This window comes from Gordonia neofelifaecis NRRL B-59395, from assembly GCF_000192435.1.
GTDB lineage: Bacteria > Actinomycetota > Actinomycetes > Mycobacteriales > Mycobacteriaceae > Gordonia > Gordonia neofelifaecis.
Window position 1 is genome coordinate 1 of sequence record NZ_AEUD01000017.1, and the last position, 55,995, is coordinate 55,995.

54 protein-coding genes, 1 tRNA gene, 1 pseudogene and 1 riboswitch (1 of these 57 only partly in view) are annotated in these 55,995 nt (G+C 68.5%); of the genes and pseudogenes, 27 read left to right on the forward strand and 29 right to left on the reverse strand.

What is annotated here, in order from left to right; all coding sequences use genetic code 11:
* Positions 1-46: 46 nt before the first annotated feature.
* Positions 47-814 carry a deoxyribonuclease IV gene (locus tag SCNU_RS16560; protein WP_009680557.1) on the reverse strand — a complete coding sequence of 256 codons (768 nt, stop codon included), beginning with the start codon at positions 812-814 and terminating at the stop codon, positions 47-49.
* Between the two features lie 144 nt (positions 815-958).
* On the opposite strand from SCNU_RS16560, the gene SCNU_RS16565 reads away from it, so the two are divergent.
* Positions 959-2,119, forward strand: coding sequence for a phosphatase PAP2 family protein (locus SCNU_RS16565; protein WP_009680558.1), 1,161 nt, complete (start codon positions 959-961; stop codon positions 2,117-2,119).
* Here SCNU_RS16565 and SCNU_RS16570 read toward each other — a convergent pair.
* Both SCNU_RS16570 and SCNU_RS16575 read right to left on the reverse strand, forming a co-directional pair.
* A complete protein-coding gene (locus SCNU_RS16570; RefSeq protein WP_009680559.1) occupies positions 2,079-2,300 on the reverse strand; it encodes a hypothetical protein in 222 nt (73 codons plus the stop codon). The genes SCNU_RS16565 and SCNU_RS16570 overlap by 41 nt on opposite strands.
* A 68-nt stretch (positions 2,301-2,368) precedes the next feature.
* Positions 2,369-3,208, reverse strand: coding sequence for a thioesterase family protein (locus tag SCNU_RS16575; RefSeq protein ID WP_009680560.1), 840 nt, complete (start codon positions 3,206-3,208; stop codon positions 2,369-2,371).
* Positions 3,209-3,232: 24 nt separating this feature from the next.
* Here SCNU_RS16575 and SCNU_RS16580 point away from each other — a divergent pair, with 24 nt between their 5' ends.
* Positions 3,233-3,862 carry an HdeD family acid-resistance protein gene (locus tag SCNU_RS16580; RefSeq protein WP_009680561.1) on the forward strand — a complete coding sequence of 210 codons (630 nt, stop codon included), beginning with the start codon at positions 3,233-3,235 and terminating at the stop codon, positions 3,860-3,862.
* A gap of 3 nt (positions 3,863-3,865) precedes the next feature.
* Here the strand turns inward: SCNU_RS16580 and SCNU_RS16585 are convergent, their stop codons facing one another.
* Complete coding sequence (locus tag SCNU_RS16585) at positions 3,866-4,435, reverse strand: hypothetical protein (RefSeq protein ID WP_009680562.1); 570 nt, start codon at positions 4,433-4,435, stop codon at positions 3,866-3,868.
* Positions 4,436-4,532: 97 nt separating this feature from the next.
* Between SCNU_RS16585 and SCNU_RS16590 the strand changes: the two genes are divergently transcribed.
* From SCNU_RS16590 to SCNU_RS16610, 5 genes are all read left to right on the forward strand, one after another.
* A complete protein-coding gene (locus SCNU_RS16590) occupies positions 4,533-5,432 on the forward strand; it encodes a cation diffusion facilitator family transporter (protein WP_009680563.1) in 900 nt (299 codons plus the stop codon).
* 48 nt (positions 5,433-5,480) lie between these two features.
* Complete coding sequence (locus tag SCNU_RS16595) at positions 5,481-5,870, forward strand: DUF5709 domain-containing protein (RefSeq protein ID WP_009680564.1); 390 nt, start codon at positions 5,481-5,483, stop codon at positions 5,868-5,870.
* A gap of 67 nt (positions 5,871-5,937) precedes the next feature.
* A complete protein-coding gene (locus SCNU_RS16600; protein WP_009680565.1) occupies positions 5,938-6,486 on the forward strand; it encodes a TetR/AcrR family transcriptional regulator in 549 nt (182 codons plus the stop codon).
* A gap of 27 nt (positions 6,487-6,513) precedes the next feature.
* Positions 6,514-8,631 (forward strand): phosphate acetyltransferase, encoded by a 2,118-nt coding sequence (pta, locus tag SCNU_RS16605; RefSeq protein WP_009680566.1) that lies wholly within the window; start codon positions 6,514-6,516, stop codon positions 8,629-8,631.
* Positions 8,628-9,842 carry an acetate kinase gene (locus tag SCNU_RS16610; RefSeq protein WP_009680567.1) on the forward strand — a complete coding sequence of 405 codons (1,215 nt, stop codon included), beginning with the start codon at positions 8,628-8,630 and terminating at the stop codon, positions 9,840-9,842. The genes pta and SCNU_RS16610 overlap by 4 nt, the downstream gene beginning before the upstream one ends.
* Positions 9,843-10,109: 267 nt before the next feature.
* On the opposite strand, the gene SCNU_RS16615 is transcribed toward SCNU_RS16610, so the two are convergent.
* From SCNU_RS16615 to SCNU_RS16625, 3 genes are read right to left on the reverse strand one after another with little or no spacing between them, the layout of a single operon-like run.
* On the reverse strand, positions 10,110-12,536 hold the full coding sequence (locus SCNU_RS16615; RefSeq protein WP_009680568.1) for a serine/threonine-protein kinase: 2,427 nt from the start codon (positions 12,534-12,536) through the stop codon (positions 10,110-10,112).
* A gap of 4 nt (positions 12,537-12,540) precedes the next feature.
* Positions 12,541-13,527 (reverse strand): transporter substrate-binding domain-containing protein, encoded by a 987-nt coding sequence (locus SCNU_RS16620; protein WP_009680569.1) that lies wholly within the window; start codon positions 13,525-13,527, stop codon positions 12,541-12,543.
* Positions 13,524-14,972: a hypothetical protein gene (locus SCNU_RS16625; RefSeq protein WP_040518706.1), complete on the reverse strand. Its 1,449-nt coding sequence runs from the start codon at positions 14,970-14,972 to the stop codon at positions 13,524-13,526. Before SCNU_RS16625 ends, SCNU_RS16620 begins: the two co-directional genes overlap by 4 nt.
* Before the next feature lie 238 nt (positions 14,973-15,210).
* On the opposite strand from SCNU_RS16625, the gene SCNU_RS20245 reads away from it, so the two are divergent.
* Entirely contained in the window at positions 15,211-15,723 is a 513-nt protein-coding gene (locus SCNU_RS20245) for an NUDIX domain-containing protein (RefSeq protein ID WP_420795029.1), read from the forward strand.
* Here the strand turns inward: SCNU_RS20245 and SCNU_RS16630 are convergent.
* Complete coding sequence (locus SCNU_RS16630; protein WP_009680572.1) at positions 15,609-15,974, reverse strand: hypothetical protein; 366 nt, start codon at positions 15,972-15,974, stop codon at positions 15,609-15,611. The two genes, SCNU_RS20245 and SCNU_RS16630, sit on opposite strands and share 115 nt — an antisense overlap.
* 253 nt (positions 15,975-16,227) lie before the next feature.
* Positions 16,228-16,905: a thiamine phosphate synthase gene (gene thiE, locus SCNU_RS16635; protein ID WP_009680573.1), complete on the reverse strand. Its 678-nt coding sequence runs from the start codon at positions 16,903-16,905 to the stop codon at positions 16,228-16,230.
* 47 nt (positions 16,906-16,952) lie between these two features.
* Positions 16,953-17,066, forward strand: a riboswitch (TPP riboswitch).
* On the opposite strand from thiE, the gene SCNU_RS16640 reads away from it, so the two are divergent.
* The 3 genes from SCNU_RS16640 (at position 17,061) to thiG (ending at position 19,145) form a co-directional block, all read left to right on the forward strand.
* Positions 17,061-18,182, forward strand: a complete 1,122-nt coding sequence (locus SCNU_RS16640; protein WP_238526470.1) for an FAD-dependent oxidoreductase — start codon at positions 17,061-17,063, stop codon at positions 18,180-18,182. (Overlaps the previous riboswitch by 6 nt.)
* On the forward strand, positions 18,173-18,370 hold the full coding sequence (thiS, locus tag SCNU_RS16645; RefSeq protein ID WP_009680575.1) for a sulfur carrier protein ThiS: 198 nt from the start codon (positions 18,173-18,175) through the stop codon (positions 18,368-18,370). The genes SCNU_RS16640 and thiS overlap by 10 nt, the downstream gene beginning before the upstream one ends.
* Entirely contained in the window at positions 18,363-19,145 is a 783-nt protein-coding gene (thiG, locus tag SCNU_RS16650; RefSeq protein ID WP_009680576.1) for a thiazole synthase, read from the forward strand. Before thiS ends, thiG begins: the two co-directional genes overlap by 8 nt.
* Here thiG and SCNU_RS16655 read toward each other — a convergent pair whose 3' ends face one another.
* Positions 19,146-20,057 carry an EamA/RhaT family transporter gene (locus SCNU_RS16655; protein WP_238526471.1) on the reverse strand — a complete coding sequence of 304 codons (912 nt, stop codon included), beginning with the start codon at positions 20,055-20,057 and terminating at the stop codon, positions 19,146-19,148.
* Between the two features lie 112 nt (positions 20,058-20,169).
* On the opposite strand from SCNU_RS16655, the gene SCNU_RS16660 reads away from it, so the two are divergent.
* Positions 20,170-21,336: an ATP-grasp domain-containing protein gene (locus tag SCNU_RS16660; protein ID WP_009680578.1), complete on the forward strand. Its 1,167-nt coding sequence runs from the start codon at positions 20,170-20,172 to the stop codon at positions 21,334-21,336.
* A gap of 12 nt (positions 21,337-21,348) precedes the next feature.
* Here SCNU_RS16660 and SCNU_RS16665 read toward each other — a convergent pair whose 3' ends face one another.
* From SCNU_RS16665 to SCNU_RS16680, 4 genes are all read right to left on the reverse strand, one after another.
* Positions 21,349-22,206, reverse strand: coding sequence for an alpha/beta fold hydrolase (locus SCNU_RS16665; RefSeq protein ID WP_009680579.1), 858 nt, complete (start codon positions 22,204-22,206; stop codon positions 21,349-21,351).
* An 11-nt stretch (positions 22,207-22,217) separates the two neighbouring features.
* Positions 22,218-22,580 carry an arsenate reductase (glutaredoxin) gene (gene arsC / locus SCNU_RS16670; RefSeq protein WP_009680580.1) on the reverse strand — a complete coding sequence of 121 codons (363 nt, stop codon included), beginning with the start codon at positions 22,578-22,580 and terminating at the stop codon, positions 22,218-22,220.
* A gap of 41 nt (positions 22,581-22,621) precedes the next feature.
* The gene (locus SCNU_RS16675; RefSeq protein WP_009680581.1) at positions 22,622-23,866 is read right to left on the reverse strand and encodes an NAD(P)/FAD-dependent oxidoreductase; all 1,245 of its coding nucleotides are present in this window, start codon (positions 23,864-23,866) and stop codon (positions 22,622-22,624) included.
* 77 nt (positions 23,867-23,943) lie between these two features.
* Entirely contained in the window at positions 23,944-24,570 is a 627-nt protein-coding gene (locus SCNU_RS16680) for a LysE/ArgO family amino acid transporter (RefSeq protein ID WP_009680582.1), read from the reverse strand.
* Positions 24,571-24,637: 67 nt separating this feature from the next.
* On the opposite strand from SCNU_RS16680, the gene SCNU_RS16685 reads away from it, so the two are divergent.
* On the forward strand, positions 24,638-25,594 hold the full coding sequence (locus SCNU_RS16685) for a LysR family transcriptional regulator ArgP (protein ID WP_009680583.1): 957 nt from the start codon (positions 24,638-24,640) through the stop codon (positions 25,592-25,594).
* A gap of 76 nt (positions 25,595-25,670) precedes the next feature.
* Here SCNU_RS16685 and SCNU_RS16690 read toward each other — a convergent pair whose 3' ends face one another.
* Positions 25,671-26,960: an acetyl-CoA C-acetyltransferase gene (locus SCNU_RS16690; RefSeq protein ID WP_009680584.1), complete on the reverse strand. Its 1,290-nt coding sequence runs from the start codon at positions 26,958-26,960 to the stop codon at positions 25,671-25,673.
* A 133-nt stretch (positions 26,961-27,093) separates the two neighbouring features.
* Here SCNU_RS16690 and SCNU_RS16695 point away from each other — a divergent pair, with 133 nt between their 5' ends.
* On the forward strand, positions 27,094-27,735 hold the full coding sequence (locus SCNU_RS16695) for a DUF998 domain-containing protein (protein ID WP_009680585.1): 642 nt from the start codon (positions 27,094-27,096) through the stop codon (positions 27,733-27,735).
* A 19-nt stretch (positions 27,736-27,754) separates the two neighbouring features.
* Here the strand turns inward: SCNU_RS16695 and SCNU_RS16700 are convergent, their stop codons facing one another.
* Positions 27,755-28,825: a metallophosphoesterase gene (locus tag SCNU_RS16700; protein WP_009680586.1), complete on the reverse strand. Its 1,071-nt coding sequence runs from the start codon at positions 28,823-28,825 to the stop codon at positions 27,755-27,757.
* Between the two features lie 162 nt (positions 28,826-28,987).
* Here SCNU_RS16700 and SCNU_RS16705 point away from each other — a divergent pair, with 162 nt between their 5' ends.
* The 4 genes from SCNU_RS16705 (at position 28,988) to SCNU_RS16720 (ending at position 33,033) form a co-directional block, all read left to right on the forward strand.
* On the forward strand, positions 28,988-30,628 hold the full coding sequence (locus SCNU_RS16705) for an alkaline phosphatase D family protein (protein WP_009680587.1): 1,641 nt from the start codon (positions 28,988-28,990) through the stop codon (positions 30,626-30,628).
* A 75-nt stretch (positions 30,629-30,703) separates the two neighbouring features.
* Positions 30,704-31,588 carry an SPFH domain-containing protein gene (locus SCNU_RS16710; protein WP_040518731.1) on the forward strand — a complete coding sequence of 295 codons (885 nt, stop codon included), beginning with the start codon at positions 30,704-30,706 and terminating at the stop codon, positions 31,586-31,588.
* Positions 31,588-31,773, forward strand: coding sequence for a type II toxin-antitoxin system antitoxin (locus SCNU_RS16715; protein WP_009680589.1), 186 nt, complete (start codon positions 31,588-31,590; stop codon positions 31,771-31,773). Before SCNU_RS16710 ends, SCNU_RS16715 begins: the two co-directional genes overlap by 1 nt.
* A gap of 66 nt (positions 31,774-31,839) precedes the next feature.
* Positions 31,840-33,033, forward strand: a complete 1,194-nt coding sequence (locus SCNU_RS16720) for an ATP-grasp domain-containing protein (protein WP_040518710.1) — start codon at positions 31,840-31,842, stop codon at positions 33,031-33,033.
* A 31-nt stretch (positions 33,034-33,064) separates the two neighbouring features.
* Here the strand turns inward: SCNU_RS16720 and SCNU_RS16725 are convergent, their stop codons facing one another.
* Together SCNU_RS16725 and SCNU_RS16730 are read right to left on the reverse strand one after the other, a co-directional pair.
* Positions 33,065-34,393, reverse strand: coding sequence for a family 1 glycosylhydrolase (locus SCNU_RS16725; protein WP_420795028.1), 1,329 nt, complete (start codon positions 34,391-34,393; stop codon positions 33,065-33,067).
* Between the two features lie 215 nt (positions 34,394-34,608).
* A pseudogene (locus SCNU_RS16730) lies at positions 34,609-36,050 on the reverse strand (DUF222 domain-containing protein); the annotation flags it as partial.
* Positions 36,051-36,206: 156 nt separating this feature from the next.
* Between SCNU_RS16730 and SCNU_RS16735 the strand changes: the two are divergent.
* The 8 genes from SCNU_RS16735 (at position 36,207) to SCNU_RS16770 (ending at position 41,834) form a co-directional block, all read left to right on the forward strand.
* Complete coding sequence (locus SCNU_RS16735; protein ID WP_009680592.1) at positions 36,207-36,779, forward strand: TIGR03086 family metal-binding protein; 573 nt, start codon at positions 36,207-36,209, stop codon at positions 36,777-36,779.
* 110 nt (positions 36,780-36,889) lie between these two features.
* A tRNA-Gly gene (locus SCNU_RS16740) sits at positions 36,890-36,963 on the forward strand.
* A 157-nt stretch (positions 36,964-37,120) separates the two neighbouring features.
* Positions 37,121-37,324 (forward strand): cold-shock protein, encoded by a 204-nt coding sequence (locus SCNU_RS16745; RefSeq protein WP_009680593.1) that lies wholly within the window; start codon positions 37,121-37,123, stop codon positions 37,322-37,324.
* Between the two features lie 270 nt (positions 37,325-37,594).
* Positions 37,595-38,074 (forward strand): hypothetical protein, encoded by a 480-nt coding sequence (locus SCNU_RS16750; protein WP_009680594.1) that lies wholly within the window; start codon positions 37,595-37,597, stop codon positions 38,072-38,074.
* Positions 38,075-38,151: 77 nt separating this feature from the next.
* Complete coding sequence (locus SCNU_RS16755; RefSeq protein WP_009680595.1) at positions 38,152-38,721, forward strand: potassium channel family protein; 570 nt, start codon at positions 38,152-38,154, stop codon at positions 38,719-38,721.
* A gap of 159 nt (positions 38,722-38,880) precedes the next feature.
* Positions 38,881-40,011 carry a hypothetical protein gene (locus SCNU_RS16760; RefSeq protein WP_009680596.1) on the forward strand — a complete coding sequence of 377 codons (1,131 nt, stop codon included), beginning with the start codon at positions 38,881-38,883 and terminating at the stop codon, positions 40,009-40,011.
* Positions 40,012-40,139: 128 nt separating this feature from the next.
* A complete protein-coding gene (dcd, locus tag SCNU_RS16765) occupies positions 40,140-40,709 on the forward strand; it encodes a dCTP deaminase (protein WP_009680597.1) in 570 nt (189 codons plus the stop codon).
* Positions 40,710-40,718: 9 nt separating this feature from the next.
* Complete coding sequence (locus SCNU_RS16770) at positions 40,719-41,834, forward strand: hypothetical protein (RefSeq protein WP_009680598.1); 1,116 nt, start codon at positions 40,719-40,721, stop codon at positions 41,832-41,834.
* Between the two features lie 6 nt (positions 41,835-41,840).
* Here SCNU_RS16770 and SCNU_RS16775 read toward each other — a convergent pair whose 3' ends face one another.
* The 5 genes from SCNU_RS16775 to SCNU_RS16795 all read right to left on the reverse strand — a co-directional run bounded on the left by SCNU_RS16775 (position 41,841) and on the right by SCNU_RS16795 (position 47,885).
* Complete coding sequence (locus SCNU_RS16775) at positions 41,841-42,629, reverse strand: MerR family transcriptional regulator (RefSeq protein WP_009680599.1); 789 nt, start codon at positions 42,627-42,629, stop codon at positions 41,841-41,843.
* A gap of 45 nt (positions 42,630-42,674) precedes the next feature.
* Positions 42,675-43,802 (reverse strand): PDR/VanB family oxidoreductase, encoded by a 1,128-nt coding sequence (locus SCNU_RS16780; protein ID WP_040518734.1) that lies wholly within the window; start codon positions 43,800-43,802, stop codon positions 42,675-42,677.
* 5 nt (positions 43,803-43,807) lie between these two features.
* On the reverse strand, positions 43,808-44,716 hold the full coding sequence (locus tag SCNU_RS16785) for a metal-dependent hydrolase (RefSeq protein ID WP_040518735.1): 909 nt from the start codon (positions 44,714-44,716) through the stop codon (positions 43,808-43,810).
* Positions 44,717-44,759: 43 nt separating this feature from the next.
* A complete protein-coding gene (locus SCNU_RS16790) occupies positions 44,760-46,532 on the reverse strand; it encodes an SDR family oxidoreductase (RefSeq protein ID WP_009680602.1) in 1,773 nt (590 codons plus the stop codon).
* A 99-nt stretch (positions 46,533-46,631) separates the two neighbouring features.
* Positions 46,632-47,885, reverse strand: coding sequence for a pyridoxal phosphate-dependent aminotransferase (locus SCNU_RS16795; protein WP_040518711.1), 1,254 nt, complete (start codon positions 47,883-47,885; stop codon positions 46,632-46,634).
* A 90-nt stretch (positions 47,886-47,975) separates the two neighbouring features.
* Here SCNU_RS16795 and SCNU_RS16800 point away from each other — a divergent pair, with 90 nt between their 5' ends.
* Positions 47,976-48,851 (forward strand): exodeoxyribonuclease III, encoded by an 876-nt coding sequence (locus SCNU_RS16800; RefSeq protein ID WP_009680604.1) that lies wholly within the window; start codon positions 47,976-47,978, stop codon positions 48,849-48,851.
* Between the two features lie 6 nt (positions 48,852-48,857).
* Here SCNU_RS16800 and SCNU_RS16805 read toward each other — a convergent pair whose 3' ends face one another.
* The 6 genes from SCNU_RS16805 to SCNU_RS16830 all read right to left on the reverse strand — a co-directional run.
* The gene (locus SCNU_RS16805; RefSeq protein ID WP_009680605.1) at positions 48,858-50,456 is read right to left on the reverse strand and encodes an acyl-CoA synthetase; all 1,599 of its coding nucleotides are present in this window, start codon (positions 50,454-50,456) and stop codon (positions 48,858-48,860) included.
* 81 nt (positions 50,457-50,537) lie between these two features.
* Positions 50,538-52,733, reverse strand: a complete 2,196-nt coding sequence (locus SCNU_RS16810; protein WP_009680606.1) for an AAA family ATPase — start codon at positions 52,731-52,733, stop codon at positions 50,538-50,540.
* A gap of 2 nt (positions 52,734-52,735) precedes the next feature.
* Positions 52,736-53,734 (reverse strand): CDP-alcohol phosphatidyltransferase family protein, encoded by a 999-nt coding sequence (locus tag SCNU_RS16815; protein WP_009680607.1) that lies wholly within the window; start codon positions 53,732-53,734, stop codon positions 52,736-52,738.
* Positions 53,734-54,441: a phosphatidylserine decarboxylase gene (locus tag SCNU_RS16820; RefSeq protein ID WP_009680608.1), complete on the reverse strand. Its 708-nt coding sequence runs from the start codon at positions 54,439-54,441 to the stop codon at positions 53,734-53,736. The genes SCNU_RS16815 and SCNU_RS16820 overlap by 1 nt, the downstream gene beginning before the upstream one ends.
* A gap of 190 nt (positions 54,442-54,631) precedes the next feature.
* On the reverse strand, positions 54,632-55,093 hold the full coding sequence (locus SCNU_RS16825) for an SRPBCC family protein (protein ID WP_009680609.1): 462 nt from the start codon (positions 55,091-55,093) through the stop codon (positions 54,632-54,634).
* Positions 55,094-55,409: 316 nt separating this feature from the next.
* A protein-coding gene (locus tag SCNU_RS16830) for an acyl-CoA dehydrogenase family protein (RefSeq protein ID WP_009680610.1) crosses the window boundary here: on the reverse strand, positions 55,410-55,995 show its 3' portion. 530 nt of this gene lie beyond the right edge of the window; the window shows 586 of its 1,116 coding nt (coding positions 531-1,116); its start codon lies off the right edge, out of view — the gene reads right to left on this strand; it ends in the stop codon at positions 55,410-55,412.

Below are 55,995 nucleotides of genomic sequence, written 5' to 3' on the forward strand. Positions count from 1 at the left end.
GCTCTTCACGGCCATGTCGCCGAAACAACGTCCCTGGACATCACATCTAGACGGAGCGCAGGTACTCCAGGTCGGCGGAGATGCCGTCGGCGGGCGTCTCCAGCACACCCGGTGCGCCGGCGGTCTTCATCAGTTCAGCGAGCACCTCCGGGTCGATCTGGCCGGATTCGAGGTTGGCATGACGATCCCGGCCGGAGTCGAACTCGTCGCGCGAATTGTTGAGATGGATCAGATCGATGCGGCCGGTGATGCCCTTGATGCGTTCGACGAGTCCGACCAGGTCCTCGCCGCCGGCCCAGGCGTGACAGGTGTCGAGGCAGAACCCGGCCTCGGGGAAGTCGCCGACGGCGTCCCACAGGCGTTCGATGGACTCCAGCGTCCGTGCCATCGCATGGTCGCCGCCCGCGGTGTTCTCGACAAGGATCGGGACACCGAAGCCGCCCTTGTCCGCCTGCCGCTCGAAGAGCTTGCGCCAGTTCTCGAATCCCGCCGCGGCGTCCTCACCGTCCTTGAGGTGTCCGCCGTGCACGACGAGCCCGATCGCGCCGAGCTCGGCCGCGGCCGCCGCCTGTTGCTCGACGGCCTTGCGCGAGGGCATCCGCAGTCGGTTGTTCAGGCTCGCCACGTTGATCTGGTAGCTCGAGTGGACGACGACGTCGATCGCCGACTCCCGGATCTCGGCGGCGTGGGGATGCGGCTGCGGCTTCTTCCAGCCCTGCGGATCGGTCACGAACATCTGGAAGATGTCGATGCCGAGGTCCTCGGCGGTGGCGACGGGGTTCTCGTCCTGGCGAAGGTGGGCTCCGACTCGCATGGGCTCAGCCTATCGCCTGGGCGGCCGGCTTCGGGCTGGGCCGACGGGAGACAACCGGTGTACTGGCAGCGAACGCGCAGCGAACTTCTATAGAGTTCGGGGTGGACGGTCGACGCCCCGGCGACCGGGGGCAGGAGGCGCCACGTGAGTGTCGACACGGCGGCGCCCGGCGGGCCGAGTGATGCCGACGATGCCGCCGATCGGGAACCTCACGACGCAGTCCGCACCGCCGATCTCGAGCCGATTCCGGTCACCGAGGAGAAGATCCGCGACTATCGGCGGTTGCGCCGGATCCTGCTCACGGTCTGGGCCGTGGCCCTGGGCCTCTACTTCTGGCGATACGGCATCGCCGCCGACCGAACCAGCCTCATCTTCTTCCTGGCGTTCGGCATGGTCGCCGCGACGATCGGCAGGCGCCGCGCGAGCACGGTGCTGATCGACTGGCTGCCGTTCGTCCTGATCCTGATGCTCTACGACTGGACGCGGAACGTCGCGGTCTGGCTCGACATGCCGACGCACTGGGAGCTCGCGCCAGACGTCGACCACTGGCTGTTCGGGACCAACCCGACGGTGTGGCTGCAGTCGCATCTCAAAGAATCCTCGCCACCCTGGTGGGAGGTGGTCGTCAGCGCGGTCTACATGTCGTACTTCATCGTCCCGTACGCTACCGCCGCGGTGCTCTGGGTGCGCGACCGCGCCGTCTGGCGCCGGTTCGCGGCGTGTTTCATCGCGGTCAGTTTCCTCGGGTTGGTGGGCTACACCCTGGTTCCGGCCGCGCCGCCGTGGGCGGCGTCGCGCTGCACCGCCGTCGAGGTGGCCGACAGTCCGCACGACCCGCCGTGCATGTACACCACCGGCTCGCCGGTGCCCGACAATCTGCTCGGTCAGGTGACGCCCGAGCATCCGGATGCGAATCCGTACGTCGAGCGGATCTCCGACCGCGGCTGGAGCGTCATCGGGCTGGACATGGTGCTGCGTGCGGTGCGCCTGGGCCAGACGAAGTCGAATCTCGTCGCGGCGATACCGTCGCTGCACGCCGGGCTGACGATGCTGTTGGCGCTGTTCATGTGGCCGCGCACCCGATGGTTCGGCAAGACGATGTTCATGGGTTACGCGCTCGCGATGGCCTTCGCGCTCGTCTACAGCGGCGAGCACTACGTCTTCGACATCCTGTTGGGCTGGGGTCTGGCCGGATTCGTATTCGCGGCGTACCGGCTCATCGACGCGCGGTACATCCAGCCGCGCAACGCGATTCGCGCCGGGGTCAGACCGCGGCGTCGAAGTTCGGCTCCGTCTCAATCGTGATCGGCACGCCCGCCGCGATCAGCAGGCGGCACTGCGCCTCGCTGTCGGGGTAGAGGTTGAGCCACTCGTGGCCCGCACTGCCCGCCGCGTACACCTTGTTGAGCGCGCGGTCGAGACGCGCCTCGGTCTCGCGCGTGATGATGAAACGACGGTCGCCGTACCTGAGATACCTGTTCGTCACGACAGCCTCCGACTAGTAGCTCCTGTGACTCAGGACACTACCCGCCGCGTCGGCGGTGGGGAGGCGGCTCAGCTGAGCTCGGGCGCCCTCGACGTATAGGGCTGAACCTTCGAGAAATCGATCATCGCGCGGGTGTTGTCGACGGCGGTGACCAGACCGACGCCGAACTGCCCGTGCTCGTCGTACAGGTTCGCCGTGCCGACGGACAGGCCGGCGTTCTCGACATGCGAATCGGCTTCGACGCCGATCCGGACGCCCTCGGGCAGGCGGGCGACGGCCACCGTCAGATCGCAGTTGATGAAGCCGATGCCGCCGTCGCCGATGTTGGTCACCAGGCTGGTGGACTCCGCGGCGATCACCGCGCGCTGAAACGGGGTCAGGGCGGTGGCGGCGACGGCGTCGAACGGCCGCGTCCACATCCGGAGCCTGCCGGAGTTCTGGAAGTCGCCCATGTCGGAGGACCAGTCGCCGTCGTCGACCTGGAACCAGGGGCGGTAGTCGTCGTCCGCGGTGGGCGGTACGAAGGTCTGTTCCTCGGGCGGTCGCACCCAGCGCTCGCCCGGCGGGTTCGACCCCTGCTTGAGGAAGACGACGTTGCCCCGGGCGACCAGGATCTCCGTGTCGCCGTCGAACTGGACCACCGAGACCTCGACAACCCGAATGCGGTGGCCGTCGCGGATCACCGTGGTCGTGGGAAGGGTGGGCAGCCTGCGGGCGCTCTTGAACAGTTCGAGGGTGAATCGCGCGGGCGCGAAACCCTCGCTGCTGCCCGCGTTCTCCGCGGCGTAGGCGGCGATGGCGCAGACCGACGGTCCGTTGAGCGCATCGGGCCCCCACAGTCCCATCGCGTAGCCGGTCGGGTCGAACCGGCCGCCGTCGGCGGGGGTGAAGAAGGTCCTGTCGCTCATACGCCTGCACGCTACGCTGCCTCCATGACCACTCAAGCAACACCGTCCGTTCTGCCGAACGACGCGGTCGGCATCGTCCGGACGTTCGTCATCTTCACCTCGATCGTCGGCATCGCGCTGGGTGTCGCCGCTCTCGTCTGGCCGCACGCGACGCTCACCGTGATCGGTGTGCTGTTCGGCATCGCGCTCATCATCGCCGGGCTCTCCCGCCTGTTCGTCGCGTTCGCGGTGACCCGTGCACCGGCGTCCGCGCGCATCCTGCTCGGGGTGTTCGGCGCCGTGGTCCTCGCCGTCGGTGTGCTCGCCACGATCAACCCGTCGAAGTCGCTCGTCCTGCTCGGTATCTTCATCGGAATCGGCTGGATCATCGGCGGCGTGCACGACCTCTTCGGCTCCCGGATGACCGCGACCGTCGCGCCGCGCTGGCTGGTGATCGTGTCCGGCGTGATCTCGGTCCTCGCAGGCATCGCGATGATCGTGCTGCCCGCGGTCTGGACGCTCTCGACCATTCTCTGGATCCTCGCGATCCTGCTCATCGTGGTCAGCGTCGTCACGCTGTTCACCGTCCCGAACAAGATCAGTGCCCTGGCCGAGCGCGCAGCCGCCGGCGGCGCGGTCGTCGTCGAGGGTGCCGTGATCGAGACCGAGGACTGAGTCCTATCCGGTCAGTGCCAAGCCGTCGAGCGTGATCGCCGGCTTGGCGCTCTCTTCCTCGGCGAGCAGTTCGGCGCAGATTCCGAGGACGGTCAGCAATTCGTCGGTGTGCCGCAGCGCGACGCCGTCGACGGTTCCGCGCCACACCATGGCGGCCGGATGGGCGGCGGGCACCGTCGCTGCGGCGCCGATCAGCCTGCGGGCGCCCGCGGTGTCGGAGTCCCACATCGCGTCGGCGGTGGTCAGGTACAGGCCGATGGCCGGCCGCAGTTCCCGCAGGTGCATCATCGCCCAGGCCCAGTGCTTGGCGACGTCGACCGTGATCTCCTGACCGCGGCCGAGCGTCCGCACATACTTGCTGTGGAGCTCGCTGCAGAGCAGGTCGGAGTCATCCCACATCTCCAGCATCGACATGCATCGAACGCTGTTGTGCAGGGCCGCGAGGTACTTCACCGAATAGGGCCCCTCGCGGCGGGAGCGGATCTCGCGGAGGACCGAGAATCCGGCCAGCGCGCTGGTGAACTCGCCGGCGTCGTAATCGGCGTGGGCTTGGTCGTTCAACTCGTCCAGCATGTCCCAATGCTCCCCGCACCGGCGGAACTCCGCAGCGTAATGGCACTATTGAGCCTCTTCCAGTGCGGTGGCGAGATGGGTGCGGGATGATTCCGGGGTGGCCGAACAGACACGTGATCTGAGTAAGTGGGCTCTGCTGAGCATTGCGACCGCGATCGTGGTGATCGCGCTCAAGCTGCTGGCGTGGCAGCTGACCGGGTCGGTGGGACTGCTGTCGGACGCCGCGGAATCGGTCGTGAACCTCGTCGCGGCGGTGGTCGGTTTCTTCGCACTGCGGATCGCCGCCCGTCCCGCCGACGACGACCACAACTTCGGGCATGTCAAGAGCGAGTACTTCGCCGCGGTGATCGAAGGCGTGATGATCGTGGTCGCGGCGGTGATCATCATCGTGACCGCAGTGGATCGACTGATCCATCCCCGCGAACTGGAGTCGGTGGGCCTCGGTCTCGCCGTGTCGGTGATCGCCTCGGTGATCAACGCGGCCGTCGCCTGGCAACTGATCCGAGTGGGGCGACGCCATCGTTCGCTCACCCTGGAGGCCGACGGCAAGCACCTCATGACCGACGTCTGGACCACCGCGGGCGTCATCGTCGGCGTGGCGGTCGTCGCGATCACCGGCTGGGCCGTCCTCGACCCGATCATCGCGATAGCGGTCGCCGTCAACATCATCTTCGTCGGTTATCACCTGGTGCGACGGTCGACGCTCGGCCTGATGGACACTGCCGTTCCCGAGGCCGAGCGCGCCGAGATAGACGCGGTGCTCGACCGGTTCCGCGGTGACGGCATCGACTTCCACGACGTCCGCACACGCGAGGCGGGGCATCTGCGGTACGTGCAGTTGCACATGCTGGTGCCCGGCGACTGGTCGGTGCAGCGCGGGCACGACCTCCTCGAGGACGTCGAGGCGGCGCTGCACGCGGCCGTCGACGATCTGGTGCCCACCATCCATCTCGAACCGATCGAGGATCCGCGCAGCTACGAGCCCTGGCGACGGTAGTTCGCGAGGTCGCGGCGGAGCGGACGCCCGGAGGCTACCGTTGGGGACATGAGCGCTCGTGATTCGTATGACGGTGGCGAGTACGACCAGGACGACACCGATCAGCTGCAGCCGGGGGACACCCTCGACGACACCGAGCTGGCTGATGTCCTCGACCGCGGCTACTCGCCGCCCGACTATGCGCCGCCGACGCATGAGCACGACTGCCTCGACGAACGGCTCGCCGAAGAGGAACCCGACATCTCGTACGACGACGACGGCGATCCCGACTTCCCGGAGCGCGACGAGGTCGGCGCGCGGCGCGCGGGCCGGCTGATCGCACCCGACGAGGGCGTCGGGCCCGACGTCGACAACCAACTGCTCGCCACCGACGCGGGCGTGGACGGCGCGGGCGCCTCCGCGGAGGAGGCGGCCATGCACTACATCGAAGACGAGTGAGCCCCGGCGATCCGCTGGATGAGACTCCGCGCCCGCACGGGTACCCGGATTCGATACCGTTCTTCGCATGGATCGTGACCGGTTGGTGGAAGTCGGCGTCGCCCTGGTGTCGCGTTTCGGGGCCAAAGCCCTGAGCCTGACCTCGGTGGCCCGGCAGGCGGGCGTGGCCCGGGCGACGGCATACCGCATGTTCGGCGGTCGTGACGCTCTCGTCGCCGCGATCATGGCGCGCGAGCTGGAGCAGCTGCGCGTGCAGATGAAGGCATGGGGTGCCGAGCAGCCGGATGTGAGCGAGCGGATTCGCGACCGCGTGCGCGGCAGTCTCGCGTACATCCGGGAGCACGAAGCACTGCAGTACGTGCTGCGCAACGAACCCGAGGAGGTGGTGCGCGCGCTCATCACCACCAGCGACGCCGATCGGCCGTCGCTGATCGAGATGATCGTCGACGCGACGCTGCCCGACGTGGTCGAGGACGAGGCCGCCGCGCTGTACCCGAACGTGCGCGCGGGCAGCGAGTTCATGGTGCGGGTGGTCTACTCCTGCATGCTGGTTCCCGGCAGCTCGATGTCCGACGACGAGATCGCGGACATGGTGGTGCGCGCCGTCGTTCGCTGATCCGGCGAACCGACTACTGTCGGATCCATGACTGGCACGGGCGCCCGCAGCATCTACGTCGCGTCGGCGGAAGGCGACACCGGAAAGTCCACGATCGCCCTCGGGGTGCTCGCGGTGCTGACTGCAGCGGGTGGCCGCGTCGGCGTGTTCCGGCCGATCTCACGCGCCGCGGCCGGGGAGCACGACTACATCCTCGACCTGCTGCATCAGTTCGCGTCCGTCGACATTCCGTACGAGCAGTGCATCGGCGTGACCTACGACGAGGTGCACGCCGACCCCGACGCGGCGATCGCGGAGATCGTCGATCGCTACCACACCGTCGCCGAGCAGTGCGACAACGTGCTGGTGATCGGATCCGATTACACCGACGTCGCCTCGCCGTCGGAGCTGAGCTTCAACGCGCGGGTCGCCGCCAACCTGTCGGCGCCGATCATCTTGGTGGTCAAGGCTTTCGAGCGGCAGCCCGAGGAAGTGAAGGCCGTCGCAGAGCTGCTGATGGCCGACATCTCGGCCGCCCACGCGACCACGGTGGCGATCGTCGCGAACCGCTGCGACCCCGACCGCAGGCTGGAGGTGGCCGCGGCGATCTCGCGGATCGGCGTGCGGTCATGGGCGCTGCCCGACGAGCCGCTGCTGGTCGCTCCGACGATGTCCGAACTGTGCGAAGCGCTCGACGGGACCCTGTACTCCGGTGACGCCGACCTGATGGAGCGCGAGGCGCTCGACGTGATGGTCGGCGGCATGACCGTCGAGCACATTCTCGAGCGGCTCAGCGAGTCGATGGTGGTGATCGCTCCGGCCGACCGGTCCGACGTGCTGCTTTCGCTGGTGAACGCCAATGCCGCGGAAGGCTTTCCGCGATTGGCGGGGATCGTCATCAACGGCGGGCTGCGGCCGCACCCGATGATCGACGCGCTGGTGAAGGGGCTGCGTCCGACGTTGCCCATCGTCGCCTGCGACCACGGTACGTACGAGACCGCGAGGATCGCCGCCCACACGCGCGGCGCGATGGCCAGCGGTTCGGTGCGGAAGATCGACGCCGCGATGAGCCTGATGGAACAGTACGTCTCACCCAAAGAACTGCTCGGCGAGCTCGATCTGCACACCCCGGCGGTGATGACCCCGCAGATGTTCGAGTATCAGCTGCTCGCGCAGGCCAAGTCCGACAGGCAGCGGATCGTTCTCCCCGAGGGCGGGGACGACCGCATCCTCCGCGCGACCGACCGCCTGGTGCGGCGGGGCGTCGCCGACCTGACGCTGCTGGGGGACCCGGATGCGGTGCGGCGCAGGGCGAACGAGCTCGGCGTCGATCTCTCATCGGTGGACGTCATCGACCCGGCGACGTCGCCGCTGGGCGAGGAGTTCGCGCCGATCTACGCCGAACTGCGCAAGCATAAGGGCATGACGCTGGAACGGGCGTCGGAGGTGGTGCGCGACGAATCGTACTTCGGCACCATGCTGCTGCACACCGGACGCGTCGACGGCATGGTGTCCGGTGCCGTGCACACCACCGCCCAGACCATCCGGCCGGCGTTCGAGATCATCAAGACCGTGCCGGGCGTCTCGACGGTGTCGAGTGTGTTCTTCATGTGCCTGGCCGACAAGGTGCTGACGTACGGCGACTGCGCGGTCGTGCCCGATCCGACCGCCGAGGAGCTGGCCGACATCGCGATCTCGTCGGCGCAGACCGCGGCGGCGTTCGGCATCGAGCAGCGGGTCGCCATGCTGTCCTACTCCACGGGCGGATCGGGTTCCGGAAAGGACGTAGACAAGGTCCGGACGGCCACCGATCTGGTCCGGGAGCGTGCGCCGGAACTGTTGGTGGAGGGGCCGATCCAGTACGACGCGGCCATCGAACCGTCGGTGGCGGCGTCGAAGATGCCCGATTCGCCGGTGGCCGGGCGGGCGACGGTGCTGATCTTCCCCGACCTGAACACCGGTAACAACACCTACAAGGCCGTGCAGCGAAGCGCCGGCGCGATCGCCATCGGACCGGTGCTGCAGGGGCTCAACAAGCCGATGAACGATCTGTCGCGCGGCGCGCTGGTCTCGGACATCGTCAACACGGTCGCCATCACCGCGATTCAAGCGCAGAACATCAAGAAGGCCGCTGCGGCCACCGAGGATCAGGAGAGCCGGGCATGACCGAGACGCCGATCGACGGAACGGTCCTCGTGGTCAACGCGGGGTCGTCGTCGCTGAAGTATCAGGTGCTCGACCCGGTGACGGAGGAAGTGATCGCCGACGGCCTCGCCGAGCGGATCGGGGAGTCGTCGTCGCGGATCAAGCACTGGTACCGCGGGCACGAGGTGGTCGTCGACGGTGCGCTGGCCGATCACGACGCCGCGATCGCGAAGGTGCTGGAACTGTTCGCGGCCGACGGCGTCGACGTCGCCGACTCGGGTCTCGCGGCGGTCGGGCACCGGGTGGTCCACGGCGGGCGGTCGTTCTTCGAGCCGACGCTGATCGACGATGTGGTGCGGTCGGAGATCGAGCGGATCTGCCCGCTGGCGCCGCTGCACAATCCGGCCAATCTGGTCGGGATCAACGCGGTGTCCGCGCTGCTGCCGGAGGTGCCCGCGGTCGCGGTCTTCGACACCGCATTCTTCAACGGACTGCCGGACGCCGCGGCGACGTACGCACTCGACGCCGCCGTCGCGGAGGAGTTTGCGATCCGCCGGTACGGATTCCACGGAACGAGTCACGAGTTCGTGTCCCGATTGACCTCCGAGACGCTGGGTCGCGACTACGGCGACGTCAACCAGATCGTTCTGCACCTGGGGAACGGCGCGTCGATGTCGGCCGTGGCCGGTGGCAGGCCGATCGACACCACGATGGGGATGACGCCGCTCGAAGGGCTGGTGATGGGAACCCGGACCGGCGACATCGACGCGGGTATCGTGTTCCAGCTGTCCCGGGTGGCGGGGATGTCGATCGACGAGATCGACGTCCTGTTCAACAAGCGCTCGGGCCTCAAAGGGCTCTGCGGGGAGAACGACTTCCGTTCGGTACGCGAACGCGTCGAGGCCGGCGACGAGGCGGCCCGCCTCGCGTACGACGTCTACCTGCACCGGCTCCGGCGGTACATCGGCGCCTACATGATCGAGCTCGGCCGCGTCGACGCCATCGTCTTCACCGCGGGTGTGGGCGAGAACGCTGCCCCGGTGCGCGCGGATTCCCTTGCCGGACTGGAGAACTACGGCATCGAGATCGATCCCGAGCGGAATGCCGTGCGGAGCGGTGAGCCGCGGCTCATCTCCACCGACGCGTCCGCGGTCGCGGTGCTGGTGGTGCCGACCAACGAGGAGCTGGCCATCGCCCGGCAGAGCATGGCGGTCGTGCGCCGCTCCGCCTGAGCGCCAGGTGCCCAGCCCGCGTGGCCGTGGTTTCGACTCGCTCCGCTCGCTCAACCAGCGGGCGGGGCCACTCTCCCAACCGGCGGTAATCCGTTGGTTGACCGAGCGGTGTCACCCTCGCTGGTTGAGCGAGCGGAGCGAGTCGAAACCCGTGTCACGCAGGCTGGTCGACCGAGCGGAGTCACTCCCGCTAGTCGACCGAGCGGTGTCGCCCCCCGCTGGTTGAGCGAGCGGAGCGAGTCGAAACTCCGTGCGGGACAGCCGAACTCAGAACAGCGTCGCCGGGCGGATCAGGTTGGCCAGGTCGACGAGGAGGAAACGGTGCGCCCGGTTGTCGCGGGTGGCCTTCGCGAGTTCGCGGAGGGACCGCTCGGTTCCGGCGCGGAGGCCGTGCTCGTTGAACGGGAAGCCGAGGAAGTCGTCGGCGGCGTGGTCCTCGTGGAGGTGCGCGTCGATCCAGCCGAGCGCGGTGCCCAGGATGATGAGCTGCAGTCGGCCGCGGCGGGGGTCGTCCCAGCTGATCTCCTCGAACCGCTCCGCCGCTTCGAACAACTCCGATCTCGTCACCTCGCTCGGCTGGCGGCCGTGGACGAGGGTCACGATCGCCGAGATCTGCGCGGTGCCGTAGTGGCGGCTGGTGGTCGGCACCTCGTCGAGGGGCTCGATGGCGCCGTCGTACCGGTCCTCGGCGAGGATCATCCGTGCCAGCCCGAAGGCTGCGGAGACGATGCCGTGGTCGGTGAGCCACAGGTCGTGGTAGTTCTGCCTGGCGATCTCGTACCACCGCTCGACCTGCGCCATCTGATCGTTGGAGGTGTACTCCTCGGCGGAGAGCCAGTAGCCGATCAGCTCCGCGGTCCCGGCGACGGCCAGCTTGGGGGCCACCTCGCCGGGCATCGCCTCGAGGACCTCGTGGAACCGTTCGAAGGCGAGTTCGGGTTCGGCGTTCAGCAGCGAGCAGATGCCGAGGTACCACTGCAGTCGCCACGAGTCGCCGTGATGGACCGCGACCTCGCGCAGCAGTTGCAGTGCGGTGTCCAGGTTGCCGAGCTCGAGATGCGCACGGGCCTCGGCGAGGTCGAGCTCGAGCGAGGGATGCGACGGCGGTTCGCCGTCCGCGGTCGGTTCGGACGCGATCAGCGCCTTGTACCCGTCGGCCCGCGCCGCCCGGATGGTGTCGAGCGTCTGCCTCGGGTACGACAACGCCGCCGAGGTCAGCACGCTCGCCGCCGGATCGGCCGGGTCCACCAGCGGTACCGGCAGAGCGCGTGCGATGTCGGCCGGATCGTGGATCGCCGCGTCCTTCGGGTCGAAGAACCCGTCGACCGGAGCCAGCAGCAGGTCGGTGCCGAACGTCGACCGCTGCGGGGTGAACACCGTCGACATCGACGGGCGCGGGACACCGGTGTGGAGGGCCACCGTCTCGCGCAAGACGTTGAGGACCTGGGTGGTCATCTCCTCCGCCGAGGAGAAGCGCTCGGCCGGATCCGCGGAGGTCGCGCGGTGCAGTAGGAAGTAGAACGACGGGTTCTCGACGAACAACGGCGTGGTCTGCGGATCGGGCAGGCCGTCGAGGTAGCGACCCTCGGCCATCGGCATGTCGACGGTGAGGACTGCCAGGGTGCGGCCGATGCTGTAGATGTCGGTGACGATCTGCGGCCCGGTCTCAACGATCTCGGGCGCCTGGAATCCCGGCGTGCCGTAGAGATGCCCGGTGCCGTTGATGGCCGACACCGCGCCCAGGTCGATGAGCTTCACATCGTCACTGGTGATCATGATGTTGTCGGGTTTGACGTCGTTGTAGACCAGACCGACCGAGTGCAGGTAGCCGACCGCCGACAGCACTTCGAGGATGTAGGCCATGGCCTGCTCGATCGGGAGGTGCCTGGATCCGCCGTCGTCCTCGGTGGTCAGCTGCTTGAGCGTGTGACCGCCGACGTACTCCATCACGATGTAGCCGACCGAGCGGCCGTCTTCGGTGACACCGTCGACGAAGTTGAAGATCTTGACGATGCCGGGGTCGTTGACCGAGGCGAGGAACTGCCGTTCGGCGATCGCCACGGCCTGCGCCTGGGAGTCCGACGAGTTCAGCAGGCCCTTGAGCACGACGGGACGGTCGGACACGTTGTGGTCGACGGCCAGATAGATCCACCCCATACCGCCGTGGGCGATGGCGCCGGCGATCTCGTACTGATCGGCGACCATCGTCCCGCGCTTGAGTCCGGGGACGAAGGAGTAGCGGGCACCGCAGTTCCAGCACGTTCCGCTCAACGGTCCCTTGCCGCGCCCGGACTTCCGTCCGACGGGCTCACCGCACTGCCAGCACTTGCGCTTGCTCGGGGCGATCACCGGATCGGAGAGCACGGCGTCCGCCGGGTCGATGTCGGTGATCTCCGGCAGCTGAACCAGTTCGCTGCCCAGCCGGCGGTCGTGGATGTGCGCGCTCTTGCGGGTCTTGCGCCGAGCCGCGGCGATGTCGTCGAGGATCCGCCGCACCTGCGTCGACTGCGTCACGGAGGAGGTCGGAGCGGTGCCGGCCTGGGTTCCGACGGTCGTCATCGGCGACGGCATGGTGCCCGCCTGTGTCTGCACCGAGTCGACGCCCTGGGTGGCGACCGCCTCCTGGGTGGCGGCCTGCGTCGCCACCGGCTCCTCGGTGGCCTTCTTCTTGTTCTTCTTCTTGCTGTCGCTCATCGCGTCAATCCCGGTACGTGGTCGGTGGCGGGTAGCCGGGGCCGAGAATCGACAGCCACTCGTTGTACGACCGCTGCCAACTGCCGTCGGCCTCGCGGGCCGCGAGCACGCCGTTGACGAATCGGACGAGGTCGTCCTGCCCCTTCGGGATCCCGACCCCGTAGTACTCGGTGCCGAGACTGTCGCCGACCACCTGGACCCAAGGATCCTGCGCCGCGATACCGGCGAGGATCGGATCGTCCGAGGTGATGGCGTCCACCTGGCCCTGCTGCATCATCACCAGGCAGTCGGCCCAACTGGCGGTGGTGATGAACTTGGCGCTCGGCACCGCCTCCTGTACCCGCGCGATCGACGTCGACGAGCGGGTGGCGCACACGTTCTTGCCCGCGAGATCGGACGCCTGCGAGATCCCGGAGTTGCGATAGGCCAGGATCTGCTGGGACGCCGCGTAATACGGCACCGAGAACGAGACCGTCTTGAGTCGATCGCAGGTGATCGACATGGTCTTGACGACGATGTCGACCGTACCGTTCTCCAGCGCCTCCGAGCGGTTGTCGTTGGTGATCATCCGGTACTCGATCAGGTTCGGATCGCCGAAGATCGCGGCGGAGATCCAATGGGCGACGTCGATGTCGAAGCCCTTCACGTCGCCGCTGATCGGATCCCGGAAGCTCAGCGGATTGCTGCCGAGGTCGGTGCCGACGACGAGTCGGCCGCGTTTGGCGATCCGGTCCATCGTCGAGCCGGGAGGCATCTGGCGCGGCTCGGGCAACGGGTCGGGGCGCAGTCCGGCGGTCGCATTGCATTCTGCGGTCGACGTCGGCGCGTCGGGCTGCGCGCCGAATGTCACGTCGGGCGGCAGCGGCGCGTTCGCCGTGGTCGACGGGGGATCGGCGGGCGAGACCGTCTCGGTGGCGCAGCCGGCCACCACGACCGCGGCGGTGCAGATCGATCCGGCGAGAGCGAGCAGTCGGATGCGGCGATCGGTCATCGGTACTCCCGGATCCGAGGGAACAGGCCGACGGCGACGGCGACCGCGGCGACGCCGCACAGCACGCCGATCCCGGTCCCGGTGAAGCCGAGCAGACGCTGGGCGGTGCTGATGTTGCTGCGGAAGGTGTTGCGCGCTTCCGCGATGGCCTTGACCAGTGCGTCGTTGACCTCGTTGTATCCGGTCGCGGTGCTGATCTTGCCGTCGCCGATGGTCAGCGCGCGGGCCGCGGTGAAGTCGCCGCCCGCGAGCCTGCGTCCCACCTCCTCGTGGGCGCTGCGCCACCGCTCGAGCGCCGACTGCACGTCGGTGATCGGCTGCAGGAGGCCGTGATCGTCCGCGTGATCGGGGTCCTTCGCGAGTTGGTCGGCGTACGTGTTGATCTCCTCGAGATCCTTCACGAAGCCGACGTCGAGCTCACCCGGGTCCGACCGCCGGACCAGTGACAGGGTCTCGGCGGACCGTGCCTGCTGCGTCAGGATGCGCATGGTGGTCAGCGTGTGGAGCGGTTCGGCGCCCGCGGTCTTGGCGGTGTTTGCCGCCGCCACCGACAGCAGACCGGAGACCAGCAGCCAGACGGTGCCGAGGACCAGCGCGGTGAGTGCGCCGATCAGGCCGATGTTGAAGTGGCGACGTGTGCGTCTCGCCAGGTAGCGGCCGGTGATGACCAGCATTCCGATGATCATCAGCAGTGCGACGTACACGCCCCACGGTGGGACGGTGAGCGTCCGCTGGGGTTCGGAGATGGCCGACGAACGGTCCTCGTAGAGCCGTTGCGCGGCGGGCAGGATGGTGCCGAGCATCAGGGAGGACGCCTCGCTCAGGTACGCCGATCCCACGGGGTTGCCCAGCCGGTTGTCGGTGCGGGCGGTCTCGATCAGCCCGGTGTACACCGGAATGCTGGTCGCGATGGTGTCGAGGTCGGCGCGTGAGGATCTGTCGCGATCGGAGGACTCCGCGGCGGTCGACAGTCCGTCGGCCGCGGCGACCAGTGCGGTGGAGGCGGTGGCGATGGAGTCCATGTACTCGGTGCGCAGTTCGGGCGATTCCCGCCCGCCGGAGATGAACGCGGAGTTGGCGGCGGCGTCGGCCACGGACAGCGAACTGTAGAGGACCTCGGCGGCCTCGGCTTGCGGCTCCGCACGGTTCACCAGCGCTTCGAGCGTCTGACTTCGATTGGTCAGCGACACCGACGAATACCAGCCGGTGAGTCCGCAGGCGAGGACCATCGCGAGCAGGATGATGACGAGTTTGCCCGGTGTCGTCGTGGCGTAGAAGCGCAGCGTCACGAGGGGCGACGACACCCGTTCCCGGGTCATCGCGGCGATCTCCCGGCGGTCGGCGATCACCTGGCGAAGAGTCGGACTCGGGGCCCCGCGCTCGGGCAGCACACTGCGGCCCGCGTGCGTGAGTGCGGAGCGCACTCGGTATACCTGGCCGGCCACGAGTTGTCCCTTCGGAAGTGCTGGTCTCAACCCTAGTCGGCGCGGCTGCGCCTGGACGGCCAGCCCGGTACGGTGATTCGTCAGAGACGCCGACCGGACAGTCGGTGGTGGTGCGGGAGGTCGCAGAGTGCGCGGAGACGGTGACGGCTGGGTTTTCGGTGCGGACGGCTCGCGCTACTGGGGCCGGTTCGGTGCCGCGGGTCTGTTGCTGTGCGCGCCGGCCGACGGCGACGTGGTGGTGCTGCTTCAGCATCGAGCCATCTGGTCGCACCAGGGCGGAACGTGGGGACTCCCCGGAGGGGCGCGCGACTCGCACGAGAGCGCCGAGCAGGCCGCCGTGCGCGAGGCGCACGAGGAGGCGGGCATCATCGAGGCCGACGTCGCGGTGGTCGAATCGATCGTCACGCATCGGGCCCCGGAATGGAGCTACACGACGGTGCGGCTGACAGCTGGCGGCTGCCACGGGTCGGGAGCCCGTAGCCGCCGAGCACCTGGGTCCGGGCAACGGCGAATCCGCGGAACTCCGCTGGGTTTCGGCAGGCGCGGTCTCAGACCTTCCGCTGCACCCCGGCCTCGCGAAGTCGTGGCCGGAACTGCTGGCGCGGCTGCAGCCGGAGAGCTGATCGCACCGCCGTCTCAGCTCGCGAGCTGGTTGGCACCGGCGATGAGGGCGTTGATGGTCGCCTCGTCACCGGTCCGGCCGCGACCGTACGACCAGCACTGTCGCGTATCGCGCAGGCACAGCAGATAGGTGACGACCTCGCCGTCGTCCTGATGCTGGCAGAGTGCGGCGATCTCGACGCCGGCCCCGAGCGCGTACAGCATCTCGGTCATCGCGCCGATGCTGCCGACGGCGGTCGCGCTGACGTCGTGGGTGCGCTTGCCGAGGTTGATCCGGGCGCGGCAGGTGACGGTGTCGCCGCGGTCGGGTTCGATCGACATCGCCTCGAGCGCGATGACACCGGCGGGCGCATACGTCTCGTCGAAACGCTGAGTCGTCATACCTGCCGCCTCTCGTGGGAACCAGTGCGGCAGACCGGTCGCAGGCGTGCGATAGGGACGGTCGGCGCCGCGGTCACGAGTACAGGATGTCGGGAGGACTTGAATGGAACGCATCTGGAGCCTTCATTTCGGTCGAAGATTCGATGACCGACGGTCCAGAGTGGAGAGACGACGAACCCGCAGCGGGGGGGTCGGTCGAATTCAGACCCCGCTGCGGCGGGCTACGAGAAGGTTCCACATGATGCAGTGCAGCCTACTCCGAGCCGTCGGAAAGGCAAGCGGCTTTCAAGTCGCGAGCGGCGCCCGCCGGGTCGGCGGCGCCGGTGAGGGCCCGGACCACGACGATCCGCTCGGCGCCGGCGGCGGTGACCTCGGCGACGCGCGGCAGATCGATGCCGCCGATCGCGAACCACGGCTTCGACGGTCGCGCGTCGGCGGTCGAGGCGACCAGCCCGAGCCCGGTCGCCGCGCGCCCCGGTTTGGTCGGGGTGGTCCAGCACGGGCCCGTGCAGAAGTAGTCGACGTCGTCGTCGGCGGCCGCCTCGAGAGCCTGCTCCACGCTGTGCGTCGACCGGCCGATCACCACGTCCGGTCCGACGATCCGGCGCGCGTGCGACGGCGGCAGATCGTCCTGACCGATGTGGAGCACGTCGGCCCCGGCGGCGACCGCGATGTCGGCGCGGTCGTTGACCGCGAGCAGGGCGCCCGCCGCCTGCGTCAGTTCCCGGAGCCGTCCCAGCAGGTCGAGCTCCTCGGCGACCGTGAGCTCGCCGAACTCCCGCTCGCCCGGCGAGTTCTTGTCCCGCAGCTGGACGATGTCGACCCCGCCGTCGACTGCGGCGCGGACGAACTCGACGAGATCCCCGAGCTCGCGCCGAGCGTCGGTGCACAGATAGAGGCGGGCCGTGTCTAGGCGAGTGCGGGCGTTCATGACCGCAACGGTAGCCCGCACCGTCGAGCGGTAAGCTCGGCGCTACGAGTAATCGACACGGGAGTCCGGAGGTCCGCCGGGCTGAGAGTGCGCTGCGCCGGCGCTGACCGTCACACCTGATCCGGATAATGCCGGCGAAGGAAGGCTGACCGAGAATGTCTGAACGGATGCGTACCGAACCGCGGCGACCGGCCGACGCCGCCCGCCGCGGCGACCTGTCGGTGATCGGGGGCGGCGTCGTCGGTCTCACCTGCGCGCTGGCCGCCGCGGACAGCGGATGGCGAGTCCGGATCTTCGATGCGGGCCCCGGGGCGCGGGCGGCGGACGTCGCCGGCGGCATGCTCGGCTGTCTCGCCGAGGGGCACCCGGGCGAGGATCGGCTGCTCGCCGTCGCGCGGGACTCCGTCGCGCGCTGGCCCGCGCTGCTCGCCCGGCTCGGCGATCCGTCGGTGGAGACGGCGGCCGACAGCCTGCTGATCGGCGCGGCGCCCGCCGACGTCGACCACCTCGCCTCACAGGTGCGGTTCCTGACCGGCCACGCGCCGGATGCCGCGGAGCGGCTGCAGCCGATGTCCGGCGCGGAACTGCGCGCCGCCGAGCCCGCGCTGGTCCGGGGGATCGCCGGAGGCTTCCGGGCGATCGGGGAGGGATCGATCGACAATCGGAGGCTCATCGCCGCGCTCGAGCGCGCCCTGGACGCATGTGGCGCGATCCGCGAGCAGGCGACGGTCACGGACCTGCGCGCCGTGCCCGGCGATCAGATCCTCGTCGCGGCCGGACTCGGCACCCGTCGGCTGGTGCCCGGCATCGACCTGCGAGGCGAGAAGGGGGAGATCCTCCGGCTCCGCAGAACGCGGTGGTCGGTGCCGCCGCCGACCGAGGTGATCCGAGCCCGCTGGCACGGGCGTCCGCTCTACCTCGTGCCCCGCGAGGACGGCATCGTCCTGGGCGCGACCCAGTACGAGGCGTACGACGACGCCGATCGGGTGCCGCTCGCGGGCGGCGTCGGCGATCTGTTGTCGGACGCCGGTGAACTGATGCCCGGGCTGCGCAGCTATGAGCTCGTCGAAGCCGGCGCGGGCATCAGGCCGTCGTCGCCGGACGGGGTGCCGGTGGTCCGGCGCGAGGATGCACGGGTGGTCGTGGCCGCGGGGCACGGCCGCAACGGGATCGCACTGGCACCGTGGACCGCGGCACAGGTCGTCGACCTGCTCGGCGGAGAACACGAGCCCGTCACGAACAAGCAGCTACACACAGGGAGTCCGATATGGAACTGACAGTCAACGGCGACACCGTGATCCTCGACGAGGCGCCGACCGTGCCCGCACTGCTGGCGCACCTCGGCCTACCCGACTGCGGAGTCGCGGTCGCGGTCGACGGAATCGTCCGGCCCAAGGCCGAATGGGATACCCCGATCAAGCCCTACGCCGAGATCGACGTCCTCACCGCGGTGCAAGGTGGCTGACCCGGTGTTCGGTGGACCGACCGTTCCGCCGCTGACGGTGGCCGGCCGCGAGTTCGGGTCGAGGCTGATCACCGGGACGGGTGGAGCCGCCAACCTCGCGGCGCTCGAACGCGCGCTCATCGCCTCGGGAACGGAGCTGACGACGGTCGCGATGCGGCGGATCAGCCCGGAATCGGGGACCGGCGTGCTCGATCTGCTGCGCCGACTCGACATCGAGGTGCTGCCCAATACCGCAGGCGCTCACACCACCGCCGAAGCGGTGCTCACCGCGCAACTGGCCCGCGAGGCGTGCGAGACCGATCTGGTGAAGCTCGAAGTGGTGGCCGACGACCGCACGCTGCTGCCCGACCCGCTGGAGCTGGTCGACGCCGCCGCAGCGCTGGTCGCCGACGGTTTCTCGGTGTTCGCCTACACCAACGACGATCCGGTGCTGGCGCTGCGGCTCGAGGACGCGGGCGTCGCGGCGGTGATGCCGCTGGGCTCGCCGATCGGCACCGGCCTGGGCATTTCGAATCCGCACAACATCGAGATGATCGTCGCGCGCGCCGGGATCCCGGTGATCCTCGACGCGGGCATCGGCACCGCCAGCGACGCGGCCCTCGCGATGGAGCTCGGCTGCGACGCCGTGCTGCTGGCGTCGGCGGTCACCCGCGCCGACGATCCGGAGGCGATGGCGGCGGCGATGCGGCATGCCGTGATCGGCGGGTATCTGGCGGCGAACGCCGGACGGATCCCGAAACGGTTCTGGGCACAGGCGTCGTCGCCCGTGCGCTGATCACTGCTCTTCGATCTGCTCCCGGCCGCGTCGCCACCCGCCCTTCTCGGGCGGGGCCTCGCCGAAGTGGTCGGGGTCGCCGCTGCCGTACCAGGCGACGAGGACCGCGCCGACCACCGCGCCGATGAATCCGACGATCGCCAGCCAACCCAGGCCGGCATGCGCGCTGTCGCCGAGGAAGACGACGCCGACGATGCTCGGCCCGGCGGTCTCGCCGACCACCAGCATCGCGGTCACGCCACTGACGGCGCCGACCTGCAGCGCGACCGTCTGCACGTAGAAGCCGACGGCTCCGGCGATCGCGATGGACCACGCGGCGGGGTCGCGGAGGACGGTGACGAGGTCGAACGGCTCCAGCCCGTCGAGCACCCGCACCGAGCAGGCGATGACACCGAACAGCAGGCCCGCGCCCGCACCGCCGATCGGCGCGGCGAACGCACCGCCGCGGTAGACGCCGAACAGGGAGACCGAGCAGAGGACTACCGTCGCGGCCAGCAGACCCCAGTGGAACGTCATGGACGCGTCGTCGTTCGCGCCGGGCGCCGACGACACGCCGAGCATGAACAGCGAGAGGACAACCAGCCAGATCGCCACCCAGTCGCGGGTGTGCAGGGTGATGTTCAGCAGCAGGGTGCCGAGCAGCGCGGTCACGACGAGGTTCGCCGAGACGATCGACTGAGCCAGGAAGAGTGGAAGGAAGCGTGCCGCCACCGCGCCGCCGGCGAAGCCGACGACGACCATGACGGTGCCGAGGATGAATGCGGGGTCGACCAGCGTGGAGAAGGTCGACTCGACCGACGGCGAACTGCTGCCGTCGATTCCGGCCTTGCCCTCGTCCCGCTGCTCCACCGCGACCCGGCGTGCACCGAGCGCTCGAAGGACGGTCGAGACACCGTAGGCCACCGCAGCCATCGACGCAGCGATGATCCCGATTGCGAACAACGAAGAAACCCCTGAGTCGTTGATGAGTACTCGGTAAGAACACGCTACACGGACGACTTGTTCCCTTGTCTACTCTGTATCTGTGGTCTCTGGTGCGCGCAAACATGTTCTGATTACCTTCGGCAGGTCGTTCCTGACGCTCAATCTGGCTCGGCAACTCGCCGCGGCGGGTCACAAGGTGTCGACGTGCGACAGCCTTCCGATCACGGTGAGCCGGTTCTCGAACGCGGTGTCGTCGTTCCATCGGGTCAGTCCGCCGAAGTTCAAGCCGCAGGAGTACTGCCGCGAAGTGGCCGAACTCGTGAAGTCCGAGGGCATCGACATGGTGATCCCGATTCACGAGGAGACCGACATCCTGTCGATGATGGCCGGTCTCTTCCCGCCGACCTGCGAGCTCTTCCTGTCTCCGTTCGAGCTGGAGGACATGCTGCACAACAAGTTCTCCTTCCAGGAGGCCTTGGTGGAGCGCGGCTTCCCGACCCTCAAGTTCGCGAAGATCGCGTCCGCCGAAGACACCGAGGGACTCGACTTCGACACGCCGTTCGCCGTCAAACAGACCTACTCGCGCGGTTCGCAGAAGGTCTACAAGGCGCACCCCGGCCAGTCACTCGACTTCCTCACGTTCGATCCCGCCAATCCGTGGATCGCGCAGGAGTGGATGGAGGGCGACCGGTACTGCACCTATTCGGTGTGCCGTGACGGCGAGGTCTTCGCGCACGCGACCTATCCGGTGTCGTACGCGATCGACGGCAGCTCCTGCCTGGCGTTCACCCAGGTCGACCACCAGCCGATCCTGGACTGGGTGCAGCGCTTCGCGAAGTCGGTCAACTTCACCGGCCACATGGGCCTGGACTTCATCGATCACCCCGAGAAGGGGCTGTACACGATCGAGTGCAATCCGCGCGGCACCAGCGGAATCATGATGTACACCAGGGAGAATCGGCTCGATCGCGCGTTCTTCGGTGAGAACACCGAGATCATCAGCCCGCCGGAGGGGCGGACGCGGATGATCGGAGTGGGGATGACGCTGTACGGCTGGCGGAAGTCGGGCCGGGCGGGCAACAGCCTGCGCCAGTTCTTCCGCGACTTCCGCGCCGCGAGCGACGTCATCTACGATCCGCAGGACCGACTGCCTGCCGTCATGCTGATCCCCGCCTACATCGCGATCCTCACCCACGGATACAAGTACAAGGTCGGTCTCGCCGAGGCCTTCATGCACGACCACGAGTGGGACGGGCACAAGATCTGAGCCGCTGCAGTTCTAAACTGCGGTCACCTTCCGGCAGAAGTCGACGACGAGCTGCGTCGCGCGGTGCTCGGGGTCGAGCATCAGCCCGCCGTGCGCGTGGCCGTCGAGCACGTGGAAGTCCGCGGCAGGGAGGTGCGACGCGGCGTCCCGACTTCCGGCGGGTGGAAAGAAGACGTCGTGCTCGTAGGCGACGACGAGAGTCGGCGACTCGATGGTCGACAGGCGTTCCGGCGTCGGCTCGTGCGCCAGCATCCAGCTCTGCGAGGCGGACAGCTGCCCCTTGAGTCCCTCGACAGAGGTCCACACCGGATCGCCGGACGTCAGCATCGTCCACCAGCCGCGGACCGTCGCGTCGTCGGCGAGCATGCCGGGACCGAGAGTGGTCATGATCTGTTCGAAGACCGAGACCGACTCCGGGATCTCGCCGAGACCGTCGATGAGCCCCAGCTCCATCTCGTTGACGATCTCACCGATCGCCGACGATCGCAGACCGGCGATCATCGCGATGCCGTGAATGCTCCCGGTCCACGCGGAGGCGAGCACCTGGGTGATGTAGCAGCCCATCGAATAGCCGACCAGAACCGCGTCGTCGACCTCGAAGTGGGTCAGCACCGCGATGGCGTCGTCGGCCATCTCCGGTACGGAGTACGGCGCGGGCGGCGCCGACGACGGCGCCAGCCCGCGTGCCGAGTAGGTGATGACCGAGAATCCCGCGTCCACCAAGGCATCGGGCACCCCGGTGAACTGCCATACGCCATAAGGCATTCCGAGTCCGCCGCTGAGCAGGACGGTGGGGCCGTCGCCCCTACGGGAGGCCGCGATGACGGTGTCGGCCGCAGTGCGGATCAGTTCGATCTTCGGCGAGGTCACGTCAGAGGACGTTACCCGCGGCGGGCCAGCCGATCGACGATCTCCTGCAGACTCTCCGGCGTCCGCGCCATCACCGTCGCACCGTCGGCCACGACGAGCGGGCGCTGGATCAGCGACGGGTTGGCGACCATCGCGTCGAGAAGCGCGTCGTCGTCGGCACCGTCCAGGTCGAGTTCGGCGTACACCGGTTCGCCGGTCCGGACCGCATCGCGCACAGACAGGCCCGCCGACGAGATCAGCTCGGCGAGCGTCGCCCGGTCCGGTGTCTCGGTGAGGTACTCGACCACGTGCACGTCGGCGCCCGTCTGCCGCAGGGTGTCCAGTGCGTGACGGGACTTGCTGCAGCTCTGGTTGTAGTAGATGGTGGCGTCCACAGACGGTCCCTTTCGGTGGTCGATGCGTCGGCGGTGATCGATCAGGAGATCAAGTCGGCCAAGGGTACTCGAGGGTCGGTCAGCGCCGCGGCGTCGACCGGCCGACGAGCCTCGACGAGCGCGGCGATCTCGTCGCCCGCGTCCCAGATGTTGACGTTCATCCCGGCCAGCACGATTCCCGAGTCGTCGAGCCAGAAGGCGAGGAACTCCAGTCCGTCGACATCTCCCCGGGTGACGACGCGCGAGTAGCCGTCGCTGTGGCCGCGGTACTCCATGCCGAGGTCGTACTGGTCGGTGAAGAAGTACGGCATCCGGTCGTACTCGGCGTCGCCGCCCAGGATGTTCGCCGCAACCACAGCCGGCTGGTTGAGCGCATTGGCCCAGTGCTCGGTGCGCACGCGCGTGCCGAGGACGGGATGCTCTGCAGCCGCGATGTCGCCGACCGCGAAGACCCCGTCGGCGCTGGTCCGCAGTCCGGAATCGGTGGCCACGCCGCCGCCGGCGAGCGCCAGTCCGGCGGACTCGGCCAGCGAGATCTCGGGTCGCGCACCGACGGCGACGAGCACCGCATCGGCGACCACCGTCTGCCCGTCGTCGAGCTGCAGCCCGCCGGCGCGGCCGTCGTCGACGGTGATCGACTCGACCGCGCGCCCGAGGCGGAGGTCGACGCCGTGCTCTCGATGCAGTCGGGCGAACGCCGCGCCGATCTCCGGGCCGAGCGGCCCGCGCAGCGGCTGGTCGGCGGCCTCGACCACGGTGACGTCGGCACCTCGCCCGCGAGCGCCCGCGGCGACCTCGAGGCCGATCCAGCCGCCGCCGATCACCGCGAGTCGACTTCCCTCGCCCAGGACCCCGATGAGCGCGCGGGCGTCGTCGACCGTCCGCAGACAGTGGACGCCCGCCGCGTCCGAGACCGGGATCGGCGGGGGGGGCGGGGGCGAACCGGTGGCCAGCACCAGCGACCCGAACGGCACCGATCCGCCGGTGTCGAGGGCGACCGTGCGCCCCGCGAGGTCGAGGGACTCGGCACGGACGCCGAGGCGGAGATCGATGTCGTTGTCGCGGTACCAGGCCTCGTCGTGCACCGTGAAGTCCGGCAGTGCCTTGGTCCCGGCGAGGAACTCCTTGGACAGGGGAGGGCGCTCGTAGGGCGCCACGCGCTCGGCCGCGATCAGCGTGATCGCACCGGTGAATCCCTGCTCGCGCAGGTGCTCCGCGGTCTTCGCGCCCGCGAGGCCGCCGCCGATGATCGCGACGGGATCGGAGGTTCGGTTCGGCTGTGTCATCTCACTTCTCCTCACTATCGCTTTCCGAACTCGAGTCTAGGCCGATGCCAGCAGCGCGGGTCGAACACGAGAGCCGTTCAGGCCCCGATCACCAACACCGCGCCCAGGCTCGCCATCACGACCGCGATCGCGGTGTCGAGCACTCGCCAGGCGCGCGCGGAGGCGAACAACGGCGCCATCCGCTTCGCCCCGAATCCCAGCATCAGGAACCAGATCAGCGACGCGATGCAGGCACCGAGAGTGAACGACCACCTGGCGCCGCCGTGACTGTTCGCGATGGACCCGAGGGTGAGGACGGCGTCCAGATAGGTGTGCGGGTTGAGCCAGGTCAGGGCCGCGGCGGTGCCGAGCGCGGTCCAGAGTCCGACGGCCCGGCCCGGCTCCGACCGCTCGTGCCCCGCGGCGGGCCGCATCGCCCGTCGGGCGGCGAGAACGGCGAGGATCATCAGATAGCCGCCGCCGAGGTACTTGGCGACTGTCACCGCCGTCGGGTGCGCACTCACCACGGAGCCGAGGCCCGCAGTGCCCGCACTGATCAGGATGATGTCGGAGACCACGCAGACGGCGATCACCGGGAGCACGTACACGCCGGCGACGCCCTGTCTGATGACGTAGACGTTCTGGGGGCCGATCGCGATGATGAGGCCGGCGCCTGTCATCAGGCCGGCGAGCGCAGCGAGAAGGTACGTGGTGGTCACGTCCATCCACGCTAAGAAGGCGACCATGTTCAAGCCAGCGAATGATTCTTAAGAAACATTAGAATCGCTGAACATGGAACTGTCGGCGGAAGGACTCATCACACTCACCGCGGTGCTCCGCGAGGGCACGTTCGAGGCGGCTGCGGCGTCACTGCACGTCACGCCGTCCGCCGTGAGTCAGCGGATCAAGTCGCTCGAGCAGTCGGTGGGGCGGGTGCTCGTGCGGCGGACCAAGCCCGTCACGCCGACGAGCGACGGAGAGGTGCTGGCCCGACTCGGCGAGCAGTGGGACGTCCTGGTCGCCGAGGCTCGTGGCGAACTCATCGGTGCCGCACCGGAGTTCGACGGTGATCCGCGACATCTGCCTCGGGTGGAGCTGTCGATCGCGTGCAATGCGGACTCGCTGGCCACGTGGTTTCTGCCCGTGCTGGCGCAGTTGCACCGCGACCATGCCGTCGCGCTGGACGTCAACCGCGACGACGAGTCCGTCACCGCCGCGATGCTCCGCGCGGGCGACGTGATCGGTGCCGTCACCTCCGATCCGATCGGCGTCCGTGGCTGCGCGACCATCGAACTCGGATCGCTGCGGTACCGGCCGGTGGCGTCACAGGACTTCATCGACCACTGGCTGCCGTCCGGCGTGCGTGCGCGGGACATGGGTTATGCGCCGATGGTGATGTTCGACAGCAACGATCATCTGCAGATCAAAATGATGAAACAGCTGGTGGCCGAGCCGATCTCACCACCCGTGCACTATATTCCGGCGGCTGCCGAGTACCGCCGGGCGATAGTCGCGGGCATCGGCTGGGGAGCGGTTCCGGAAGTGGATCTGGACGACGAGTATCTGGGCCGCGACCTGGTGCCGCTCTCGTCCAAGCCGCTCGACGTCCCGCTCTTCTGGCAGTACTGGAAGCTGCGGTCGCCGGCCGTCACCGCGCTGACCGAGATCATCGTCGACCACGCGCGGCGAAGCCTCGTGCCGCCGCGGCGCGCGACGGCCGCGCAGGCGCGGCCGTCGGGCAGCCGCTGACAGGAGTGTCGTGCATGCCGCCGGTCACGGCTTTTCCGGCACACAAAGCTGACGGACTGGGGACCCCCGAAGCTCGCTACGCCGACTCGAGGATCATGGTGACGGCCATGCCGCTGCCTGCGCAGATCGAGACCAGCGCACGTGAATCGGGCGCCCCGGCGAGGAGTTTGGCGACCGTCGCGACGATGCGACCGCCGGTCGCGCCGAACGGATGGCCGGTGGCGAGCGAGCCGCCACGCACGTTGAGCTTGGTCGGATCGATCTCGCCGAGCGCCTGATCGCGGTTCAAGTGGGTCCGGCAGAACTCGTCGTCGTTCCATGCCGCGAGCGTCGAGACCACCTGCGAGGCGAAAGCCTCGTGGATCTCGTAGAAGTCGAAGTCCTGCAGGGCCAGCTCGTTCCGGCGCAGCAGTTCGTCGACGGCGTAGACCGGAGCCATCAGCACGCCCTGAGTCTTGGGGTCGCCGTCCGCGTAGTCGACGGCCCAGCTCTGCGCGTCCACCACGCGAGCGAGCGGCTGCAGACCGCGCCGCTGAGCCCATTCCGCGTTGCCCATCAGCACCGAAGACGCGCCGTCGGTCAGCGTGGTCGAGTTCGCCGCCGTCATCGTCCCATCAGGGCCGCCGAAGCACGGCGACAGCGCGGCGACCCGCTCGGCGGTGAGTCCCCGCCGGAGGTTGTCGTCCTCGGTGAGACCGCCGAACGGCGTGATGAGGTCGTCGAAGAAGCCGTCGTCGTACGCCTGCGCCAGATTCCGGTGTGAGGCGAGGGCGATCCGGTCCTGCTCGCCGCGGTCGACGCCCCACGCCGCGCCGGTGACCGCCTGCGCCGCGCCGGGTGCGAGTCCGGTGCGTCGTTCGGCCGGGCTCGGTACGTCGAAGTCGAGCGAGAGCGGAAGCTGCGCCGCCTCGCGCAGTCGATCCGGCAGACTGCGCGCGGAGTTGACGCGGACCAGCCGGTTGCGCAGCCGCGGCCCGAACCCGATCGGCGGGTCGGAGGTGGTGTCGGCACCGCAGGCGACGCCGGATTCGATCTGTCCGCAGGCGATCTTGTTCGCGATGTGGACCACGGACTGTCCGCCGGTCGCGCACTGCTGCTGGACGTCGACGGTCGGCGTCGACCTCGAGAGCCGAGTGTCGAGCAGGCTCTCCCGGGTGAGGCTGTGGTCGCGGGCGAGCTTGACCACGGCGCCGCCTGCGACCTCCCCGAGTCGCGTCTCGTGCAGGTCGTAGCGGTCGACGAGGCCGTTCAGCGCAGCGGTCAGCATCGACTGGTTGGTCTCGCCGAGGTAGGCGCCGTTGGAGCGGGCGAAGGGGATCCGGTTGCCGCCGAGGACATACACGTCCTGGAGTTCGCGAGGTGACATGACAGAGGAAGTTACCATCGGGCGATGTAAACGTTGAGTCGGCGGTCGTCGACCGTGCACCGGTCGTACGCCCGCACCGGTAAACTCGGCAGTCGTGCACTCTCAACGCGTCAGATGCGGCCTGATCGGTTTGATGCTGGTGCTGGCGGGCATCTGTTACTCGTCGTGGATTCTCGACTTCTTCTTCCATTCCGGCCTCGACCCGATGCGGTCGTTCCTGTCCGAACTCGACAGCGGGCACATGCCGCATCGCAACGTCTACGTCGCCGGGGACGTCCTCACCGGGGTCTTCACCCTGGCCGCGGCGGTCGGGTTGCTGTTTCCGCCGCGCCTGGTGCGGAACAAGTTCTCGATCACGGCGGCGATCGCGATCGGCGCGTTCGGCGCCTCGACGATCGCGGACGCGCTGATGCCGATCGAGTGCCTCGCGGGCCGCGATCCGGGATGCCCAGACCAGTCGCGCGGACTGCTGCCGCAGCTCGAGCACATCCATGCGCTGACGAGTTCGCTGGCGGTCATCGCGATCTTCGTCGCCATGGTCGCGGCGTCGCTGGCCGCCTGGCGTAGACAGGACTGGCAGTGGTTGCGGTACGGCGGCGGTGTGGTGTTCGCGATTGTCGTGCTGGCCACCGTGTGGATGCTGGCGGCCGACCGCCTGGGCGGCGACTACCGACTCGGCTTGGCCCAGCGCATCCAGGTCGGCGGCATGAGCGTGTGGATGGCTTTCTGGGGTGTGGCGATCTCCCGATGGGGTCGAGTCACCGAATCTCGCTGAGGTCTGCGAGCGGCCGTGATCAGCGGCGATACGTCGTCGTGAACGCCGTTCGGGATGCGCTTCCGGTCGCAGACACCTCGTGCGCGGTCAGCGTCACCGAGTCCGCACTGATGTCGAGCGTCATGAATCCGCGGTCGGTGTAGTTCTCGTACCTGGCGCGGAACCGCCCGGTGGATCGGCTGTTCACCGACTTCGCTGCCGCGCCCGAGACGATCTGGCGCGTCCCGCGCAGACCAGCGACGTTCTCCAGCACCTGCTGACTGTGGTCGTGACCGGAGAACAGGAAGTGCGCGCGACCGGCGACGTGGTCGGAGATGAACCGTTTCATCTCCGCGCCGTTGAGCGGCGCGGGGAGTCCGTCGAAGTCGCCTGCCGGGCCGTGCGGGCCGTTGTTGGCGTACGGGTGGTGGGTGCAGACGATCTTCCACGGTGCGGTGGACGTGCGGAGCGCCTTGTCGAGCCATGTCGCCTGCCGGGTCATGTAGTGCCCGCCCGGTTCCCACTCGGGCGAGAGGAACGGCGGGATGTACGCGGCGAGGGGATTCATGTCGAGGACGAAGACATCGGCCACACCGAGCGGCACCGAGTAGTACCGCGCGGGCATGTACCAGCGCCGGGAGCGTCGGTGGTACGCGACTTCGGCGTCGCCGCGGTGAAGCCAGCCGCCGTCGCCGGGGAAGATCGCGGTGTTGTCGTGATTGCCGAGGGCCATCAGCCACGGGAAGTCGAGGCCGGTGTTGGGCTTCTCGAACTTGGTCGAGAACTGCGTGTCGTCGGGGCCGGTGGGGCCCGCCTCGTAGATGTTGTCGCCGAGTCCGAAGGCGATGTCGAAGGGGTTGGCGGCGTGCAGCTTTCGCGCGGCGGAGGTGACCGCGTACTGGGGCTTCTCGCCGGTGCCCGCATCGCCCGTGACGAGGACGCGGAGGTGGGACTCCCCGGTGGGCAGGGGGAACCGCGTTGCGGCGGCGGCCGTTCCGCCGCCCGTGGCGAGGCCGCCGAGGCCGGCCGCGGCACTGACTGCGGCGGCGCCGGCGAGGAAGGAGCGACGATCGAGGCCGCGCGCGTGCGGCTGAGGGCTGTTCTCGGTCATGGTCGGATGGTTTCACGCTCAAGTGAACGAGAACGGCGTGAATTCAACACATCTCGCAAGATCGACGTTCGGCGGCGTTCATTCGCCGGCAACCTGCCTCTGCCAGCGTTGCTCGCGATGTCTGAGAAGCGAAACTCCCTCCCTGTCTCCCGTCGTACGTTCATGGGCGCGGCCGGCGCCGGCGCCCTGGCGCTCGGCGTCCCCGCTGTCGCCTCGACTGCCGCCGGTGCCGCACGCGGTGACACCCCCTCGCGCCTGGTATTCCAGCACGGGGTGGCCTCGGGTGACCCGCTCCCGGGCGGGGTGATCCTGTGGACGCGAGTCACACCCACCGCCGACGCCGCGCCGGGGTCTGGGCGCGGCGGGCGGTCGTCGCTGATCTGGGAGGTGGCGGCGGACCGTTCGTTCGGCTCGGTGGTCGTCTCGGGGGCCGTGTCGACCGACGCCTCTCGGGATCACACGGTCAAGGTCGACGTCTCGGGACTCGCGCCGAAAGCCTTGTACTGGTACCGATTCCGGGTAACGGGCGGTCCGGCGGCGGGTGCGGTCTCCACGGTCGGCCGGACCAAGACCGCGCCGGCCACCGACGCCGACGTGGCGAAGGTGAAGTTCGGCGTGGTCAGCTGCTCCAACTGGGAGGCGGGCTACTTCGCGGCGTACCGGCATCTGGCGAAGCGGTCCGAACTCGACGCCGTCGTGCACCTCGGCGATTACATCTACGAGTACGGCGCGGGGGAGTACGGCGGAAAGAACGGCCCGGTCCGGACGCACCGGCCCGCGCATGACATCGTCTCGCTCGCCGACTACCGGATCCGGCACGGGCAGTACAAGACCGACCCCGATCTGCAGCAGCTGCATGGCACGCTCCCGTTCATCGTGACGTGGGACGACCACGAGACCGCCGACAATTCGTACCGCTCCGGGGCGGAGAATCACGATCCGGCGAAGCAGGGGTCGTGGGCCGCACGGAAAGCCAACGCGGACAAGGCCTATTACGAGTGGATGCCGGTCCGGCCCGCGGTGTCGGCGGGGAACCGCCACATCTACCGCCGTCTGCGCTACGGCAGGCTGCTGGAACTGTCGATGCTCGACCTCCGCACGTACCGGGACAGGGAGGCGTCCCGCTTCGGCAAGCAGTCCGACAGCAACACGACGACCATCACCGGTCGCGCGCAGATGGAGTGGGCGTCGGGCGGCATCGTCACCTCACCCACCACCTGGCAGTTCATCGGGAACTCGGTGATGGTCGCCCCGTTCCTGCTGCCGCCGCTCAATCCGGACACCACCAAGGCCCTCACCGACCTCGTCGGTATTCCCGAGCACGGCGTCCCGTTCAACACCGATCAGTGGGACGGGTACACGAAGGACCGGGCCAGGCTGCTCGACGCGGCCGATCGCGCGGGCCGGAAGAACGTCGTCTTTCTCACCGGCGACATCCACATGTCATGGGCCAACGACATTCCGCGCAACGCGGGCGACTATCCGCGGGCAGGGACGCTGGGCACCGAGTTCGTCGTCACCTCGGTGACCTCGAACAACGTCGACGACATGGTGAAGGCGCCGGAGCACACGGTCGGGAATGCGGCAGCGGCGGCGATTCAGGCGACGAACCATCACGCACGCTGGGTGGACACCGATGCCCACGGCTACGGCGTGCTGACCGTGACCTCCGCTGCGGCGCAGATGGACTGGTACTCGCTCAACGACCGCGCCGACAAGCACACGGGTGAGTACCACGCGCAGTCGTGGAAGGTCGGCGCCGGAACGCGACGGATGACGAAGGCCGCGGGGCCTGCGCGATAGTCCTGCGGACGATATCTCGGTGATATCATAAAGATAGCGGTGGGCGAATCCGCCGACGACGGAGGGACTGTGGCAGTGGATTTCCGGAAGGCATGGCGGACCAACGGATTCGTCGGACTCCTCGGCTCACTGATCGTGTTCATCGTCTGCGTGGTGCTCGTCATCGGCACCGTCGCGATGGTGGCCGACGGTTCGTCGGCGGCGCTGATCGTCGTGACCGTTGTCGCGGTCATCGTGGGCTTCTCGGCCCTCCTGGCCATGACCGGGCTGACTGTGGTGAGCCCGAACGAGGCGAAGGTGCTGCAATTCTTCGGCCGGTACATCGGTTCGGTGAGCGAGTCGGGCTTCTACCTGGTGACCCCGCTGACCGATCGTCGGACCATCTCGCTGCGGATCCGGAACTTCGAGACGCAGAAGCTGAAGGTCAACGACGCCGACGGCAACCCGGTGGAGATCGCGGCGGTCGTGGTCTATCGCGTGGTCGACAGCTTCAAGGCCGCGTTCGCCGTCGACGACTACGAGGAGTACGTCGCCATCCAGTCCGAGGCCGCCGTCCGTCACCTCGCCACCAGCTATCCGTACGACTCCCATCAGGCGGACACCGTCAGCCTCCGCGACGGCGCGACCGTCGCCGAAGAGATGACCGTCGAACTGCGTGAGCGCACCCAGATGGCGGGGATCGAGATCATCGAGGCGCGGATCACGCACCTCGCGTACGCGCCGGAGATCGCGCAGGCGATGCTCGTCCGCCAGCAGGCGGCACAGGTGGTCGCCGCGCGGCAGCAGATCGTCGAAGGCGCGGTCGGGATGGTGGGTCTCGCGCTGGACCGCCTGGCGGAGCAGGGCGTCGTGGAACTCGACGAGGAGCGGCGCGCGGCGATGGTGTCGAACCTGTTGGTGGTCCTGTGCGGCGACCGTGCGACGCAGCCGGTCGTCAACACGGGAACCCTGTACGCCTGATGGCCGAACAGTCGGGCGCTTCCCGTCCGGCGAAGCGCGAACCGAAGAAGGTGCTGCTGCGGCTGGACCCCGAGGTCCACGCGGCCATCGCCAAGTGGGCGGCCGACGATCTGCGCAGCGTGAACGCGCAGCTCGAGTACGCTCTACGGCTCGCGTTGAAGCATGCCGGTCGGGGGCCGAATTGAGACGAATCGGCGAGGTCTGACGCTCGGGGCGCGGGAACCCGACGGGTGCCGGTACCGTCTCGACACATGTCCTCCTCTGCACCCAGGGTCCTCACGACCACCTCGCGCATGCCGTTCGCCGTGGACGAGATCCGCAAGTTGGGCGCAACCGGCCGGTTCGTCCTCGCCACCGACACTTTCGAAGCCGCGCCGGGCAGCCATTCGCGCGGCGCCTCGGCCCATGCCGTCACCCCCGCGCCGACTCAGCGGACCGGCGAGTTCATCGACTCGATCATCGATCTGATGAGCGAGCACGACATCAACTGGCTGCTGCCGATGTTCGAGGACGTCTTCTACCTCTCGGCCCACCGCGAGAAGATTCTGGCCGCGCACCCCGAGGCCACGCTGTTCTTCCCCGGGTTCGACGCGCTGCACAAGGTGCACGACAAAGTCTCGTTCACCGAACTGTGCGGGGAACTCGGACTGCCGGTCGCCGAGCCGATCACGGCCACCGACGAGGAGCAGTTCAAGGCCGCCATCGGGAACTGGGACCACTGGTTCGCGCGCGCCGCCTACGGCCGCGGCGGCATGGACATCATCACCAACACCGGACCGCTGGCCGGCGACGGCGACATCGACGACATCCATCCCACCGTCGACGACCCGTGGATGGTCCAGCAGTTCCTCAGCGGCACCGACCGCTGCAGCTGGAGCGTCGCGCACGAGGGCGAGATCGTCCTGCACTCTTGCTACGAGCACCCGCTGATGATCGACGACCGCGGCGGCATCGTCTTCGAATCGGTCGACTCGCCGCAGTCGCTGGAGGCCGCGCAGAGAATCGCCAAGGAGCTGAACTGGACCGGTCAGATCAGCTTCGACTACATGGTCACCGAGGACGGCACCCACTACATGGTGGAGTGCAACCCGCGTCCGACCGCCGGCTGCACCGTCGCAACTCCCGAGGAGTTCGACACCGCGCTGTTCAGCCCCGACGGCCTCGTCGTGGTGCCCGCCGGGCGCAAGAAGAAGATCGAGGTCGCGGTGGTGCGCGACACGCTGCGTCATCCGCTGCGGGCGCGCTCCAACCGCGCCGCCGCCAAGGGCGCCACCGACGTCTACTACGGCGATCACGACTACCTGCCGCTGCTGTACACGGCGCTGTCGCTGCAGCACATCCGCGCCTACCGCAAGGCCCTCGGGATGAATCGCAAGAAGGGCGAGCAACTCGTCGCGACGCAGTTCTTCGACGTCCTGTACGACGGGGGCGGCATCAGCGTCTGAGGACGCGGCGACGGCCCGGGTGCGGTTCCAGCTAGGGCGCCGGGAGCAGGCAGCTGCCGGGGGCCGCGACCAGTGAGCAGATGGTCGACGGCCTGCTGGGCCGGTACCGTGGGCCGACGCCGTTGGCGGCGGTGATCTTCCGGAAGGCGGCGACCGCGTCGGTCGGAATCCGCTGCAGCGTCGGGTCACTCTTGACGTTCACCGTGTACAGGCCGAATCGCGGTGTGTAGCTGCCCCATTCGTAGTTGTCGGTGAGGCTCCAATAGTTCATGCCGATCACCGGCAGTCCGTCGCGCCGAGCCTTCTGCACCCAGTACACGAGGTCGCGCAGGTGGTCGGCGCGGCGGTATCCATCGGGTCGCGGCTTGCCGTTCTCCGTGGCCATCCCCGACTCCACGACGTAGAGCGGTTTGCCGGGGAAGCGTTGCGCCATGTCGCGCAGGGCGTAGTAGATGCCGTCGGCCGCGATCGAGGCCTTCCAGAACTCGTTCTTCGCGGCGTATGCGGCGGTCGGGTCGGTCGGTGAGATCGAGTAGTAGTAATCGAGCCCCACGTAGTCGAGTTGACCACGGACGCGGTTCAGGAACAGGCGGTCGAGCGCGGGTTCGACGGTCGGGATGTAGGCCACGTTGGAGCTGACCTGGGCGCCGGGTTCCTTCCAGTGGATGTACCGGTAGATCTCCTGGTGCGCCGACACCAGCCTGTCGAACATCAGCATCGATGAGCGCTGCGAGATCCCGCCGTGCTGAACCTCTTTCAGTACGTAGGCGCTCGGCTCGTTGATGGTGATCCAGAGCGGGTGGTATTTGAGGTAGCGGTCGACGACGAGCTTGCTGTTCCGCAGCCAGGCGTCGAGGGTGCCCGCGTCCGCCCAGCCGCCGCGGTCGGCGATCCAGCCCGGATACACCCAGTGATCGAGGGTGATCATCGGCCGCATGCCCGCGTCGACGATGCTCTCGATGAGGTCGTCGTAATAGTCGAGTTCGCGAGCGTCCAGGAGGCCGGGCTGTGGCTCGATACGCGACCATTCGATGCCGACCCGGTAGACCTTGGCGCCGAGGTTCGCGGCGAGTGCGATGTCGGAGCGATAGCGGTGGCGGAAGTCGACCGATGTCCCGATCGCGTCGTCGGTCTTGCCGTCGGCGATGTAGCGCGTCCAATTGCTGTCCGGGGAGCTGCCCTCGGACTGGAACCCCGACGACGCGACGCCCCACAGGAAGCCTGAGGGCAGCCCGGCCGACGGTTTCGCCTGTGCCGGGGGCGCGCCGAGCGTCATGGCGGCGAGAAGGACTGCTACGAGAACGAACACACCGGTAGCGCGGGGCGGTCGACCGCGGCACCGCGTTGAAGCTCCCGGCATGAATGTGACGGTAGTCTCATTCGGCTGATAAGTGCCCCATTCGCTAGGACAGGTGTCTGAGATCGATCGTCGGCGATCACCAGGTTCGCGGGCCGCTTGCTGACTCCGGCGCAGTGACCAGGTCGGACTCGCGCAGCCATGAGCCCCCGGCCCGCATCGGCGGGGGAGGGGGCTACGAGCAGGTGGGCCAGGTACCGCTCAGCGGTCGAGGCCACCGAGTCCGGCGGGGCGTGGGGGAGCACCCGCGGCAGCAACTCTCTGACCTGACCGGCGTGGTGGATGGGGTTGACCTGCCACGGCCCGTCGATGGTGGCCGGTCGCCACACCATGCGTCCCTGGTTCGGGCCGTCGGTGAGAACGATCGTCTCCCACTGGCCGCGGCGGCGGCCGACGGAACGATTGTGGCGGGGGCCCGCCGCGCCCATGGCGTCGATGTCCGTGCGACCGCCTTCTGCCCAATCAGGGGCATGATGAGCTTCGGTCTGCGCGAACGGACGGTCGCAGCTGGGACCGGTGCAGCCGCGGTCTCGGGCGAACAGTGCCAGGCGCTGAGCCTTATTTGCGAAGCGCGCGCCGCGCGCCTGATAGAGCACCTCGCTGGTGTGCTTCCGGAACACAGTCAGATGCTGGGTCGCGTGCGCGGCGAGGGTGACGAGTTCGCCGACCGGCACGCGAGTACCGGTCGCGGTCAACGCGATTCCGGCGTGAGCGGCCAGCTCCTGGTCGGTCACGGTGATGACCAACTCGGCCGGAATCCGATCCGGACCGCCGAGTCCTCCATGGCCGAGAACGTAGTCGCACAGCGCGACCAGCGCATCATGGTTCCGCTGCGCGGCACTGCGCAGATCGTTCTCGCGGGCGGCGACCAGCTGGTCGTGATCGAGGCCGGGTGCGTCGACGGCCCCGTGTGGCGAGTGAGGGTCCGCGGGGTTGTTCATCCCGGTGCGGCCCACGCGGTCAGGATCACCTCGAACTTGGCGCGCAGTTCAGGGGTGAACGCGCCGCGGACTCGGCTCATCAGCTGCCGATCCTGCGGGGAGATCGTCAGGCTTCGCTGGCGCTGTCGGTCCGCGTGATCGGTCTCCTGCCCGTCGGGGTCGAGGTGAGCGAGCAGCCGGTCGCCGACCTTTCCCAGCTCCTCCGGGCTCAGGCCGGCCGCGGCCTCGGCCAACTGGGCCTCGGCGCGTGCCTTCACCTCGGCACTGATGGCCCCCGGGATCTTGGCCATCACCGACGAGATCACCAGTGCGTGGCCGGCGCCGATCACGCCCTCCTCAACGGCCGCGGCAGTGGCTGAGGCGCGTGGCGGCAGGGTCTCGCCCTGGAGATTGGAGAAGCGGCCGATCGTTTCGGCGAGACGCAGGCGGCGCCCGGCTTCGCCGGTCCCGACTCGCAGGCCGTGGGCGAGGTACTGCCGTGGATTCAAGTACCCCGCGGTCCGGTGCGCATTGCGGTCGGAGACCTCGACCAGCAGGCCTGCGGTGACGCCGTCCCAGCGCCGCCGAATTCGCTCGGCGGCCTCGGCATGAGCCAGCAGAGCCTGTTCCGACTCCGGTGCCAGCGATGCGGCAGTGAGCTTGGCCCCGGCGGCCTCGATCAGGGCCAGGAGGGCTGCCGGGTTCTCGGGCAGATCGACGGCACCGGTCTGATCGCTCATTGCTGTCACCTCCCGTCGAATATTGGCTGGTCATGCCTGGTTTTCGATTACCTGAAAGGTATCAGGAGGGTACGACAGAATCGGATTGGCCGGAGGGCGGCGGGGGATGTCGGGAATCTTCAAGACCATTCCTCTGCCGAGCCGTACGGTCGAGACATGGAAACTTCTGTCGCACTGAATCAGACGCTCAACGACCTCGCCGATCTGCTCGACAGTGCCGCCGACACTCCCGCGACGGCGCCCACACCGTGTTCCGACTTCGACTTTCAGACCCTCCGCCACCACGTCGTCGGCTGGCTGAGCGCCTTCGCCGACGGCTACACCTCGGCCGACCATCTCTGCGGCGATCCGGGCGCGGTCACCGTGACCGGCACTGGTGCGGAACAGGTCCGCGCGCTGGCGGGCAGGCTCGACGAGGTGCTTCCTGCTGCGACCGCCGATCCGGTCCGGATCGGCGACTCGGCGATGCCGGGCGACATGGCGCTCTCGATGATGTTGTGGGAGTACCAGGTTCACGGCTGGGATCTCGCCCGGGCGGCGGGCGAGAACTGGTCGCCGGCAGACGCGGGGGTCGAGGCGTCATTGCAGTTCGCGCCGAACATGCTCAGCCCCGATTTTCAGGGCGAGGGCAAGCCTTTCGGCGTCAGTGTTCCGGTGGCGGACGACGCGCCTGCGATCGACCGCCTCGTCGGACTCTCGGGTCGCGATCCGAACTGGACCGTCGCCTGACGGAGTCGCTCGACACCAGCGCCGCCTCACACCGACCCTTTTCCGGGGCGTCGGTCACTGCGCGATGATTCCGGTTTGCTAGGGTTGGAGCCGCGAGATCACCTCGCAGTGCCGATGTAGTTTAGTGGTAGAACATCAGCTTCCCAAGCTGAGAGTGCGGGTTCGATTCCCGTCATCGGCTCCACGAAATCCCCTGTCAGACAGGTACTTCGGCCTCGGTTCGTCGAACGAGTGGAGAAGTACATCGCCCCGAGTGTGCGCGCAGCGCGAATCTGTGGGACGCTTGATACAGCGGTGGGCGGATCTTGTCCTCCGCATCCTGAAGAAAGCAGTAACACAGCATGACACAAGGAACCGTCAAGTGGTTCAACGGCGAGAAGGGCTTCGGCTTCATCGCTCCCGATAACGGCGGCGAGGACGTGTTCGTCCACTTCTCCGCAATCGCAGGTAGCGGCTTCCGCAACCTCGAAGAGGCTCAGCGGGTCGAGTTCGACCTGGAGCAGGGCGCCAAGGGCCCCCAGGCGACGAACGTGACCGCCATCTAAGCGGCCAGACACGTACAGCAGAGCCCCAGATCTCGAAAGATGATCTGGGGCTTTTGCGTTGCCGGGAGCCGCGACGTTCCACGCGGCGTCGACGACTGGAGCCGTATCCGCGCAGTTCGCCGACGCACGCGCGGTCCCTCACCGAGCGTTCTCCCCGGAAGTGAGCGAACGCAGCTGACGGGCTCGAATCGGTAGTCGTTCAGATGCCGGACTGCCGATCGCGCGCCGTCTAGATTCTCAGGGGACGCCCATGCGATCTCTGGAGGCTCGATGACCATGCCACCGCCCGGCGGGGAACCGCAGTGGGGGAACCGTCCGCCCGGGCTGCCGCAACCGATCGCGCTCGGGATGATGGCGTCATCGCCGTACCTGACGGAGGGCGTCGCGATCACCTGCGGATTCGCGGTCTTCGGGCCGATCCTGGCGTCGTCGCAGGTGAGCATCGAGGTCGATGGCTATGAGTTGGCACCCGCAGCGTGGGGGCGGATCGAGGTTCCGGTTCTCCCCGGGACACACCGATTCCGGGTCTTCATCCGGCGAGGAACCAAGTGCAAGAACGTCGCCGAGTGGACTGGTGACGTATGCCGCGGCGAATTGCTCGAACTGAGCTACTTCTTCCCGCGGTGGGGAGGCGTGCAGCTGTATCCGGCGCCGACCGTGCAGGAGCGGCGCCGGGCGGTCGCCATCTTCCTCGCCGCCTCCGCTGCGCTGTGGGCGGTGCTGATGCTGCTCGTGCTCATCCTCACCTGACGCTCGGCGGCACCGTTCTGACTGATTTCGCGGGGTACGCGTGACGACGGTCGTGCGGTCGTGGTGCGATTGACAGGATGAACACCACCGAACCCGGCAGTTCGCGCGCTAACAACCATTACGTGGCCGCGCTGCTGCGCCCGATAGGGGCGATGGCGGTCCTGCTGGTCGGCTACTTCCTCCTGCCGATCGGACGTGACAGCAACTGGAAGGTGGTCGGCATGACGCTCGGCGTCGGCCTGCTGGTCGGGTTCTGCGTCTGGGAGGTCCGGCACTTCCTGCGGTCGACGCGGCCGGTGGCGACGGCCATCGAGATGCTGGCCGCCGTCATGTGTTTCTACATCGTGGCGTTCTCGGCGACCTACTTCCTGTTCAGCGAGTATGTGGCGGGTGCCTTCAACGAGCATCTGTCGAGAGTCGACGCGCTCTATTTCTGCCTCACGGTCTTCACGACAACCGGATTCGGCGACATCGCCGCAGTGTCGGAGCCGGCGCGGGTCGCGGTGTCGATCCAGATGGCCAGCACGCTGATTCTTCTGGGACTCGGGATCAGGTTCCTCAACGTGCTTGTCCAGGAACGTGTCTCGGGCGGCGGTCGGCTGCATGACCTGCGCAGACGCCGGGCTGAGGATCCTGACGGCCGATAAGGCGAATTTCTTCCGATTTCCGGAAACCGATCGCAGTGTGCTGCCACAATCGACGCGCCCCGGTGGCTGTGCCAATGGTCGTCGGAGCGATACGTCCGCTAGATCCCACGGAGTGTGGCTATGACGACTAGAACTGTTGGACTCCGGTTTCGCACGGGTGTGGCCGCACTGACCGCCGCCGCGGTGGTTTCAGTGCCCGCCCTCCAGGCGACTCCACCTACTACTACAGAGGCGATCGGCCCGCCGACGATCTCGAACGTCGACGTACGACCGGTCGACTGGGTCAGCCCCATTCGAACCGTCGCGCAGCTCGGCGCGCACACCGCCCAGAACCTCGCCGACATCGCCAAGATCTTCATCGACGAGCCGGCGCCGATTCTGGTCAAGCTCGGCCGCAATCAGGTGTCGAACATCGAGTACCTGGCGGTCATCGGCGCCGACACCGCGGGCAAGATGATCGTGGTCCTCGCCGAGGTCCCCGGTGACGTGGTGGAGTCGTTCCGGTTGCTGCTGAACGGCGAGTTCAAGGAAGCGGCGGAGACGATCCTCTCGCCGGTCGCCGACGGTGCACAGGTGCTCGTCGAAGGCATCCAGGGACTCGGCCCGCTCGCGAAGAACATCGAGCAGAACGTATTCCGGGCGATCGGCGCCGGGGCGGTGATCCTGCTGCTGGCGACCCCGTCATTGCTGGGTACCGCCATGGGAGTGGTGGCGGTGGCGACGGTGACGGTGGCCAAGACCTCGGTCGCCTTCCTGCGCGGCGATTGGATCACGGTCGCGAGCGAGGTGATCAACGCTCCGGCGAGGCTGATCGACGCCGGACTCAACGGAGTGTCGGGCTCGGTGGGCTTCGAGATCCACATCCCGATTCTCGGAAATGTGGGCGTCCAGGCTTCGACCGGAGTCCCCGGACTGCTCGGCGGATCGGGCACCAGCCTGACCATCGACGCGCCGTTCCTGGCTCCGCGCACCATCTCCTTCGAACTGCTGGACGGATTGGTGCCGACGGTGCTGGAGCATCGCGACATGATTGCGCGAGCCTTCCATCCGATCGACGTCCCGAGCCCGAGCGTTCGCGCCGATCAGCCGACGACCGTGCCGTCACCGGATGCCCGGCCTGCCGTCGCTCCCGCGCCGACGCCGGTGCTCGAGCAGTTGCCGCAGGCGATCCCCGATGCGGCCCAGCAGGTCGCTCACGATGTCGAGAACGCGGTCCGTTCCGCGGTGCCCGCCCCGGTCCAGGCACCGGTGCAGCAGTTCCTGGAGAACGCGCTGCCCGGATTGCACTGACCCGGACGACGCCGGTCGACGAGTCGTGCGCGGCTCGTCGACCGGCGTCGTTTCTCCTGTTCGAACCGTCCCGCTGTCCGGTGCCGGCCATCGGCGATTCGGGAGTCGATGCTCTAGTCTGAGGAATCGTGCTGCTATCAGACCGCGATATTCGTGCCGAGATCGACGCCGGGACCCTCGGCATCGAGCCGTTCGACCCGGGACTGGTCCAGCCGTCGAGTGTGGACGTACGCCTGGACTCCCTCTTCCGAGTCTTCAACAACACGAAGTACACCCACATCGATCCGGCGAAGCGACAGGATGAGCTGACCAGCCTGGTGGAGCCCAAAGAGGGTGAGCCGTTCGTGCTGCACCCGGGGGAGTTCGTCCTCGGATCGACGCTCGAGGTGTGCTCTCTGCCGAACTTCCTCGCCGGCCGGCTCGAAGGCAAATCGTCGCTCGGTCGCCTCGGCCTGCTGACGCATTCGACGGCAGGCTTCATCGACCCCGGTTTCTCGGGCCACATCACCCTGGAACTGTCGAATGTGGCGAACCTGCCGATCACTCTGTGGCCCGGAATGAAGATCGGCCAGTTGTGCCTCTTCCGCCTCACCAGCCCGGCGGAGCATCCGTACGGCAGCGCTTCCGTCGGGTCGAAGTACCAGGGGCAGCGCGGGCCCACCCCGTCGAAGGCCTATCTGAACTTCGAAAAGCCGTAGGGACATCTCGTGACAGGATCGCAGAACCGACAGCCGGAGTGGCTGACGGCCTTCGACCTGCCATGTGAACCCACGGGCGCGGTCATCGCGCTCGACCTCGTTCCCGAAGGCCTGTGGGCCGCCCGCGTCCGGGACGGCTCGGCGGCCGAGTCCGAACTCGAAGACCGGATCCACCCGTCGGTGCTCGACGCGCGCATCGCCGGGTACCTGCGCGACTCCGGAAAGGTCGATGCGGCCGCCCCGGAGGTGTTCGCCGAGCTGCTCGCGGTCGCGGGCCGCGCGAGGGCGTCGCTGGTGGGCCGCGACAGTGCGCTGATCATGGGCGACGAGCATCTGCGATTCGTGATGCTCACGCTCGACGACGTGGTCGAGGCGACGGTGCCCGAGGCGAACCGCGCGCACGGCATGATCGTGGAACTGGCCGGCCTCCTGCCGGTGGATGCAGTTCTTCTCGGCCCGGGCCACGTCGCCTGGCCCGGACTCTGGGAGGCACTCACCGAGCGCGGCTTCTCGGTGCTGCAACCCGGCGACGACTTCCCCGAGACCTTCGGCGGAAACGACTCCCCGACAGAACTCCTCAGCGCTGTCGAGGCGCCACAGGCGGTGCGCGCATGGGATGCGGCCGCGGCCGGACCGGAACTGGTGAATCCGGCCGACTACAACATGGACAGATTCGGGAACACCGTTCACCAGGAACCGGTGGGTCCCGTCGAAACCGACTCGGCCGAACCGCAGCCGGGGATGCGGGGCCGGATGATCGCGGTCGCCGCGGTGACCCTGCTCGCGGTGGGCGGTGGCGGCGTCGCGTTGGCGATGAACGCACACGAGAGTTCGGGGCCGGACCGGAACGCCGCCGAATCGGCGACGCGATCCTCGTCGAAGGCTCCCGGCACCACCTCGGAGCCGGTGCGGGTACCGGGATCGGTGGACCCGAAAGACCTCGCCGCCGCCCGTGTGCCGATGCTGAAGTACACGACACCGCCTCCGCCGCCGCCGAAGAAGACGACGAAGGAGCAGTCGTCGGAGGCACAGACCGGTCCGGCGCCTCAGGCGCCTGCACGACCGCACCGTCGACGGACCATCCCGAACCCGATTCCGGGACTGCCGCCCATCGTGATCGGCTGAGGTGCCTCAGTCCGGAGCGGCCGCTGAACTGGCCGAATCGCGCTGCTCGCGACGTTCGCGGGCGACTGCGAGATAGTCGTCGACCTGGCGGGCCAGTTCGCGGTCGAGAGCGCGGTAAAGAGTGTTGTGCGCGGCGACGCGACCGGTGCTGCGGAGCGCTCCGAGGAACTCCGACGCCCAGTCCGATTCGGCGCCGCTCTCCGGAATCCAGCCGTCGAAGCGGCCTTCGGTGATGGCGCGACGCCCGGCGCTGATCAGCGTCTTCGCCGCGCGGTCCATGTCCTCGTCGAGCTGACGCTGCATCCCCAGGATGTAGGGCAGGGGGATCCCGATCTGCATCAGACGCTGGTAGGCGTCGATCGATTCGACGTCCTTGATCACGTACTGCGTCGGCGGATCGTCGTCGCCGACCGGTTCGATGAGGCCGAAGTCCTGGACCTTGTGCAGCAGCTTCGGGTCGCTGGTGTTCAGCTTCGCGTGCAGGTCGGACGCCGACACCGTGTCGGTGGCCGTCTGCGACCACGGTCGTGACACGACTTCGCGCAGACCGAGTGACTCGGCGATGTCGTCCCCGGTCTGGACGCGCTTGAAGAAGTCGCCGATGTGCGTCATGGTGAAGCCGCGGGCCAGCAGGTCGTTGATGACCCGCAGCTTCGCCAGATGCTCGTCGCCGTAGATCGCGATCCGGCCCCGCCGGATGGGTCGCGGAATCAATCCGCGGTCTTGATATCCACGCACGTTGCGCGTGGTGGTTCCCGCGGCGTGCGCCAGATCGTCGATTCGGTACTCGGCCATGCTCAGTATTGTCCCAAACGCGGGTGCCCTCGCACCTGCGGCCGGTCAGATCTCGACGGTGAGCGACTCTGAATCGCAGCGCGACACGCAGGGCAGGAACCAGCCCTCGTCCCGCTCCGGCTGCGTCAGCAGGGTGTCCCGATGGTCCACGTCGCCCGCCGACGTCTTGAGACGACAGGTGCCGCAGAAGCCCTGCTGGCACGAGTACGGCACCGCGGGATCGACCCGCCGAAGTGCGGTCAGCACAGATTCGTCGGCGGCCACCGTCTCGGTGCGCCCGGTGGAGGCGATCGTGACCTGGAACTCGGTGCCGTCGAGGATGGGTGGCGGCGAGAAGCGCTCGAAGTGGAGTTCGATGTCGCTGCGGTCGGTCAGGAAGGTTCGCAGGCTCTCGAGCATCGGTACCGGGCCGCAGGTATACACCGACAGTCCCGCGTCGTCGTCCGGCGTCGGGCCGACGAGCTCCGCCATGGTCGGCAATCCGTCGACGTCGTCGGTGCGGACGGTGACCTTGTCGCCGTACTGCGCCAATTCCTCGGCGAACGGGATGGAGTCGGCGGACCGGCCGGAGTAGATCATCGACCAGTCGAGGCCGTAGCGGTCGGCCATCGCCACCATCGGCAGGATCGGCGTGATGCCGATGCCCGCAGCCACGAAGCGCAACTTGCGGCTCGCCGATCCGAAACCGGGAAGGACCAGGGGGAACGCATTGCGGGGACCCTTGATCTGGATCGAATCGCCGATCCGCAGCCCGTCGTGGACCTCGATGGAGCCGCCGCCTCCGTCGGGGATGCGCCGGACGGCGATCCGGTACGTATGGCGATCGCCGGGGTCACCGCACAGCGAGTACTCGCGCATGCGCCCGGACGGCAGCAACAGGTCCAGGTGCGCGCCCGGATGCCACTCGGGCAGGATCGACCGATCGGGTGCGGCGAAGGTCAGTGCGATGACGTTCTCGTCCACGGCGACCACCGCGCGGTCGATGATGTCGAGGGTCAGCACGCCGTCGTCGGCGGCGGGGTCGCGCAGCGGGGAGACGGGACCCCAGAACGGGAACCACACCTTGCCGATGCCGGTGAGCAGTCGCATCAGCGGATCACGCCGGAACCGACCGTACAGCTGAGGTGGCTCGGTGGACAGGTCGATCGCGTGCCGCGCGGAGTTGTTCGTCATGATCGTCATGCGGCTCGTCGGGCGCCCGGCGAGGCCGCCAGGAAGGCCACAGCCTGGGCGGTGTCGCCGATGTCGGTCGGCTCGAAGCCGGGCTTGAAGTAGGTGACGGTGGCCAGGGCCAGCTTCGACAGCTTCGGGAACACGCCCACGCGCGAGTCGCGGAAGTACGAGCCGACGTACAAGCGGGTCTTGTCCAGCACGGACTTGTCGGCGACGGACGGATCCTGACTGTTGATGAACCGGAAGCCGCGCGCCATGAGCCAGACCAGGAACGGGAACGCGAGGGCCATCGCACGTGCGCGGCGGAGCGGGCTGTCCGCGAAGTAGGCGGCGGCGTCGTGCGCCACGGCCCGATGCTCCACCTCTTCGGCGCCGTGCCAGGTGAACATGTCGGCCATGGCCGTGTCCGCGCCGTTCTCGACCCAGGTGCAGTTCAACGCGAAGTCGCCGAGGATCGCCGTGTAGTGCTCGATGGCGGCGATCAGCCACAGCCGTTCGATGAGGTGCTTCTGCTTCTGCTCCGCGGTGCCCTCGCGCGGCCCGAGCACGCTGCGGAAGATCCACTCCATTTGCTTCAGGTACCCGGTCGGATCGATTCCGTGACCGCGGAGCCAGTTCTCGACCGCACGATCGTGGACCTCGGCGTGCATGGCCTCCTGGCCGACGAAGCCGCGCATGTCGGCGGCGAGCGCCTCGTCCTTGATGAGGGGCAGCGCCTCGTTGAAGGTCTCGACGAACCACCGCTCGCCCTCGGGGAGCAGCAGGTTCAGCACGGTGATCATGTTCGACGACATCGGGTGGCCGGGAATCCAGTGCAGCGGGGTCTCCGACAGGTCGAACGCCACATTGCGTGCGTGCAGCTCGATCTTGCCGGGATCGGTGTCGACGGTGGAGTGAGTCGGCTCGGTGGTCATCATTGCCTCCGGTTCTAGAAGAAGGGTGCTGTACGAGAGGAGCTCAGTCGGCGAGCTTCTGGCGTGCGCCGATGCGCGCCGCCCACGGGAGGAATCGGTACACGCGGTAGCCGAACTCGGCCTCCGGCGTCACCGGGACCACTGCCTTGTTCTTGCGGATGGCGGACACGATATCGCTCGCCACGCGATCGGGAGTGAAGTTCCGCTTCGCGTAGAAGCCGTCGACCTTCTTCCGGGTCGCCGCCTCGTCCGCAGCGCCCGCGAACTCGGTGCTGGCGGTGATGTTGGTGTGGACGATGCCCGGGCAGATCGCGGTGACACCGATCCGGTGCTCGGCGAGCTCGGCGCGCAGCGCCTCGGAGAACATCAGCACGCCGGCCTTGCTGGCCGAGTAGAGGCCGAGGTCGCGCGAGAGCGTGAAGGCCGCAGCGGACGCCAGATTCACGATCTGGCCGCCGGTGCCGCGCTCGACCATCTGCTTGCCGAAGGCCCGGCTGCCGCTGATGACCCCGCGCAGGTTGATGGCGAGGAGGCGGTCCACCTGCTCGTCGGACGCGGCGAGCGCCGACCCGGCGACCGCGATGCCCGCGTTGTTGATGACGATGTCGGCGACGCCGTGCGCATCGCGGACTTCGTCGGCGAAGCGGGTCACCGCCGTGGTGTCCGAGACGTCGAGGCGGTACGCGGTCGCCGGTACTCCCTTGGCCTTGCACTCGATCGCCGTCTCTTCGACCGTCTCGAGGTCGATGTCGGCGAGGACCAGCTCGGCGCCGAGGTCGGCGAGCGCGTACGCGGTCTCGCGGCCGATGCCGCTGCCCGCGCCGGTGATGACCGCGAGCTTGCCGATCAGCTCCGGCGCGGGGCCGGTCACGCGCGCGCGGTCGATGGTGTTCGGCGCGCTCGACGATCCGGTCGCGATCTTCTCGATGAACTCGATCGCGGTCGCGGCGAGGTAGTCGGGGTTGGTGTACGGGAGCCAGTGGCCGGTGGTGCTGCGCTTGCGCCACAGCCGTTCGGCGTGGGTGTGCGTGCGCTCGTAGATGGCGGGGCGCAGGGCGATGTCGCGGTCGTTCACGATCTCCAGAACCGGCACGCGCGTCGGACGCGGGTTCGGCCGGGCCAGCTTGCCGCGGATGTTGGCGCGGTACAGCTTGAGGCCGCTGATCATGTCCTCACGCAGCGTGGGACCGAACCGGGCGTTCTCGCGCGGGGTGCCCTCGATGAAGTGCAGGAACTCGGTCCAGACGCGATCGGAGCCGAACGCGCGGAAGAACGCGTCGGACGCGCCGGGAACCTGGAAGAACGCGGTGTACGCGGACGAGGCGACCTGCGAGAGCGCCTGGCCGACGTTGCTCGGGGTCGGGCGGGCCATCTTGCCGCGGGCCCACTCGCCGAGGAAGTCGAGGTTCGGTCCGGACACGGAGGTGAACGACGCGATCGCGTCCTCCGCGCCGGGGGTGGTGACGGTCTCCCAGGCCTGGACCGAGCCCCAGTCGTGAGCGACGATGTGCGTCTTGCCGTCGGGGCTCACCGCGCGGCACACCGCGAACATGTCCTCGGCGAGAGCGTCGAGTCGGTACGCCGGAACGTCCGACGGCCGGCTGCTGTCGCCGAACCCGCGCGTGTCGTAGGCGTACACGCGGAAATGCTCCGCCAGCTGCGGTGCCACGAGATCCCACAGGTGGTGGGTGTCGGGCCAGCCGTGAACCAGCAGGACGACCGGCTTGTCCGGTGTCGTCTCGCCAGGTGTGCCGTACGAGAACGTCGCGAGATCGATGTCGCCGTTGGCGACGTCGAAGCGGTGCCAATCGGCCATGTGCGTCTCCCTGATCCGTGGATTCAAGTAGACGTTACCACCGGTCACAAGCAACTGCTAGCTGTTGTTAGCAGTGGGGGCGGAGGGGGTGCGGGACCGCTACTGCCGGTAGGACGACAGGAAGTTGCCGATGCGGTCGATGGCCTCGGAGAGGTCCTGGGCCCAGGGGAGGGTGACGATCCGGAAGTGGTTCGTGTCAGGGAGATTGAAGCCCGAACCCTGGACCACGAGGATCTTCTCCTGCAGCAGCAGGTCCTGGACGAACTGCTCGTCGTCGTGGATCTCGTGGACCTCGGGATCGAGACGGGGGAACGCGTAGAGGGCGCCCATCGGCTTCACACAGCTGACGCCGGGGATCTCGTTCAGCTTCTCCCAGGTGACGTTGCGCTGCTCGAACAGTCGGCCGCCGGGAGCGGTGAGGGCGTCGATGCTCTGGTAGCCGCCGAGAGCGACCTGGATCGCGTGCTGAGCGGGCACGTTGGCGCAGAGGCGAGTGGACGCCAGGATGTTCATTCCCTCGATGAAGCCCTTGGCGTGATCCTTGGGGCCGGTGCGGACCACCCAGCCCGCGCGGTAACCGCAGACGCGGTATGCCTTCGACAGTCCGTTGAACGTGAGGACCAGCAGGTCGGGGGCCAGTGATGCGATGTTGATGTGCTCGGCGTCGTCGTAGAGGATCTTGTCGTAGATCTCGTCGGCCAGGATGAGCAGGGAATGCCTGCGGGCCAGGTCGACGAGGCCCTCGAGGACTTCGCGCGAGTAGACGGCGCCGGTCGGGTTGTTCGGGTTGATCACGACGATCGCCTTGGTGTTCGGCGTGATCTTGGACTCGATGTCCTCGATGTCGGGGTTCCAGCCGTTGTCCTCGTCGCACTTGTAATGCACCGGGGTGCCGCCGGACAGGGCTGTCATGGCCGTCCACAGCGGGTAGTCGGGCGCCGGGATGAGGACCTCGTCGCCGTTGTTGAGGAGCGCCTGCATGGTCATGGTGATGAGCTCGGATACGCCGTTGCCGAGCAGGACGTCGTCGACGTCGAAGTACGGGAAGTCCTCGATGGTCTCGTAGCGCGTGACCACCGCGCGCCGGGCCGACAGCACGCCGGCCGACTCCGAGTAGCCCTGGGAGAAGGGCAGGGCGTGGATCATGTCGCGCATGATCACGTCGGGCGCCTCGAACCCGAACAGCGCCGGGTTGCCGATGTTGAGCTTCATGATCCGGTGTCCTTCGGACTCCAGGCGCGACGCGTGCTCGTGCACCGGTCCGCGGATCTCGTAGCAGACGTTCTGCAGCTTCTCGGACTGCTCCAGGGGGCGCAGATTGAGGTTCTGGTGCGACACATGGGGGCGGCTCATGGACTCATTCTGTCAGCCCGGGGCAACTGAATTGAACTCTGCGCCGGGGCGACCCGCTGCGCGACGGGAGTCCTCGGGCATTCTGGGCGGGTGGGATCAGAGCAGCTGACGGTCGTCTCGTTCAACGTCAACGGCATCCGTGCCGCCCGTCGGCGGGGCTTCGACTCCTGGCTCGCCGAGCGGTCGCCGGACGTCGTCGGTCTCCAGGAACTTCGCTGCCCGCCCGAAGAAGTCGGCGAATTCGACGGCTACACAGCATCTTTCGACACCGGGTCGATCCCCGGGCGCAACGGTGTGGCCATCCTGACGAAGTCGCCTCCGACCGCGGTGCGCACGTGGGTCACTGATCCGCCGAAGGCGCGCGGCCTGCGCGAGTACGCCTCGCACGGTCGCTACATCGAGGTGGACCTGAGTGACGAACCCGTCACCGTGGCCTGCCTCTATCTGCCGAAGGGCGGTCTGCCCGCGGACCTTCAGCGTCCCGGCAACATCCGGGAGAAGCCCGACGGCGGCGCCAAACACCTGCGGAAGATGACCTTCCTGTCGGGATTCGCCCGCGAGCTCGATCGCAACCGGCTCGCCGCCCGTCGCGCGGGACGCGAGTTCCTGCTGATCGGCGACCTGAACATCGCGCACCTGGAGCACGACGTCACCAATTGGCGTCCGGCGCGCAAGATGGAGGGCTTCCTGCCGATGGAGCGGGAGTGGCTGGGCGAGCAGCTGTCGCCGCGGCGTCTGATCGACGTCGTCCGCGTCCTGCACGGCGACCGCCCCGGCCCGCTCACCTGGTGGAGCTGGGCCGGGGAGTCGTTCACCAAGGACGTCGGCTGGCGGATCGACCACCAGCTCGCCTCGCCCGGACTGGCCGCCCGGGCGCGCTGGACAGAGGTCGACAAGGAGCCGTCGCCCGACGTGCGGCTGTCCGACCACGCGCCGCTGGTCGTCGGATACGACCGCGCCGGGTGACCGTCGTCAGTGGGCGGCCGCGACGCCCTCGTGCGCGACGCGGAGGTTCTTCTTGAGGATCTTGCCGGACGGGTTCTTCGGCAGCGCGTCGGCGAAGATCACGTACTTGGGCCGCTTGTAGCCGGCGAGGACGCCCTCGACATGCGCGTTCACCTGCGCCTCGGTGAGGACGACGCCGTCCTTCGGTACGACGACCGCGGCCACCGCCTCGATCCACTTCGGATGCGGGACACCGAACACCGCGACCTCGGCGACGCCGTCGAGCAGGTAGATCGCCTCCTCGACCTCACGGGAGGCGACGTTCTCGCCGCCGGTCTTGATCATGTCCTTCTTGCGGTCGACCACCGACAGATATCCGTCCTCGTCGATGATGCCGAGGTCGCCCGAGTGGAACCAGCCGTTCCGGAACGCCGCGGCGGTCTTCTCCTCGTCGTTGTAGTACCCCAGGCAGGCGTGCGGGCTGCGGTGGACGATCTCGCCGACCTCGCCGACGGGAACCGGGTTGTCCTCGTCGTCGACGACGATCGTCTCGACGTTGAGCGAGGCCCGGCCCGCCGAGCCCGCGCGGTCGAGCTGCTCGTGCGGCTGCAGAATCGTCGCCAGCGGCGACATCTCCGTCTGTCCGTAGAAGTTCCACAGCTGGACGTCGGGGAGTCGGCGGCTCATCTCGCGAAGCACCTCCACCGGCATCGCCGAGGCGCCGTAGTAGCCCTTGCGGAGCGACGAGAGGTCGCGGGTCTCGAAGTCGGGGTGACGCAGCAGCGCGATCCACACCGTCGGCGGGCAGAACAGCTTCGTCGCCCGGTGCTTCTCGACGGCCGCCAGGAGCGCCGCGGGGTCGGGGCCGGGCAGGATGATGCTCGTCGCGCCGAGGTAGACGTCCACCGACAGCATGCAGTCGAGCTGTGCGCAGTGGTACAGCGGCAGCGAGTGCACCTCGATGTCGTCGGCGGTCATACCGCCGTCGATGATGCACGACGAGTACTGGGACACCAGGGATTTCGACGACAGCAGGACGCCCTTGGGCCGTGATTCGGTGCCCGAGGTGAACATCATGCGCAGCGGGTCGTCGTCACCGACCGCCACCTGCGGCGGCGTCGCGTCGTCGTGGGCGATCCAACTGGCGACGTCCTCCCAGCCGTCGACGGCACCGCCGCCGAGACCGATGGTTGCGCGGACCACGTCGCCGCGCGACGACGCGTCGATCGCGGCACCGACGGTTGCCGCGAGAGAGTCCTCCGCGATGACGACGCTCGAGCCGGAGTGGTCGAGGATGAACGCGATCTCGTCGGAGCCGAGGCCGAAGTTGATCGGCACCAGAATCGCCCCGAGGCGGGCGGCGGCGAAGTTCACGACGGCGAACTGCCAGCAATTGTGACTGATCAGCGCCAGCCGGTCGCCTTTGATGAGTCCTCGTTCGGTGAGGGCATTGGCGCAGCGATTGACCGCGTCGTCGAACTCGGCGAAGGTCAGCGAGAGGTCTCCGTCGATGATCGCGGTCTTGTCCGGCGAGCGGAGTGCGGTCCGGCGCAGCAGGTCGCCGATGGTGTAGGAGCGGGCGATGGCGATCGCCGCGGTGGTCTCGTCGGTGAAACCGGTGGTCAAGGGGGCTCCTTCGGCGCAAATTACTAGGGATTCCTAGTAATTGTGGCCGATCGGGAGCGCCGCGTCAGGCGATTGGGCGTCCTACTCGGCGACGCTCGACCGTCGGTCCGCGTACGCCGCCAACTCGGCGACCTGTGCGGGGTCCAGGGACGGTCGCACCGACGCTCGGGCGGTCGCGACATCGTCGGCGGTGACGGTGGCCGCGTCGATGTCGCGGCGCATCGCGGCCAAGGCGGCCTCGCGTAGCAGCGCCGAACAGTCGGCGGCCGAGTAGCCGTCGAGCTCTGCGGCGAGCGCGGTCAGGTCGACCCCCGACAGCGGGACGTCGCGCCCCGCCGCGCGCAGGATCTCGGCGCGCGCGTCGGCGTCGGGCGGCGGCACGAACACCAGACGTTCCAGCCGGCCCGGTCGCAGCAGTGCGGGGTCGATCAAGTCGGGACGGTTGGTCGCGCCCAGCACGACGACGTCCGTGAGCGGCTCAGCGCCGTCGAGTTCGGTCAGCAGAGCCGCCACCACACGGTCGGCCACCCCGGAGTCGGTGGCGCCGCCTCGGCGCGGAGCCAGCGCATCCACCTCGTCGAGGAAGACCAACGACGGTGCGCTCTCGCGGGCGCGGGCGAACAGATCGCGCACCGCGCGTTCGGACGAGCCGACCCACTTGTCGAGGAGTTCGGCGCCCTTGACGCTGTGCACCGACAGTCTCCCGGACGCCGCGAGCGCCCGGACCACGAAGGTCTTGCCGCAGCCGGGCGGGCCGTAGAGCAGGACGCCGCGCGGCGGTTCGACGCCGAGCCGGGTGAACGTGTCCGGGTGCTGTAGCGGCCACAGCACCGCCTCGGTGAGGGCCTGACGTGTTTCGACCATGTCGCCGACGTCGTCGAGCGTGATGGATCCGAGTGCGACGTCGGGGGACTCGAGGCGGGACGCCGGCCGGATCACGCCGAGTGCCTCTTCGAGGTCGGCGGTTCGCAGGGCCGCGGGGGCGTCGTCGCGGGTGGCCCGAGCAGCGGCTCGGAGCGCGGCATCGCGAGTCAGGGCGGCGAGGTCGGCGGCGACGAAGCCGGGCGTGCGGGCGGCGACGGTGTCGAGATCGAGCCGGCCGTCGGTCGGGACCTCGGACAGGATCGCGCCGAGGAGTCTGGCTCGCTGGCCGGCGTCCGGCAGCCCGATCGTCAACTCGCGATCGCACAGATCCGGCTCGCGGACGCGCGGATCCAGGCCGGAGGCGTCGGAGGTGGTGGCGATCAACGCGACGGCGCCGTCGGCGATCGCCTCGCGGAGGTCGTGCAGGATGAGCGCCGACACCGGATCCGCCTCGGCGGGCAGCAGCTTGTCGACGTCGGTGATGAGGAGGACGCCGCCCTTCGACAGCCCGTCCAGCGCGGATCGCACCGCCGCACGACGCGCCTCGGCGACCAGGGCACCCGTCGACGGACCGTCGACCTCGGCGAGCGGTCGCTCGCCGCACACCGATCGCACGACCGTCGCCTTGCCGACCCCGGTCGGGCCGGACACGAGCACGCCGAGACGAGGCTGCGCACCGAGGGCGCGCAGCACGTCGGGGTTGTCGAGGGTCACGGTCAGCCACTCGGTGAGCCGGGCGACCTGCGCGTCGACGCCGACCAGTTCGGAGACCGGCCGCGCCGTGGTCGGAGCGGCGGCCGGACTCTGCGGCGGAGTGCGAGAGGCGTCGGGGCCGGTCGCAGCAATCGGCGCGTCGGAGCCGTCGTCCCACAGCACCGCGGTGTTGGTCTGCACACTGACCGGCCCGTCCGGCGCGGTCCCGGTAACGGTGAGCAGTTCGTTGGTCCAGGTGATGCCGACCGACCGCGCCAGCGACGCGGTCGCGTGAGCGGCGGTGAGTTCGGGACCCAGGTCGCGGGGGAGGAGTGAGACGGTGTCGCCGATGGTGACGACCTTCCCGAGCAGCGCTCGCCGGAGCGTCGTCTCAGAGACCGAGCCGTTGGTGAGCCGTGAGCCGCGGACGCGCACCCGGGCGGCGCCGTGCACGACCACCGGCGCCACCGCGACCGCGGCGTCCTCCCGGACGCCGAGATTGGTGAAGGTGAGGTCGTCCAGCAGGATCAGCCCGGTGGGGGACCCCGGCGGTGCGGCGGCGACCACCGCGGAGGTGACGCGCGCGCCGGTCAGCGAGACGGCGTCCCACTCGCGGAGCGAGAGCGCGGCGAGCACCTCGGGGTGGACGCGGACGATGCCGCGACGGGAATCGGACGCCGCGGTGTTCAGACGCGCGGTGAGTGTCAGCGTCGCGGACACGGTCAGTCCTCGCGCGGGGCCTGCGGTCGTCGCAGACCGAGTCGAGCGACGGAGCGCGACGGCATCACGCGTCGACGGGTGCCGTCGGCGACCGCCTGCCTGCGCTCGTCGCGCCGCTGCAGACGCCGGTCACGGGCGGGGGCGTCCCAGTGCTCGGGGTGAGCCGCGGCCCAGCGCTGGGTGCGCCACGCGAACGGGATGTGGATCAGATAGGCGGCGACCGCGATGACCATCAGCAGATACGGGAAGGTGAACAGCAGGGCGGCCGCGGCGGCGACGACGAACAGCAGACCCGCCAGGGCGCTGGGCCGGATGCTGGCCGACTTGAGCGCGAGCGTCGGGATCCGGCTGACGGCGAGGAACCCGATGAACAGCAGCCAGGCGCCGACGGCCGGGACCGACGACCACCAGCCCTCGCCGAAGTGCTGCTGCAGACCGATCGGGAGCAGGGCCATCACCGCGGCGGCGGGCGCGGGCACGCCGACGAAATAGTCCTTGGTGTACTTCGGCGCGCTGTCGTCGTCGAGCAGGGTGTTGAACCGTGCCAGACGCAGGACGATCGCGGTGCAGTAGAGCAGGGCGAGCACCCAGCCGAAGTCCTGGGCCCCGGAGCTCGGGTTGTCGCGCAGGACCACCGAGTAGACGATCAGAGCAGGCGCGACGCCGAAGTTGATCGCATCGGCGAGCGAGTCGACCTCGGCGCCGATCTTGGTCGTGGCGTCCATCATCCGCGCGACGCGGCCGTCGAGGCCGTCGAAGACGGCGGCCAGGACCAGCAACCCCATGGCGAGATCGACCTGACCGGAGTCGGCCGATCGGACCGCGGTGAGGCCCGCGCAGATGGCGAGGATGGTCAGCGTCGACGGCACGATCATCCGGCCGGCCCGGGCCGAGCGGGCGGCCCTGGCCCGCGTCGAACCGCCCGCGGGAGTCGGGACGGGACGCCGCAACCGCCGCCGCGACCTGTTCGTCGGGTTGCGGTGCGGCTTGATCCGAGCCATCAGGGGAGCTCCGCGATCACCGTCTCGGCGCCGACCGCGCGCTGGCCGAGGGACACCTTCACCTCGCTGCCCGCGGGGAGATAGACGTCGACGCGGGAGCCGAACCGGATGAGGCCGTAGGTGTCGCCGAGGGTGAGCGCATCGCCGGGCGCGGCGTCGCACACGATGCGGCGGGCGAGGAGGCCGGCGATCTGAACGACGCCGACTGCGGCGCCCTCAGGGGTCTCGATGGTCATCGCGGTGCGCTCGTTCTCGCTGCTGGCCTCGGGGAGGTCGGCGGACAGGAACTTGCCCGGGGTGTGCTGCACCGAGCGGACTCGCCCCGCGATCGGCACGCGTTGCACGTGGACGTCGAACACCGAGAGGAAGGTGCATACGCGGGGCACCGGCTGGTCGCCCAGGCCGAGCTCGGGCAGCGGGACCGCCTCGTCGACCAGCGCGACGGTGCCGTCGGCCGGGGCGACGACGAGGCCGGAGCCGGTCGGTGGGACGCGGCTCGGGTGCCGGAAGAACAGTGCGGACGCGCCGGCGGCGGCCATGGCGGGACGGGCGATCCACGGGTGCTTGCGTCCGATCAGCGCGACGGCGGCGGGCGCGGCGACGAAGGGAACGCCCTTCGGGTGCAGCGGCGGAACCGTTTCGCGGATCAGGTCGATCACATGGGCCAGGCCCTCGCGGTCGTCGGGTCGGGCGGGACGTCGGGCCACCGGTTCTGCGCTCCTAGTTCGATGTCGCTGCTTCGGTGTCGAGGCGCAGCGGAGGTGCACTCAGCTTAATCGCCGACCGCGGATACAGCGCATCGTGCCGGTCACCTATGAGATTCCCCGCTCCGCCGTGGCAGGGCTCGTGAGAACGGTGCCGCGGCGGAGCGGGGAAGTCGACCCGATATGTTCCGGTTCAGGCGGACTGCGTCGCGCGCTGGATCTTGCCGAGCGTCTCGCGGATGCCCGCGGTGAGCTCGGCCTCGAACGGCTTCTCGCCGCCCAGCACCTTGTCGACCAGGGTCGACGACAGCTTGCTGGTCTCGCCGTTCTTCGCGGTCCGGCTCTGGTGCAGGCGAACGCCCGTCTCCGTCGGCTCGATGCGGAACGACCACACGGTGTTGTTCTCCGCGATGCGGAACGCCAGTTCCTTATTCGGCTCGAAGGTCACGACCTTCGACCGCGTCGGCCACACCAGTGCGCCCCGGCGGTTGATGTTGAAGGTCCGGGTACCGAGCTTCACGTCGCCGCCGAAGACGATCATCTTCTTGCACTGCGGGCTCCACTCGCCCATACGGCGCAGATCGCTGACGACCGACCAGACCTTCTCCGGGCTGGCGTCGATCTCGATGGAGTCCTCGATGAGGGGTGCGGCCATGGTTGCCTCCGTTTCAGGCGCGCCGCGAGCGCGGCGCGGGTTTGCGGTCACAGTAGTACATGTGACCGTGGGTCACATAAGTTGGTTCGACCTGGACGGCCGGTGTTCGGCGCCGGCCCGGGTGCGGGTGGTTTCGACTCGCTCCGCTCGCTCAACCGACGGTGAGCCCGCTCGCCTTATCGTTGGTTGAGCCGTCCGGAGCGGAGCGGAGGGCGTGTCGAAACCTTGTCCCAGCGCGGGTGTTGGGTGGTTTCGACTCGCTCCGCTCGCTCAACCAACGGTGAGTTCGCTCGCTCAACCGACGGAGCGCGCTCGCTCAACCGACGGTGACCATGTCCCAATCGCCGACGGACGCGGACAATCGCTGCAGGTGGCTGTCGGCGTCACCGAGGGTGTGGCCGATCGCGGTCAGCCGGCTCACGTAGTGCGCCACCGGGTACTCGGCGGTCATACCGATGCCGCCGTGCATCTGGATCGACTCCTGCCCGATGTGCCTGCCCGAGCGGCAAGTCTGCAGCTTCACGCGCGAGGCGATGATCGGGTCGACGCGTCCCTCGGCGAGAGCCGCGGTGGCGTAGACGCTCAGGCTGCTCGCCAGTTCCAGCGACACGTACATGTCGGCGGCGCGGTGGGTGAGCGCCTGGAAGGTCGAGAGGGGGACGCCGAACTGCTTGCGGCTCTTGAGGTACTCGGTCGTCATGTCGAGTGAGGCACGCATCGCGCCGACCGCCTCGGCGCACAGGGCGGCCTGGGTGAGCACCTCGACGTCGCCGATGACACCGGACGCGTCGCCGGTACCGAGACGGGTGGCCGGGGCGCCGTCGAAGACGATCTGGGCGCCGCGCCTGCGGTCGTGGGTGCGGTAGCCGGTGCGGCTGACGCCCGTACCGTTCGCGTCGACG

Bases quoted from the DNA above. Each gene is read 5' to 3' on its own strand.
- SCNU_RS16560 (WP_009680557.1), bottom strand. From the start codon at position 814: ATGCGAGTCGGAGCCCACCTTCGCCAGGACGAGAACCCCGTCGCCACC.
- SCNU_RS16575 (WP_009680560.1), bottom strand. From the start codon at position 3,208: ATGAGCGACAGGACCTTCTTCACCCCCGCCGACGGCGGCCGGTTCGAC.
- SCNU_RS16580 (WP_009680561.1), top strand. From the start codon at position 3,233: ATGACCACTCAAGCAACACCGTCCGTTCTGCCGAACGACGCGGTCGGC.
- SCNU_RS16585 (WP_009680562.1), bottom strand. From the start codon at position 4,435: ATGCTGGACGAGTTGAACGACCAAGCCCACGCCGATTACGACGCCGGC.
- SCNU_RS16595 (WP_009680564.1), top strand. From the start codon at position 5,481: ATGAGCGCTCGTGATTCGTATGACGGTGGCGAGTACGACCAGGACGAC.
- SCNU_RS16600 (WP_009680565.1), top strand. From the start codon at position 5,938: ATGGATCGTGACCGGTTGGTGGAAGTCGGCGTCGCCCTGGTGTCGCGT.
- pta (WP_009680566.1), top strand. From the start codon at position 6,514: ATGACTGGCACGGGCGCCCGCAGCATCTACGTCGCGTCGGCGGAAGGC.
- SCNU_RS16610 (WP_009680567.1), top strand. From the start codon at position 8,628: ATGACCGAGACGCCGATCGACGGAACGGTCCTCGTGGTCAACGCGGGG.
- SCNU_RS16615 (WP_009680568.1), bottom strand. From the start codon at position 12,536: ATGAGCGACAGCAAGAAGAAGAACAAGAAGAAGGCCACCGAGGAGCCG.
- SCNU_RS16620 (WP_009680569.1), bottom strand. From the start codon at position 13,527: ATGACCGATCGCCGCATCCGACTGCTCGCTCTCGCCGGATCGATCTGC.
- SCNU_RS16630 (WP_009680572.1), bottom strand. From the start codon at position 15,974: ATGACGACTCAGCGTTTCGACGAGACGTATGCGCCCGCCGGTGTCATC.
- thiE (WP_009680573.1), bottom strand. From the start codon at position 16,905: ATGAACGCCCGCACTCGCCTAGACACGGCCCGCCTCTATCTGTGCACC.
- SCNU_RS16640 (WP_238526470.1), top strand. From the start codon at position 17,061: ATGTCTGAACGGATGCGTACCGAACCGCGGCGACCGGCCGACGCCGCC.
- thiS (WP_009680575.1), top strand. From the start codon at position 18,173: ATGGAACTGACAGTCAACGGCGACACCGTGATCCTCGACGAGGCGCCG.
- SCNU_RS16655 (WP_238526471.1), bottom strand. From the start codon at position 20,057: ATGGCTGCGGTGGCCTACGGTGTCTCGACCGTCCTTCGAGCGCTCGGT.
- SCNU_RS16675 (WP_009680581.1), bottom strand. From the start codon at position 23,866: ATGACACAGCCGAACCGAACCTCCGATCCCGTCGCGATCATCGGCGGC.
- SCNU_RS16680 (WP_009680582.1), bottom strand. From the start codon at position 24,570: ATGGACGTGACCACCACGTACCTTCTCGCTGCGCTCGCCGGCCTGATG.
- SCNU_RS16685 (WP_009680583.1), top strand. From the start codon at position 24,638: ATGGAACTGTCGGCGGAAGGACTCATCACACTCACCGCGGTGCTCCGC.
- SCNU_RS16690 (WP_009680584.1), bottom strand. From the start codon at position 26,960: ATGTCACCTCGCGAACTCCAGGACGTGTATGTCCTCGGCGGCAACCGG.
- SCNU_RS16695 (WP_009680585.1), top strand. From the start codon at position 27,094: ATGCTGGTGCTGGCGGGCATCTGTTACTCGTCGTGGATTCTCGACTTC.
- SCNU_RS16700 (WP_009680586.1), bottom strand. From the start codon at position 28,825: ATGACCGAGAACAGCCCTCAGCCGCACGCGCGCGGCCTCGATCGTCGC.
- SCNU_RS16705 (WP_009680587.1), top strand. From the start codon at position 28,988: ATGGGCGCGGCCGGCGCCGGCGCCCTGGCGCTCGGCGTCCCCGCTGTC.
- SCNU_RS16715 (WP_009680589.1), top strand. From the start codon at position 31,588: ATGGCCGAACAGTCGGGCGCTTCCCGTCCGGCGAAGCGCGAACCGAAG.
- SCNU_RS16720 (WP_040518710.1), top strand. From the start codon at position 31,840: ATGTCCTCCTCTGCACCCAGGGTCCTCACGACCACCTCGCGCATGCCG.
- SCNU_RS16725 (WP_420795028.1), bottom strand. From the start codon at position 34,393: ATGCCGGGAGCTTCAACGCGGTGCCGCGGTCGACCGCCCCGCGCTACC.
- SCNU_RS16735 (WP_009680592.1), top strand. From the start codon at position 36,207: ATGGAAACTTCTGTCGCACTGAATCAGACGCTCAACGACCTCGCCGAT.
- SCNU_RS16745 (WP_009680593.1), top strand. From the start codon at position 37,121: ATGACACAAGGAACCGTCAAGTGGTTCAACGGCGAGAAGGGCTTCGGC.
- SCNU_RS16750 (WP_009680594.1), top strand. From the start codon at position 37,595: ATGACCATGCCACCGCCCGGCGGGGAACCGCAGTGGGGGAACCGTCCG.
- SCNU_RS16755 (WP_009680595.1), top strand. From the start codon at position 38,152: ATGAACACCACCGAACCCGGCAGTTCGCGCGCTAACAACCATTACGTG.
- SCNU_RS16775 (WP_009680599.1), bottom strand. From the start codon at position 42,629: ATGGCCGAGTACCGAATCGACGATCTGGCGCACGCCGCGGGAACCACC.
- SCNU_RS16780 (WP_040518734.1), bottom strand. From the start codon at position 43,802: ATGACGAACAACTCCGCGCGGCACGCGATCGACCTGTCCACCGAGCCA.
- SCNU_RS16785 (WP_040518735.1), bottom strand. From the start codon at position 44,716: ATGACCACCGAGCCGACTCACTCCACCGTCGACACCGATCCCGGCAAG.
- SCNU_RS16790 (WP_009680602.1), bottom strand. From the start codon at position 46,532: ATGGCCGATTGGCACCGCTTCGACGTCGCCAACGGCGACATCGATCTC.
- SCNU_RS16795 (WP_040518711.1), bottom strand. From the start codon at position 47,885: ATGAGCCGCCCCCATGTGTCGCACCAGAACCTCAATCTGCGCCCCCTG.
- SCNU_RS16815 (WP_009680607.1), bottom strand. From the start codon at position 53,734: ATGGCTCGGATCAAGCCGCACCGCAACCCGACGAACAGGTCGCGGCGG.
- SCNU_RS16825 (WP_009680609.1), bottom strand. From the start codon at position 55,093: ATGGCCGCACCCCTCATCGAGGACTCCATCGAGATCGACGCCAGCCCG.